The 57,671-nt window shown below is 73.3% G+C and carries 45 protein-coding genes and 4 pseudogenes (2 of these 49 only partly in view); 24 read left to right on the top strand and 25 right to left on the bottom strand.

Going from position 1 to position 57,671, the window contains the following annotated elements; all coding sequences use genetic code 11:
- Positions 1–196, top strand: the end of a protein-coding gene (locus tag GA0074692_RS27295; protein ID WP_091649246.1) for an ABC transporter ATP-binding protein. The gene continues 824 nt to the left of window position 1, outside the view; the window shows 196 of its 1,020 coding nt (coding positions 825–1,020); the start codon falls outside the window, past its left edge; it ends in the stop codon at positions 194–196.
- 123 nt (positions 197–319) lie between these two features.
- Here GA0074692_RS27295 and GA0074692_RS27290 read toward each other — a convergent pair whose 3' ends face one another.
- From GA0074692_RS27290 to folP, 7 genes are all read right to left on the bottom strand, one after another.
- Positions 320–820 (bottom strand): hypothetical protein, encoded by a 501-nt coding sequence (locus GA0074692_RS27290; RefSeq protein WP_091649243.1) that lies wholly within the window; start codon positions 818–820, stop codon positions 320–322.
- A gap of 70 nt (positions 821–890) precedes the next feature.
- On the bottom strand, positions 891–1,199 hold the full coding sequence (locus GA0074692_RS27285) for a hypothetical protein (RefSeq protein ID WP_091649240.1): 309 nt from the start codon (positions 1,197–1,199) through the stop codon (positions 891–893).
- 46 nt (positions 1,200–1,245) lie between these two features.
- Complete coding sequence (locus GA0074692_RS27280) at positions 1,246–2,541, bottom strand: ABC transporter permease (RefSeq protein WP_176738604.1); 1,296 nt, start codon at positions 2,539–2,541, stop codon at positions 1,246–1,248.
- 129 nt (positions 2,542–2,670) lie between these two features.
- A complete protein-coding gene (locus GA0074692_RS27275) occupies positions 2,671–3,204 on the bottom strand; it encodes a DUF3180 domain-containing protein (RefSeq protein ID WP_091649237.1) in 534 nt (177 codons plus the stop codon).
- A gap of 19 nt (positions 3,205–3,223) precedes the next feature.
- Entirely contained in the window at positions 3,224–3,751 is a 528-nt protein-coding gene (gene folK / locus GA0074692_RS27270) for a 2-amino-4-hydroxy-6-hydroxymethyldihydropteridine diphosphokinase (protein ID WP_091649234.1), read from the bottom strand.
- Positions 3,748–4,113: a dihydroneopterin aldolase gene (folB, locus tag GA0074692_RS27265; RefSeq protein WP_091649230.1), complete on the bottom strand. Its 366-nt coding sequence runs from the start codon at positions 4,111–4,113 to the stop codon at positions 3,748–3,750. The genes folK and folB overlap by 4 nt, the downstream gene beginning before the upstream one ends.
- A complete protein-coding gene (folP, locus tag GA0074692_RS27260; RefSeq protein ID WP_091649227.1) occupies positions 4,110–5,120 on the bottom strand; it encodes a dihydropteroate synthase in 1,011 nt (336 codons plus the stop codon). The genes folB and folP overlap by 4 nt, the downstream gene beginning before the upstream one ends.
- A gap of 401 nt (positions 5,121–5,521) precedes the next feature.
- On the opposite strand from folP, the gene GA0074692_RS27255 reads away from it, so the two are divergent.
- The 7 genes from GA0074692_RS27255 to GA0074692_RS27225 are packed head-to-tail and all read left to right on the top strand — an operon-like array spanning position 5,522 to position 13,868.
- Positions 5,522–5,788, top strand: a complete 267-nt coding sequence (locus GA0074692_RS27255) for a hypothetical protein (protein ID WP_425413403.1) — start codon at positions 5,522–5,524, stop codon at positions 5,786–5,788.
- Positions 5,789–5,801: 13 nt separating this feature from the next.
- Positions 5,802–6,164, top strand: coding sequence for a hypothetical protein (locus tag GA0074692_RS27250; RefSeq protein ID WP_091649219.1), 363 nt, complete (start codon positions 5,802–5,804; stop codon positions 6,162–6,164).
- Positions 6,165–6,213: 49 nt separating this feature from the next.
- Positions 6,214–9,558, top strand: coding sequence for an ATP-binding protein (locus GA0074692_RS27245; protein ID WP_091649216.1), 3,345 nt, complete (start codon positions 6,214–6,216; stop codon positions 9,556–9,558).
- Positions 9,559–9,562: 4 nt separating this feature from the next.
- Positions 9,563–11,530: a hypothetical protein gene (locus GA0074692_RS27240; RefSeq protein ID WP_091654168.1), complete on the top strand. Its 1,968-nt coding sequence runs from the start codon at positions 9,563–9,565 to the stop codon at positions 11,528–11,530.
- Positions 11,531–11,534: 4 nt separating this feature from the next.
- Complete coding sequence (locus GA0074692_RS27235) at positions 11,535–12,083, top strand: hypothetical protein (protein WP_091649211.1); 549 nt, start codon at positions 11,535–11,537, stop codon at positions 12,081–12,083.
- A complete protein-coding gene (locus tag GA0074692_RS27230; protein WP_091649205.1) occupies positions 12,080–13,255 on the top strand; it encodes a M23 family metallopeptidase in 1,176 nt (391 codons plus the stop codon). The genes GA0074692_RS27235 and GA0074692_RS27230 overlap by 4 nt, the downstream gene beginning before the upstream one ends.
- A gap of 13 nt (positions 13,256–13,268) precedes the next feature.
- Positions 13,269–13,868, top strand: a complete 600-nt coding sequence (locus GA0074692_RS27225) for a hypothetical protein (RefSeq protein WP_091649201.1) — start codon at positions 13,269–13,271, stop codon at positions 13,866–13,868.
- Positions 13,869–13,873: 5 nt separating this feature from the next.
- Here GA0074692_RS27225 and GA0074692_RS27220 read toward each other — a convergent pair whose 3' ends face one another.
- Positions 13,874–14,434: an Rv0361 family membrane protein gene (locus GA0074692_RS27220; protein ID WP_091649198.1), complete on the bottom strand. Its 561-nt coding sequence runs from the start codon at positions 14,432–14,434 to the stop codon at positions 13,874–13,876.
- A gap of 210 nt (positions 14,435–14,644) precedes the next feature.
- On the opposite strand from GA0074692_RS27220, the gene GA0074692_RS27215 reads away from it, so the two are divergent.
- On the top strand, positions 14,645–17,731 hold the full coding sequence (locus tag GA0074692_RS27215; protein WP_425413365.1) for an FtsK/SpoIIIE domain-containing protein: 3,087 nt from the start codon (positions 14,645–14,647) through the stop codon (positions 17,729–17,731).
- Positions 17,732–17,837: 106 nt separating this feature from the next.
- Entirely contained in the window at positions 17,838–18,581 is a 744-nt protein-coding gene (locus GA0074692_RS27210; protein WP_091649194.1) for a hypothetical protein, read from the top strand.
- Positions 18,582–18,697: 116 nt separating this feature from the next.
- Here GA0074692_RS27210 and folE read toward each other — a convergent pair whose 3' ends face one another.
- The 4 genes and pseudogenes from folE to GA0074692_RS35025 all read right to left on the bottom strand — a co-directional run bounded on the left by folE (position 18,698) and on the right by GA0074692_RS35025 (position 22,857).
- On the bottom strand, positions 18,698–19,363 hold the full coding sequence (gene folE, locus GA0074692_RS27205; protein WP_091654162.1) for a GTP cyclohydrolase I FolE: 666 nt from the start codon (positions 19,361–19,363) through the stop codon (positions 18,698–18,700).
- A 116-nt stretch (positions 19,364–19,479) separates the two neighbouring features.
- Positions 19,480–21,486, bottom strand: a pseudogene (gene ftsH, locus GA0074692_RS27200) (ATP-dependent zinc metalloprotease FtsH); the annotation flags it as partial.
- A 509-nt stretch (positions 21,487–21,995) separates the two neighbouring features.
- Positions 21,996–22,571 (bottom strand): hypoxanthine phosphoribosyltransferase, encoded by a 576-nt coding sequence (gene hpt, locus GA0074692_RS27195; RefSeq protein ID WP_088981737.1) that lies wholly within the window; start codon positions 22,569–22,571, stop codon positions 21,996–21,998.
- A gap of 148 nt (positions 22,572–22,719) precedes the next feature.
- Positions 22,720–22,857: a hypothetical protein gene (locus tag GA0074692_RS35025; protein ID WP_176738602.1), complete on the bottom strand. Its 138-nt coding sequence runs from the start codon at positions 22,855–22,857 to the stop codon at positions 22,720–22,722.
- 148 nt (positions 22,858–23,005) lie between these two features.
- Here GA0074692_RS35025 and GA0074692_RS27190 point away from each other — a divergent pair, with 148 nt between their 5' ends.
- Positions 23,006–23,968 carry a GlxA family transcriptional regulator gene (locus tag GA0074692_RS27190; RefSeq protein ID WP_091649190.1) on the top strand — a complete coding sequence of 321 codons (963 nt, stop codon included), beginning with the start codon at positions 23,006–23,008 and terminating at the stop codon, positions 23,966–23,968.
- A 7-nt stretch (positions 23,969–23,975) separates the two neighbouring features.
- Here the strand turns inward: GA0074692_RS27190 and GA0074692_RS27185 are convergent, their stop codons facing one another.
- The 4 genes from GA0074692_RS27185 to dacB form a co-directional block, all read right to left on the bottom strand.
- Positions 23,976–25,619 carry a gamma-glutamyltransferase family protein gene (locus tag GA0074692_RS27185; RefSeq protein ID WP_091649185.1) on the bottom strand — a complete coding sequence of 548 codons (1,644 nt, stop codon included), beginning with the start codon at positions 25,617–25,619 and terminating at the stop codon, positions 23,976–23,978.
- A 143-nt stretch (positions 25,620–25,762) separates the two neighbouring features.
- Positions 25,763–26,794, bottom strand: a complete 1,032-nt coding sequence (gene tilS / locus GA0074692_RS27180; RefSeq protein WP_091654159.1) for a tRNA lysidine(34) synthetase TilS — start codon at positions 26,792–26,794, stop codon at positions 25,763–25,765.
- Positions 26,795–26,804: 10 nt separating this feature from the next.
- Complete coding sequence (locus tag GA0074692_RS27175) at positions 26,805–27,872, bottom strand: zinc-dependent metalloprotease (RefSeq protein WP_091654156.1); 1,068 nt, start codon at positions 27,870–27,872, stop codon at positions 26,805–26,807.
- 373 nt (positions 27,873–28,245) lie between these two features.
- Positions 28,246–29,658 carry a D-alanyl-D-alanine carboxypeptidase/D-alanyl-D-alanine endopeptidase gene (gene dacB, locus GA0074692_RS27170; RefSeq protein ID WP_245730764.1) on the bottom strand — a complete coding sequence of 471 codons (1,413 nt, stop codon included), beginning with the start codon at positions 29,656–29,658 and terminating at the stop codon, positions 28,246–28,248.
- A 734-nt stretch (positions 29,659–30,392) separates the two neighbouring features.
- Here dacB and GA0074692_RS27165 point away from each other — a divergent pair.
- The gene (locus GA0074692_RS27165) at positions 30,393–30,899 is read left to right on the top strand and encodes an inorganic diphosphatase (protein WP_091649182.1); all 507 of its coding nucleotides are present in this window, start codon (positions 30,393–30,395) and stop codon (positions 30,897–30,899) included.
- A gap of 36 nt (positions 30,900–30,935) precedes the next feature.
- On the opposite strand, the gene eccD is transcribed toward GA0074692_RS27165, so the two are convergent.
- A complete protein-coding gene (gene eccD / locus GA0074692_RS27160) occupies positions 30,936–32,342 on the bottom strand; it encodes a type VII secretion integral membrane protein EccD (RefSeq protein ID WP_091649180.1) in 1,407 nt (468 codons plus the stop codon).
- Positions 32,343–32,432: 90 nt separating this feature from the next.
- On the opposite strand from eccD, the gene eccCa reads away from it, so the two are divergent.
- From eccCa to GA0074692_RS27145, 3 genes are all read left to right on the top strand, one after another.
- Positions 32,433–36,419, top strand: coding sequence for a type VII secretion protein EccCa (eccCa, locus tag GA0074692_RS27155; RefSeq protein WP_091649176.1), 3,987 nt, complete (start codon positions 32,433–32,435; stop codon positions 36,417–36,419).
- Between the two features lie 100 nt (positions 36,420–36,519).
- Positions 36,520–37,938 carry a type VII secretion-associated serine protease mycosin gene (gene mycP / locus GA0074692_RS27150; protein ID WP_176738600.1) on the top strand — a complete coding sequence of 473 codons (1,419 nt, stop codon included), beginning with the start codon at positions 36,520–36,522 and terminating at the stop codon, positions 37,936–37,938.
- A gap of 218 nt (positions 37,939–38,156) precedes the next feature.
- On the top strand, positions 38,157–39,101 hold the full coding sequence (locus GA0074692_RS27145; protein WP_091649171.1) for a hypothetical protein: 945 nt from the start codon (positions 38,157–38,159) through the stop codon (positions 39,099–39,101).
- A 214-nt stretch (positions 39,102–39,315) separates the two neighbouring features.
- Here GA0074692_RS27145 and GA0074692_RS27140 read toward each other — a convergent pair whose 3' ends face one another.
- The 6 genes and pseudogenes from GA0074692_RS27140 to GA0074692_RS27115 form a co-directional block, all read right to left on the bottom strand.
- The gene (locus GA0074692_RS27140) at positions 39,316–40,494 is read right to left on the bottom strand and encodes a MarP family serine protease (RefSeq protein ID WP_091649168.1); all 1,179 of its coding nucleotides are present in this window, start codon (positions 40,492–40,494) and stop codon (positions 39,316–39,318) included.
- Positions 40,495–40,557: 63 nt separating this feature from the next.
- Complete coding sequence (locus tag GA0074692_RS27135) at positions 40,558–41,250, bottom strand: NUDIX hydrolase (protein WP_091649165.1); 693 nt, start codon at positions 41,248–41,250, stop codon at positions 40,558–40,560.
- Positions 41,247–41,978, bottom strand: coding sequence for a TlpA family protein disulfide reductase (locus GA0074692_RS27130; protein WP_091649163.1), 732 nt, complete (start codon positions 41,976–41,978; stop codon positions 41,247–41,249). Before GA0074692_RS27130 ends, GA0074692_RS27135 begins: the two co-directional genes overlap by 4 nt.
- 92 nt (positions 41,979–42,070) lie before the next feature.
- Positions 42,071–42,847: pseudogene (gene nth, locus GA0074692_RS27125) on the bottom strand (endonuclease III); the annotation flags it as partial.
- A gap of 41 nt (positions 42,848–42,888) precedes the next feature.
- The gene (locus GA0074692_RS27120; RefSeq protein ID WP_091649156.1) at positions 42,889–44,049 is read right to left on the bottom strand and encodes a CapA family protein; all 1,161 of its coding nucleotides are present in this window, start codon (positions 44,047–44,049) and stop codon (positions 42,889–42,891) included.
- An 11-nt stretch (positions 44,050–44,060) separates the two neighbouring features.
- Positions 44,061–44,786, bottom strand: a complete 726-nt coding sequence (locus GA0074692_RS27115) for an adenosylcobinamide amidohydrolase (RefSeq protein ID WP_091649153.1) — start codon at positions 44,784–44,786, stop codon at positions 44,061–44,063.
- 217 nt (positions 44,787–45,003) lie between these two features.
- On the opposite strand from GA0074692_RS27115, the gene GA0074692_RS27110 reads away from it, so the two are divergent.
- From GA0074692_RS27110 to GA0074692_RS27070, 9 genes and pseudogenes are all read left to right on the top strand, one after another.
- Positions 45,004–45,681 (top strand): Crp/Fnr family transcriptional regulator, encoded by a 678-nt coding sequence (locus GA0074692_RS27110; protein WP_088981720.1) that lies wholly within the window; start codon positions 45,004–45,006, stop codon positions 45,679–45,681.
- Positions 45,682–45,785: 104 nt separating this feature from the next.
- Entirely contained in the window at positions 45,786–46,535 is a 750-nt protein-coding gene (locus GA0074692_RS27105) for a metallophosphoesterase family protein (protein WP_091649149.1), read from the top strand.
- A 221-nt stretch (positions 46,536–46,756) separates the two neighbouring features.
- Positions 46,757–47,302: a TetR family transcriptional regulator gene (locus GA0074692_RS27100; protein ID WP_245730762.1), complete on the top strand. Its 546-nt coding sequence runs from the start codon at positions 46,757–46,759 to the stop codon at positions 47,300–47,302.
- A 14-nt stretch (positions 47,303–47,316) separates the two neighbouring features.
- Positions 47,317–48,129, top strand: a complete 813-nt coding sequence (locus GA0074692_RS27095) for a TIGR03084 family metal-binding protein (protein WP_091649140.1) — start codon at positions 47,317–47,319, stop codon at positions 48,127–48,129.
- Positions 48,126–49,820: pseudogene (locus GA0074692_RS27090) on the top strand (acyclic terpene utilization AtuA family protein); the annotation flags it as partial. The gene GA0074692_RS27095 and the pseudogene GA0074692_RS27090, both read left to right, overlap by 4 nt.
- Before the next feature lie 116 nt (positions 49,821–49,936).
- Positions 49,937–51,094: an acyl-CoA dehydrogenase family protein gene (locus tag GA0074692_RS27085; protein ID WP_091649134.1), complete on the top strand. Its 1,158-nt coding sequence runs from the start codon at positions 49,937–49,939 to the stop codon at positions 51,092–51,094.
- Positions 51,091–52,691 (top strand): annotated as a pseudogene (locus tag GA0074692_RS27080) (acyl-CoA carboxylase subunit beta). The gene GA0074692_RS27085 and the pseudogene GA0074692_RS27080 overlap by 4 nt, the downstream one beginning before the upstream one ends.
- A 68-nt stretch (positions 52,692–52,759) precedes the next feature.
- Positions 52,760–54,742, top strand: coding sequence for an acetyl/propionyl/methylcrotonyl-CoA carboxylase subunit alpha (locus GA0074692_RS27075; RefSeq protein ID WP_091649131.1), 1,983 nt, complete (start codon positions 52,760–52,762; stop codon positions 54,740–54,742).
- Complete coding sequence (locus GA0074692_RS27070; RefSeq protein WP_091649128.1) at positions 54,742–55,905, top strand: acyl-CoA dehydrogenase family protein; 1,164 nt, start codon at positions 54,742–54,744, stop codon at positions 55,903–55,905. Before GA0074692_RS27075 ends, GA0074692_RS27070 begins: the two co-directional genes overlap by 1 nt.
- 57 nt (positions 55,906–55,962) lie before the next feature.
- Here the strand turns inward: GA0074692_RS27070 and GA0074692_RS27065 are convergent, their stop codons facing one another.
- Positions 55,963–56,964 (bottom strand): hypothetical protein, encoded by a 1,002-nt coding sequence (locus GA0074692_RS27065; RefSeq protein ID WP_091649125.1) that lies wholly within the window; start codon positions 56,962–56,964, stop codon positions 55,963–55,965.
- On the bottom strand, positions 56,961–57,671 hold the 3' portion of the coding sequence (locus GA0074692_RS27060) for a transporter substrate-binding domain-containing protein (protein WP_091649121.1). It continues 225 nt past the right edge of the window; the window shows 711 of its 936 coding nt (coding positions 226–936); its start codon lies beyond the right edge, outside the window — the gene reads right to left on this strand; its stop codon occupies positions 56,961–56,963. Before GA0074692_RS27060 ends, GA0074692_RS27065 begins: the two co-directional genes overlap by 4 nt.

Raw genomic sequence — 57,671 nt, 5'->3', positions numbered from 1 at the left:
CCGCGCGACGCTGCGTCCGCTGACCGGCGACGACGGCGCGGACCTGCCCCGGGTCCGGTTGGGCGGCTCGGCGTACGACGCGCTGGCTGTCCTGCTGACCTCGGCCGCCGACCGGGCGGTCGTGGTCGACGACGGCGAACCGGTCGGCGTGCTGAGCCGGCGACAACTGCTGGATCTGGGCGGACCGGAGAACTGACCGGCTGCTCGCGCTGGGGCCGGCCGCTTCCTACCTGGGAGCGGCGGTCCGGTCAGGGCCAGCCGCATTCCTGGCCTGGGAGGTCAGGCCAGCCGCATTCCTGGCCTGGAAGCGGCGGGTCGGTCAGGCCCGGCCGCCGAGGCTGGCGACGCCGATGATCCAGCCGGCGAAGAAGCCGTACGCGGCACCGGTGCCGGCCGACTGGACAGCGGCGAAGAGTGACGACTCGGCCCCGAGCAGGGCACTGAGCAGCGCGGCAAAGCCAGCCGCGAAGACGTACGCGCCCCAACCGGAGAAGAGTTGGCTGAGCAGGCCGGCGGCCGGGGCGGACTGCGGTCCGGGCAGCAGGTAGAGCAGGACGGCGGCGAGAACCACCAGCAACAGGGCACGCAGCCCGTCGGTGAAAAGCGTCTCCATCGGACGGTCCGAGTCGAACCGCCAGCTCGGCCAGGCGAGCAGGCGCAGGAACCAGCCGGCCGCCGAGTTCGGGTCGGTGTTCGCCTCGGCCCACCCGGTGTAGCCGGGGCTGCCGCCGACACCGACCAGGACGAGCACGGCGAGGGTGCCGGTGCCCGTCGCGGTGCTACGACGGCGGTCGACCCCGCCTCGGCTGGTCAGCGACATGCCCCGACCAGTTCCCGGCCAGCCGAGGCGGCCAAACCTGAGGGCGATCCGCTTCACCGTACGAATCGGTTCAGTGCTTCATCAGGTAGTCGATGAAGGCGGCCCGCAGCAACGGCGCGGATTCCTCGTAGCCATGGCCGGTCAGCTCCCGCCACAGCGCCGCCGCCTCGTCGATGGTCGGCCCGACCGAGTTGGGCGCGCCGTCGAGCACCGCCGCCTCGTCGGCGTTGGGCAGGTGCCGCAGGACGGACCAGAAGAACTTGACGTCCCGGCGTTCCCTGGCCAGGGCGAACGCCTGCTCACGAAGCTCCTCGGTGGAGAGCGCGTCCAGTTCGGCGAAGGAGCGACCGTCCGAGCCCGGGGACGATGATTCGGTCATGCGGCGAGCCTAACCGGCGAGATCGGTATCGGCCCGTCGAGTCGGCTCACCGGCGGTCGTCACCGCGCCACCGGTCCCGCTCGCCGTCTTCACGCCACCGGTCCTGCCCACCGTCATCACCGCGCCACCGGTCCTGCTCGCCGTCTTCGCGCCACCGGTCCCGCCCGCCGCCGTCCCAGCGCCCCCACGGGTCGACCGGGTCCTCCGGGGAGTTGGCCGGCAACGCCGGCGGCCAGGTGTCGTACGTGCCGGCGCCCGGCAGCGCCCAGCCCGAGGAGATCGTCGAGTCGCCGGAACCGGGATCGGACGCCTCGACGGCGGCCGGACGTGGCCGCCCGTACGTCTCGACCAGGCGGGTGACGACCAGGCCGACGGCGAGCGCCGTTCCGGCGACCGCCCAGCGACTGAGCTCGTACCCGGCGGCCCTGACGTAGGTGAGGAAGAGCCCGACCAGGACCACCGCCAGCAGCGTTCCGCTGACCCCGCCGCGCCGGCCGAAGGCGCTCGTCCCGCCGAGCAGAGCAATGCCGATCCCGAGCGCCGTCCAGTCCAGAGCGGGGTAGGGGACGATCTGGTCGACGCCGTTCGCGGCGAGCAGCACACCCGCCAGCGTCGCCATCACCGTGGAGCCGATCAGCGCGCCGGCAGTGACCACGGCGGCCACCGGCCCGCGCCGCAGCGCCGGGTCCCGGACCGGCCGGATCCGTCCCACCAGGCCGCGCACCGGCCGGATCGCGCCGAACAGACCACCGAGGACGGCGACCGCCAGGAATCCCGCGAAAAGGTGGTAGGCGTGCGGGGTTGGGTCGTAGTCGGCCTGCACCAGCACCGGCACCTGCCGGCGCTGGACGTACCCCACCACCGCGGCTGCGGCGGCCAGGCTGGCCGCCCAGGCGGGCACGTGCAGCAGCACCACGAACATCGCCACGACCAGACCGCCCACGGCCGCCGTCACCACGGCCGGGACGATCGCCTCGGTCATCCCCCGGTCGCCCTGCTCGGCGAAGTGCAGGGCGGCGGCGACCGCCACCGGACCGATCGCCAGGTTCGGGGCGGCGGTACGCAGGCTCAGCCCGGCTGCGAGCGCGAGCAGACCGAGCCCGACCACGCCGACGAGGAGTGCCCGCAGCCCGTCGCCGCGCAGGGCCTGCGGCTCCTGGAGCCAGAGCAGCAGGCCGAGGACGCCCACCGCGACGGCGAGGGTGGCCTCCCAGGCCACGTGCACGGCGACCCGGTCGGGGCCGTACTCGGCCGGAGTCGGCGGTTCGGCGACGACGGCTGTGGCCGGTCCGGACTGGTCCCGATCGACGGACTCACCCCGGCCCGGCTCGTCGTACCCCATTGACGCACGCCTCCCACGGTGGCCGACCGGTCCAGCCCGGCGCAGAACGGAGTGCGTGGACCGGCGTCGGCCTTGGCTACCCGGTCGCAGGCACCGTACCCGCGCCCGGGCGAAGACGTAACCCCGTGATCAATGGATGTGCCGGTTCTCCCGGTCGTCGGGCTCGCGTTCGTCGTCCGGCCGCTCGGGCACCCGGCACGAACGTTCCAGCCAGAGAGCCGCCGCGACCAGTGCCAACGAGGCGGCCAGTCCGGCCAGGGCGGCCGGTCGGTCCTCGGCCGCCGCGCGGGTGCGCTCGACGAAGAGCCAACCGGAAAGTCCGGCGTAGAAACCGGCGAAGATCGCGCCGGCCAGCGCGGACGCCTTCGCCAGCACGACGAACCGGGCGACCATGAGCGGGTTCACCGGGTCCCGGCCCGGCCGGCGCTCGATCCGGCCCCGGGTGTTGACCGCCGCGTACCCCTCCAGCACGGCGAGCCCGGCCAGGGTGATCACCGGCAGCCAGGGCAGGTCCGGCATGGCGCCGTAGGCGACGCTGATCAGCAACCAGGCCAGCGCGGCGGCGGCGAGACCGGCCACCACCAACGTGGCGGGACGGGTCGGGCCCAACCGGTCACGGTCGGGCCGCGGACCACGGGGCGACGGGGACTGCGGCTGGGTCATGCCGCCCGGCTCCGATGGGTCATGCCGTCGACTCTAACCTCAGTTCCGGCCGGGCACGCAGTTCCAAGGTGTCCCCGGCGACCGGCTCCGCGGTCAGCAGGTCGGTCAGCCAGCCGTGCCCCGGCAGCCGCCCATAGGGCTGGATGTCGATCCACGGACGCAGCACGAAGGCGCGTTGGTGGGCGCGGGGGTGAGGCAGGGTCAGCTCCGGGTCGTCGCTGAGCACCGGCTCGTCCGCGTCGTCCCAGACGGCCACCACGTCCACGTCCAGGGTGCGGGGTCCGAACCGGCGTCCCGGGTCGCGGACCCGCCCGGCCGCCTGCTCGGCGTCCCGGGCCCGGTCCAGCCAGTCCCGCGCCGTGGCGGCCGGATCCTCCGCCAGCAGCACCGCGTTCAGGTACGCCGGCTGGTCGGTGTCACCCCAGGGCGGCGTCTCGTAGACCCCGGAGACCACCCGGACCGCGTCGCCGAGGCACGCCACCCCCGTACGCAGGTGGGCCAGCCGGTCGCCGAGGTTGCTGCCCAGCGAGAGCACAGCCCGGGTCACCGGGCACGCGTCCGGGTCATGGTCACTGCCACGTCGGTGAAGGCGTGCGGTACCGGCGCCTCGGGCTTGTGCACGGTCACCGTGGCGGTGGTGACCCGGTCGTCGGCCAGACAGACGTCGAGCAGCCGGTCGGCCAGGGTCTCGATCAGGTTGACCGGCTCCCCGGTCACCACGGCGACCAGCCGGCCGGCCAGTTCGCCGTAGTGGACGGTGTCGGTGACCGCGTCGGAACGGGCCGCCGGGGTGAGGTCGAGTTCGAGGACCGCGTCGACCACGAAGTCCTGCCCCTGTTCCCGCTCGAAGTCGTAGACCCCGTGCCGGCCACGGGCCCGCAGCCCGGTCAGCGTGATCCGGTCGCTCATGCCGCTCCCTCTTCCCGGTCGGCACCGCGTCCACGCTCCGCGCCGGTGTTGATTTCCGGTCCACGGTCCACACCGGCGTCCGCCTCTGGCCCGCGCTCCCCGCCGGTGCTGACATCGGGCCCACGCTCCGCGCCGGTGTGGGCGTCCGGCCCGTGCTCGGGCGTCGGTGCGGCCAGTCGGGGCCGGCCGCTGGCCCGCCAGACGGCCAGCGCGTCGGTGGTGCCGCGGACGTCGTGCACCCGTACCCCCCAGGCGCCTGCGGCCACCGCGAGGACGCTGGTGGCGATGGTCGCCGCCGCCCGGCCGTCGGTGGGTCGCGGTGCGCCGTCCGGCCCGGCGAGCAGCCGACCGAGGTACGACTTCCGGCTCGCCCCGAACAGCAGCGGAAAACCGAGGGTCAGCAGTTCGGACAGGCGGGCGGTGAGTTCCCAGTTGTGGGCGGCCGTCTTGGCGAAGCCGAGACCGGGGTCGACGATGATCCGGTCCGCCGCCACCCCGGCCCGCAGCGCCGCCTCGACGCGCTGGGTCAACTCGGCCCGTACGTCAGCGACCACGTCGGTGTAGGTGGCCAGGTCACGCATGTCCCGGGAGTGGCCGCGCCAGTGCATCAGCACCCAGGGGCAGCCGGCGTCGCGGACCACTCGCGCCATGTCCGGATCGGCCAGGCCACCGGAGACGTCGTTGACCACGGCCGCCCCGGCAGCCAGCACGGCCTCGGCCACCCGGGCCCGGGTGGTGTCGATGCTGACCGGCACCCCGGCGGCGGCGAGTTCCCGGACGACCGGCAGCACCCGGGCCGTCTCGGTCTCGGCGTCGATCCGATCCGCGCCGGGACGGGTCGACTCGCCACCCACGTCGACCAGATGGGCGCCGGTGGCGTGCAGCCACACGCCGTGTCGGACGGCGGCGTCGACGTCGGCGTACCGGCCACCGTCGGAGAAGGAGTCGGGCGTGACGTTCAGGACGCCCATCACCACCGGGACATCCGCCCCTACCAGATCGGTCACCGCTGCACCGTACCCGCCACGCCGAGGGGCTGGGGTGGGTCGGGGTCGGTTGTCCGCGCCCCTGACAAGGCAATTGGAACAGGTGTACGATCGGTCGCCGGGGGCGAAGCGGGCATACTCTTCGCCGCTTGTTCCAAAGAGGGGCGGCCCGTACGCTTTGGAATTGCTTCGGCACTGAGGCGACCGAAGCCCGGAGGGAGGACCAAAGCGGGGAAATCCGCCCAAAGCCTGCCACCTAGCGTGGTGGGGCGCGAACGCAGCGTCAGTGACGACGCGCCCGAAACGCACCGTCCGTCAGGTTCACCCGAGTAGCGCAAGCGGCTTCGCCGGCCGCGCCCATGGGGAGGTTTTCAGTGATCGCCACAGAGTTCGTGGACACGGTGTCGACAGCTGTCGCCCCGATGCTCCACGCCCTGGCGTCGACCCCGCTCGCCGAGCCGGCCCCCAAGGGGATCAACACCGATGGTGTCGTCTCCTTCTTCGCCAGCAAGATCGCGCCCATCCTGCTCGCCGTGCTGGGCGTCATCTTCATCGGCCGGGCCAGCCGGGGTGAGATCTCGAAGGTGCTGACCAGCTCGGCCATCGCCATCGTCGGGCTCGCCTTCATCGCCGGCGCCGCCACGCTCTTCTTCGTCGGTGACTACCTGATCGAACTGATCTTCGAATAGGCGCGGGCACGAGATGCGGCTGCGCACCGACGACGACATCTACCGGGCCCGTCTGGTCTACCTGGGCCCGCCGGGGTACACCCTCCCCGTTCACCTGCCGTACGCGCAGTACGGCCTGTTCATGCTGCTCGTCCCCCTCTACATGTTCATCCACTGGTTGTTCACGCTGAAGGTCGAGCTCTTCCCTGCCTGGGAGATCGCGCTCGCCATCGTGACGACCTCGTTCATCTTCCGGTACGTCGACCCGGACCGGCCGGCGCGCATGGTGATCCGCACCGCGCTGACCGACTGGCGACGTACCCGGGAGCCGGCGGCCGAACTACGCGACCCACGCCTGGTCGGCAGCCGGATCAGGATCCGGGAGGAGCTGGCATGACCGGGCGTACGCCGATCGGACGGTCGAGTGATCCGGGTGAGGCGATCGAATGAGCCGCTCGTCGACGCCGGGGCAGTCGTACCCGGCCGGACATCAGGCCGCCCCGCACGGTCACCGTGCGCGCTCGCTCGACTACCCCCAGGACGACCCGGTCGACGAGGTGAGCCTCGACCCGGCGCTGGCTACCAGCCCTGGTCAGGGGAGCATCGGCGTCTTCCAGGCACCCCGACCGGCCCGTGGCCGGCCGGCCCCGTCGGGCGAGGAGTCCGCGCCGCCGCGTTCCGCGCCGGAGAGTCCGGACATCGACTCACCCTTCCTCGACCTCTTCGGGGGCACCCGACCGGGGGTCACCCGGCAGCCCCTGACGCCACTGCGGCGGCCCGGACGCGACCCGCTGCCGATTCCGCACCAGCCATCCGCTCCGCCCGTCGAGCCGGCAGCGCCCCGGGCTGCCACGCCGGCCGTGGAGCAGCCTCGGCCGGTGCCGGCACCAGCCCCCCGGGCCGTCCCGGTCGACCCGCCGCCCGTACCGGCACCGCCACCGGCCGCGCCGGCACCCGAGCCCCGACCGGCGGCCCCGCTGCCGGCGCTGGCCGAACCTGAGCCGCCCGTGGTGCTGCCGCGCGTGCCGGAACAGCCGGCCGAACGCCTGCCCATGGCCCGCCCGCCGGCGGAACCGGCCCCAGCCGCCGCGCCGCTGGACCAGGCCGGCCGAGACACCCCGCCGAGCCACCGCCGGGTCCCGCCCCGGCAGCGTTCCGCCGAGGGTCGACGGGAGAAGCGCGAGAAGTCGGTCAAGCCCACCAAGCCGACCCGGATCCGACCGCCGAAGATCAAGTTCGGGGACCGGGATCCCTCCGTCGAGCTGGCCATCACCGAGATCGCCGGGCACCTGACCTTCACCCCGAACACGGTCACCGCCTGGTACTGGCTCCCCGAGGTGCGCTGGGCGTTCCGTCCCGACGCCGAACGGGAGGCCCTGCTCTCGGCGATCTCCGAGCAGTACGCCGGCCTGGCCGGATTCCGGCTGCACCTGCGCCGCACCACCCGGCCGTTCCCGGCCGACGAGTGGGCCCGCACCATCGACTCGTACACGCCGAACCCGCTGGCGGACGTGCCGGGCACCCCGGCCTGGGCCGACCACCTCGTCGCCGCGCAGCGGCACCTGCTCTCGGTCAACCACGCCGAGGGACAGACCTACCTCGGGGTCACCTTCGCCCGCCGCTCGCTGGGCGACTCGATGACCGAACGCCTGCTGCGCGCCTTCGGCCGGGGCACCGCCGACGGCGAACGACGCAAGCTCGGCCGGACGGTGGAGCAGTTCGACGAGGTGCTCGGCGCGTTCGGCATGCGCGGCCGGCGGGTCACCTCTCAGGAACTGGAGTGGCTGCTCTACCGCTCGGTGGCGCTCTGCATGGCACCGCCGGGGGCGCTCTCCCCGGTGACCAACGGGCGCTGGGAACGGGGCGACCTGCTCGCCCTGACCGAGCAGGTCGAACGGTACCGCACCCCGTACGGCTCCACGGTCAAGCTGGTCAACCGGATGACCGGCGAGGAGCGGCACGTCGCGGTGCTCGCGGTCGGCCGGATGGAACCGCTGGAGATCCCCGAGAAGCACGAACCGTGGCTGCACTTCCACGAGCGGCTGCCCTGGCCGATGGAAATCTCCACCCGGGTCGACATCCTCGGCTCCGGCGATTCCTTCCGTAACCTGGAACACCGGCTCCGGATGATCCGCTCGCAGCAGCTCGACTACGCCGAGCACGGCATCGACGCCCCGCCGGAGCTGGAACGCCTCGCCAAGCGGGCGCTGGTGATCGGCGACGAGATGACCACTGGTCTGCCGGTGGACTCGGCCCGGGCGCACGGCTGGCACCGGATCGCCGTCGGCGGCCGGACCAGGGAGGAATGCCTGGAACGGGCCCGCCGCCTGATCCAGCTCTACTCGCGCGAGCTGCGCATCTCGCTCCAGCACCCGAAGAACCAGGACTGGCTGGCCCGGGAGTTCATCCCCGGCGAGCCGATCGCCAACACCGGATACGTCCGTCGGATGCCGGTCAACCTCCTCGCCGCCGCTCTGCCACAGGCCGCCTCCACCGTCGGCGACCGGCGGGGCGACCTGATCGGACGGACCGCCGGCACCTGCCGCCGCCCGGTCTTCCTCGACATGCACTTCCCGATGGAGGTGCGGGAACGCTCCGGTCTGGCCGTCTTCGTCGCCGAGCCGGGTGGTGGCAAGTCGACCCTGCTGGGTGCCCTCGGCTATCTCGCCGCCCGACGGGGCGTCCAGGTGACCCTGCTCGACCCGTCCGGCCCGCTGGCCCGCCTGTGCCAGATGCCCGAGCTGCGGCCGTACTCCCGGGTGCTGAACCTGACCGGCTCCGAGCACGGCACACTCGCGCCGTACTCGCTGATCCCGACGCCGCTGCGGACCGAGTTCGCCAGCGGGGCGGCGGGTGACCGGGAGTTCGAGATCGCGGTTTCCAACGCCCGGGCCGAACGGCGCATGCTGGTGCAGGACATCTGCATGATGCTGGTGCCGCCGCAGGTCGCCCGGGAGGCGTCCACCGCCACCCTGTTCCGGCACGCGGTCCGCCAGGTGCCGGCCGAGGAGACCTCCACCCTGGACGACGTGGTCGCCTGCCTCGGGCAGCTCGACGACGACGCCGGCAAGGAACTGGCCAACCTCCTGCTGGACACCGCCGAGATGCCGCTGGCGCTGCTCTTCTTCGGCCGTCCGCCGGAGGGCCTGCTCGGCGCGGACGCGGCCCTCACCGTGATCACCATGGCCGGGCTGCGCCTGCCCGACCTGAAGATCGAGCGGGAGTACTGGTCGGCCGAGGAGTCGTTGGCCCTGCCGATGTTGCACACCGCCCACCGGCTCGCGGTCCGCCGCTGCTACGGCGGCTCGATGTCGTCGCGGAAGCTCGTCGGCCTGGACGAGGCCCACTTCATGGAGGGCTGGCGCTCCGGTCGGTCCTTCCTGGTCCGGCTGGCCCGCGACTCCCGGAAATGGAACCTCGCTGCGCTGGTCGCCTCGCAGAATCCACGCGACATCCTCGGGCTGGACGTGCAGAACCTCGTCTCCACGGTCTTCGTCGGCCGGATCGCCGAGGACGCCGAGATCGCCTCCGAGGCGCTCCGACTGCTCCGGGTGCCGGTCGACGACGGCTACGAGGCAACCCTGGCCTCCCTGTCGGCAGCCGACGCGTCGTCGGCCGCCCGACTCGGTTTCCGGGAGTTCGTCATGCGAGACGTCGACGGCCGGGTGCAGAAGGTCCGGGTGGACGTCTCGTACGTCGACGGCCTGCTGGAACACCTCGACACCACCCCGACGGCGGTCGCCACGAACGCCGCGAACCTACCGAGCATCCTCTCGGACCTGGAGGCGTGACATGGTGGCGAGGGCCCCGGCACGGATCGCGGCACTCCTCCTCGCCGTCGGCGTACTCGCGGTGGCCACAATCGTCTGGCCCGCGGTCGGTGCGGCGGCGGCTCCACCCCCGACAACCCAGGCACGGGCCGAACTCTGCACCGCGCAGGAGTGGCAGGCCGACTTCCGCGCCTGCGTAGCGAAGCTCGACAACATCAGCGAGGACGCGGTCAAGTGCCGCAACGCGCCGACACCCGGTGCACCAGACTCGGGGCTGGCCGGCTGGTTCGCCGCCCGACCGGACTCCGCCAAGCAACCCGGTCCGAAGGGGCTCTACAGCGACTACGGGTACGCCGGTTACAGCTTCAACACGTACGACATCGACACCGGCTGCGCGTCGTCCGTGATCCACCCGGAATACCGGTTCACCACGATGGTCGCGAACGGCGAATTCATGGTGGCCAACGCCATCATCGGCGCCTCGAACGCCCTGCGCGAACGGGCCTGGGAGCCTCGGTCGATGTGGGGCTGGGCGGACCCGTTGGTGGACCAGGCCACCAAGGCCGTCTACCAGAAGGTGTTCAGCGTCTTCGGCATCATCACCCTGTGCGTCGTCGGGCTCTACCTGCTCTGGCGCTCCCGACAGTCGGACATGAGCAACGCGATGACCACGGCCGGTTGGGCGCTGCTGGTGATGGTCGCGGTGACCGCGCTGGCTGCCTGGCCGGTGAAGTCGGCAAACCTCGCCGACGGCACCCTGGTCACCACACTGGGTGTGGTGCACGACGCGGTCGGCCCCGCTGCGAAGGACATTCCCCCTGACAAGTGCGTCCTACCCAACCCCGCCGCTTGCAAGGACAATCGTCCGCCAGCAGTTCGGGCCAGCGACACGGCCACCGAGTCGATGCTCTACCGCAACTGGCTGCGCGGGGTGCTCGGCTCCGCGGACAGCGAGACCGCAACGAAGTACGGGCGGGCCCTCTACGACGCGAAGTCGCTCTCCTGGGAGGAAGCTGAGAGTCTCCGGGAGAACCCGGCGACACGGGACGTCATTATCGACATCAAGCAACAGCAGTGGGCCCGGGTCGCCGAGCAGATCAAGAAGGAGGACCCGGAGGCGTACGAATACCTCCAGGGCGTCCGCGACATGGACCGGGTCGGCGCGGGCTTCATCGCCGTGCTCGCCGCCGTCCTCTTCGCCATGTTCGACCTGACCGCCTCCCTGCTGGTCCTCCTCGGCTTCCTGATCTTCCGGTGGGCGGTGATCGCGGCACCGATCCTCGGCACCATCGGCCTGATGCGCCCGGCCAGCGCTGGCCTGCGCCGGCTCGGGAACGCGGTCGTCGCAGCGGTGTTCAACGTCGCCATCTTCGGTACCGGCGCGGCTATCTACCTGTTCGCGGTCGACCTGATCATGAATACACCCACCCTCCCGGGTTGGCTCCAGGTGGTGCTGGTCTGGCTCTGCGGTGTGGTCGGTTGGCTACTGCTGCGGCCGTACCGCCGGATCACCCAACTCGGCGGGAAAGACGGCCGCGAGGCGGGCGGGGCGGGCGGCTCCTGGCACCGACGGTTCTTCCGGGACATGCGGACGGCTGCCCGGCTCGAGGAGGCTGAAGCCGGCGAACGGGCGACGTCGACGCCGGGTCGGAAACGGGGCGCAACGGTCGAACAGACCCGGCTCCGGCCGGAGTCACGTCGGGAAGATCCGGCACAGACCGCGGCGCGTGCCGAGAGCCGGACAATCGCCGAGGCGGAACCCCGGCAACGTCCGGACGGTCGCGAACATGTGGACGAGACGACCGTCCAGGACGAGCCACGTCGTACCGGTCGGTCCGCCGCGCCACCGAGGCCCCGCCGGCAGCCGGCAACCTGGACGGAGCCGGACGCACCGGAGGAGAACTCGTCCTTCGTGCTCTACCGTCCCGGTTCACGGGAGCGGACCCCCGCTCCCACCCCGCAGGCACCCCGGGTGCGCACCGAGGCGAGGTGAGGACGTGCGACGGGCAATCGAGTTCCTTCTCACCCGAGTGCTCCGGTCCCGACTCGGCGTGGCCTTGGGCATCGCCGTCCTGGTCTTCGGGGTCATCGGAGCGGCGCGGCTGGTCTCCGGCCCGGCCGACCCGTCCGCCGGGCTCAGCAATCGGCCGGACCGCCCGGTCACCACGGTCGACCCGAACTCGGGGGACGACGGTGCCATCTCCACGGCCGCACCGCCGTCCCCGGTCACCCGCCCGGGCACGCCCAAGCCGGAGCAGGTCGTGGACACCTTCGTGCGGGCTTGGCTCGGTGGGAGTGGCATGACCAGCGAGGAGTGGCTGGCGACGATCCGGCCACTCGCCACACCCGTTCTGGTCGAGAAGATGGCCGGGGCGGACCCGGCCGGAGTGCCGGCGGAACGGACCACCGGTCCCGCCACTCTCCGGCCACGAACCGAGTCGTTCGTCGAGGCGCTCGTCCCACTGGACACCGGTGAGCTGCGGCTGGAACTCGTGGCACCGGAGGGACGCTGGCTGGTTGACGTGGTGGACTGGGAGCGGGCATGAGCGACACGACCCGAAAGACCTCGCCGCGCCGGCAGGTACGGGTGGGGGCACTGGCAGCGGCACTGACCGCGGCGCTTGCCCTGCTCTGCTGCACGGGCGGCGCCGGCGCCTTCCTCCTCACCGAACTGGGTGGCGATACCGGCGATCCGGTGAACGCGAACTCGCTGACCTGCGGACCAGACCACAAGGTCAACGTGACTGGTGACATGCCCCGGTTCACCGAGTACGGCGAGCGTCAACTCCGGAACGCCGCCATCATCATCAAGGTCGGGCAAGACATGAAGCTGCCCCCACGAGCCTGGGTGATCGCCGTCGCCACCGCAATGCAGGAGTCCGGGCTGCGTAATCTCGCGAACCCCACGGTCGCCGGATCGCAGCGGATCCCGAACGAGGGGATCGGCTGGGACCACGACTCCCTCGGACTGTTCCAGCAGCGCGCCGGGTGGGGCTCGGTCGAGCAGCGCTTGGATCCCGCCTACGCGGCCCGAAAGTTCTACGAGAAGCTGGTCAAGGTCGACAACTGGGAGAAGCTTCCGCTGACCGTGGCCGCGCAGCGGGTGCAGATCAGCGCCTTCCCCGACGCCTACGCCAAGCACGAGGAACTGGCTAGCCGAATCGTGGACGCACTGGCGGGCGGAGCCGCCCGGACGGTACAGATCTCCGGAAGGAAGGTCTGCGACGCGGCTGCTGGCGGCGAGATCGCCGCATCAGGTTGGACAGCGCCCATCCCTGGGGGGGTCGGGTCGGGATTCCGCACGGCGGACCGCCCCAAGCACAACGGCGTGGACATCGCCGCCCCCAAGGGAACCAAGATCCGCGCTGCCGCTAGCGGCCGGGTGTTAGTCGCCAGGTGTGACCCGGACAACCGGGGGCGGCTCAGCTGCGACGTGGACGGCTGGCCGAACAAGGGCGGCTGTGGCTGGTTCGTCGACATGCTGCACGCGGGTGGTTACATCACCCGCTACTGCCACATGGTCGAGAAACCACGCGTCGTCCCCGGTCAGACGGTCAAGGCGGGTGAGGTCATCGGTGAGGTGGGCAGCAGCGGCAACTCCTCCGGCCCGCACCTGCACTTCGAGGTGCACCTCAACGAGGACCGCACCAGTCGCGGCGCCGTCAACCCGGTGCCCTTCATGAAGGAGCGAGGTGCCCCGCTGAAGGGCGCCGCGTAACACGTCCGGGCCGATGAACAATCAACTTCCAGATCCCTTCGCCGGTCAACCCGACTGGGCGCCGCTTCCTCCCCGGCCGATCCGGATGGTGCCCGCGACCGGGCTGGTCGACCTGCACGGACGCCGGGTCGTGATCGGGCTGCCCGGCACAGGCTGGCGTGGTGACCTGCGGGCCGATCAGCGGGTGGTGCAGAACAGCCGCACGTACGTTCCGGTGATCCCGGAGAACGAGTGGTACCGGGCCGAGTCCGAGCAGGTGGAGGTGTTCGCGCCGCTGGTACCGGTGGACCGGGTCTGGGTGGAGACCCTGGGCCCCCGCCCTGTCGCCGGCACCCCGCATGACCTGGTGCCACGTCTGGTCTCTCTGGACGCCCCAGCGCACCGGTTGCCGACGCCGGTCTTCGAGGCCGGCGCGGTGACCGGCCGGCGAGTCGTCCACGTGGTCGGTCCGACGGAACAGCGTGATCTGCGCGCCGTCACCGAGCCCTACTCCGGCCCCGACGGGGACATCTGCATCCGGGTAGCCGCCGAGCTGAACTGGTATCGCTGGGCCTGGCGCGGCCAGCCACCGACCACCCTCGAGGTGCCCGTCCACCTCCTCTGGGTCGAATGACGCGGTCAGCCGACCTTCGCCGCGCTGCACACGCGCCAGTCACCTTCCACGCGAGTGCTGAACTGCCATGACTGTCGGTCGCTCTGACTGATTCCATCGACAAAGGCAGAGATAGTCAGATCAACGTTGACGGTTGCCTGCTCTCCATTCTCCTGAACCGCAAGCCCGCCCCACTTTGTCGAGAAGCTGGTGCCGAAACGCTTCTCCCGTGACTCCAGGTCAGTCCGCAGTGCTCGCAGTTCAGCCAACCCTTCACTCCCCTTCCCGCAGGTGAAGAGGTCAGCCCTTGCGTCGTTACGGTCGATCAAGAATGCTCGAAGATAATTCACGACAGCGACGTCAGGGGCACTGCGATCGGGGGCGCTGGCGCGGTCGTAGAGGATGTATGCGGTGACGGCCCCGCTGAGGCAGAGCACGGTAAGCATGACGCCGGCCACCGTCAGGACTGTCCGCATTCGACGGCGCGGCGGCACCGGGACCGGCAGGGCCGGGGCTGGCGCCAGATCCTCCTGCGGGGTCCGCTGAGCGGGTACGCGGGACACCTGGGAACCGGCGGGGGGCTGCACTGATTCCACCCCCTGAGGCTATCGGTTGGGTGCCCCGTACCCAATGCCCCGGATGCCGCCGATCTTCACCTGGCTCGTCCCGCTTCGCCGGATCAGTACGGTTCGCGAGCTTCCCGCGCGCATCACCGTCGCGCGTCCCGGACCGCCGCGTCGACCTGGGATACCGTCTCTGCTCAGGGGTTGCCGGCCTCGGGGAGAGAGGTGGGACGGGTGGCCAACATCAAGGGTCGCACCAGCCGTGCCGCCACCCTGCACCGTCGGGCGACTGCCACCACGACCGCCGCCGCCGCGATGCTGGACGACACCAGGCCGGTCCCTGCTGACCAACGCCGACAGTACGAGCTGGCTGACCGGCTTCGCCGAGCAGCGGAGGCGTTGGCGCCGGGCTGGGCGGGCAGCGCCATGGACTCGCTCACCCCGGACACACCACCCGATGACGGGGTCCCCGCCTTCGTCCGGGTCGGTACCGCCACACCGCTGGACGACGCGCGCTTCCCCGCCCTGGTGCCCCTGGCCGGCACCGGCCATCTGGTCGTCGACACCGACGCCAACGACCCGCGCGTCGCCGGCCTCCTCCGTGCCGTACTGCTCCGGCTGCTGGCCGCCTCGCCACCCGGTTCCCTGTTGGTACGCGCTGTCGACGGCACCACCGACGCGACAGCCCACCCAGCGGGTGCTCGTATCGGAGAAACGGACCCGCTCGCCGGCAGGACGCCCGCCCCGCCCGACGGAGGGAGGATCGGGCCGTCGTCCGCCGCCCCCGTCGACCAGATCCCCGGCCCGCGCGGCAGCGGGAGAAGCGAACCGGCGTCCGACCCACCCACCGACGACAGCACCGGGACGTCGACCGGCCCCGCTGGCGGTACCACCCGGGCTCCGATCGATTCGCCCGTCCCGGAAACGCCGAGCAGTTCCGCCGGGACTGGGATCGCGGACCGGGCCAGCGGAATTTTCGCCCCGTTCGCCCCGCTGGCCGACGCCGGTCTGCTGCCGCCACCCGCCACGGATGCCGCCGGCCTTCGGGCCGTGCTCGGCGAGGCCGAGCAGTGGGTGGCCTCCGGGACCGCCCGGCAGCGCCGACACGACCGGACCATGCTGTTGGTGATCGCCGCGCTGCCGCCGGAAGTCGAGCCGAACGATCTGGCGCGGATCGAGGCACTGGCCCGGTGCGGCCACCGCGCCGGCCTGCACCTGGTCGTCGCCGGTTGGCCAGCGGCGCCGCCGGACCCACCAGCACCGACGACCCACCGGCCATCACCCACCAGCACCAGCACCAGCACCAGCACCAGCACCAGCACCAGCACCAGCACCAGCACCAGCGACGGTACGGCGCCCTCCGGCGTACCCGTTTCCGACGCGCGGATGGCGGACGGTCCGGGCCGGCCCCGCGAGCCGGACACCACTCGCCCCGGCCGCGACGGGAGCGCGGCCCACGGCGGTACGACCCGATTGCCGTACGCGACGGAGATCGCGATCCGCAACGCGTACGCCCTGCTGGGCGATCCGCCCGGCACCTCCTTCGCCGGCCCCGGCGCGGAACCCCCGACCGGACTGAACTCGCCGGTCCTGGTCGAGGAGGATCCGCCGGTCGAGTTGGTCGACGCGGTCTGCCGCCGGCTGGCCCGTCGGGTGGCCGCCGGTGCCCAACTCACCCTCGCCACCCTCCTGCCGTCCGCCGAGGCGCCCCGCTGGACAGCGAGTTCCGCGAGCGGCCTCTCGACCGTGGTCGGGGACGCGGATGGACGGGCCGTCACCCTCGGTCTCACCGAGCTGACCCCGCACTGGCTGATCAGCGGCCGCCCGGGCAGCGGGCGGGCGGACTTCCTGACCAACGTGCTGTTCGGCCTGGCCGCCCGGTACGGCCCGGAGGAGCTGGTCCTGCACCTGGTGGACCTGACCGACGGCGAGTCGTTCACCGAGTTCCTCCAGACCCGGCGGGACAGGTCGTGGGTGCCACAGGTCGCGACGGCCGCGCTCGCGGCCGACCGGGAGTACGTGCAGGCCCTCTTCGGTCACCTCGAAGCGGAGCTGCGTCGGCGCGCGGAGGCGGGTCACCGCGCCGGTGGACAGCGCTTCGCCGAACTGCGTCAGCACCAATCCCTGCCCCGGATCGTCTGTGTCATCGACAACGTGTCGCTGCTCTTCCGGGACGGCCACGCCAGCCACCGGCCGGGTCAGCGGGACCGGCTCGGTACCGATCTGGCCAGCCGGCTGGAGACCCTGGCCCGCACCGGGCGGGCGTACGGGATCCATCTGGTCCTGGCCGGGGAGGGCGACCTCGGGCTGGCTGCCGGAACGGCCTCGACCTCCCGTGACTCGGTGCTCGGTCAGTTTCCCGTACGGGTGGCGTTGCCCGGCGGCGGCGCGGTGCTGGAACCGACCAACGACGCCGCCGCCGGCCTGGCGGTGGGCAGCGCGGTGGTCAACACCGCAGGCGGACTCGGTGGCCCGCGCGGCGCCACCCGGGGGCACGAACGGATGGTGCGCTTCCCGGATCCGCTCGACGACCCGGCCGCGCTCGCCACGCTGCGGCACGACCTCTGGGCGGCCCGGCCCGCCGGGTCGTCCCCGCCGGTGGTCTTCGCCGGTTACGCCCGCCCGGTGCTCGACAACGACCCGGGCTACCGGGCGGCCGCCGCGGGACGGGCGGAAATCCCGGCCGCGCTGCTCGGCCGGGCGCTGGACGTGTCTCGGAAAACGGTGTCGGTGCCGCTCGTCCCGGCAGCCGGTCGGAACCTGGCGGTGCTCGGCACCGGCCAGGAGTCCGCCGCGTTGCTGTCCACCGCCGCCCGGAGTGTCGCGGCACACCATCCGCCGGGCACGGCCCGGTTCGTCGTCGCCACGCTGACCAGGACCGCAGGCGCACTCGCCACCGCGCTCGCCGTCGAACTGGCCGCCCGGCACACCGTCGAGACGGTCGATCTGGCCGGGCTGCTCGCCATCCTCGAGGACGACCGTCCGGGCTACCTGGTGCTGTTCGGGGCGGACGGTCCGGGCGGGGTGCCGGACGGGCCACTGCGGACCCTGCTGCACCAGGGTCCGCCGGACGGACGGCACGTGCTGGGCTGGTGGCGTTCGGCATCGGCGTTCGCGGCGTTGCTCGACCCGGAGGACGGGGTCGGCAAGGTGGCGTCGGTGGTGGTGGTCGACGTGCCCGCCAACCAGTTGACACAGATCGTCGGCCGGACAGTGCAGTGGTCGCCCCGGCCGGGACGGGCGCTGCTCTGGGACGGGCCGGAGGGACCGGGCACGCTCCTGGTGCCGTTCGCCGAGGCCGGGGCCGGGGAGCCGGGATGACCAGGGACGGGGCGGCCGCAGAACCGGCCGGGGTCGGGAGACGCCAGACCGCACGGCGGCCGGGCGACTGCCGACACGAGGACGTGACCAGGGCTGGGGAGGTGGGATGACCGAGGTCGGGAACGCTCCGACGCAGCGGGCCGCGCCGGAGGAGCCGCCCCCGCCGGATCCGGTCGCCGCCGCGTGGACCGACTACCTCGCCGCCGCCCGCCAGCTCGACGGGGTACGCCGGGGCGCCGCCACCGCCGCCGGTGCGCAGGCCCGGTCGGTCGAGGCTGCCCGGGAGGAGTTGACCACGGTACGGGCCCGTCTGGCCGCCCAGCAGTCGCGTCTGCGTGAGCGGGGCGTACCGGCGATGTCGCTGGCGCCCTCCCCGCCGGAGCTGACTGCGGCAGCCCGGTCGATGGCGGCCGGTCCGGTGGCGGTGCTGACGGCGCTGCGCTCTGCCGGGGAGTGTGCGGACGCCGCCGACGCGGTGCTCGACGCGCGCGGACTGCTCCCGGTGGAAGGCTGGTCGCCCCGGCTGCGGAACCTGCTGGTCTACGGGCCGGTGGCGCTGCTGGTGCCGGTGCTCCAGGTGGTCGTCCTCTTGCTGACCGGCTCCGGCGCGTGGACCGTGCCCACGTTGCTGCTCGGCCTGCTGATGCCGCCGGTGGCATGGGCGGTGGGCTGGTTCGGCGTCGGCCGGTTCTTCCGTCCGGGTTCGGCCCCGGACCCGGGCCACGGCAGTGGCACGGGCCCGAACGAACAACTCGACCGCACGCCACGCTTCGGCGCGTTGGTGTGCGGCGTTCCCGCAGCCCTGAGCACTGTCGGGATCCTCCTGGCCGTGCTGGCCGGGGCCGGTTGAGCCGTACCGCGAACGCTGCCGACCACACGGACGAGGCCGCCGACGACCAAGGCGGGACAAGACCGCCGACGGCCGACGCGAGACGGCCGACCGTCGACGGGGCGTGACCGCTGTGGTCAGCGCGGGATGATCAGGGCCATCGCCTCGGCGCGGGACTTCGCGTCGCGTTGGAGGGTGCCACGAACCGCCGAGGTGATCGTCTTGGCGCCGGACTTCTGGATGCCTCGCATGGCCATGCACATGTGCTCGCACTCGAGCACCACGATGACGCCGCGCGGGGCGAGCCGCTCCATCAGCAGGTCGGCGATCTGCGAGGTCAGCCGTTCCTGCACCTGCGGCCGGCGGGCGAAGACCTCGACCAGCCGGGCCAGCTTGGACAACCCGGTGATCCGGCCGTCCGGCCCGGGGATGTAGCCGATGTGCGCGCTACCCCGGAAGGGGAGCAGGTGGTGCTCGCACAGGCTCATCACGTCGATGTCCCGGACGATCACCAACTCCTCGTGGTTGGCCTCGAAGGTGGTGGTGAGCACCTGCTTCGGGTCGACCCGGAGGCCGGCAAAGAGTTCGGCGTAGGCGCGGGCGACCCGGGCCGGGGTCTGCAGCAGCCCGTCCCGGTCGGGATCCTCCCCGACCGCGATCAGGATCTCGCGTACCGCTTTCTCGATCCGGCCCAGGTCAACGGCGTCCTCGACCGGACGGCCGGTGAGCTTACCGTTGACCAGCCGGGCGGCGAGGTAGTCCAGGGCCTCGTCGCCGTCGGGTTCGGTGGCCGAGGCGGCCAGCACAGGTTGGTCCTGGCTGGCCGCCTGTTCGCGCGGGTTCAGTGGGTACCGTCCGAGCTGTTCGCTGTGCCGCCGAGGTTGTTGGCGGAGGCACCGCCCAGACTGTTGGCGGAGGTGCCACCGAGGTTGTTGGCGGAGCCACCGCCGACCCCGGCCCGGACGCCGTCCGCCTCCGCCTGCGCCTTCAGCGCCTCCTTCTCGGCGGGGGTGAGCACCGGCGGCTCGGTGGAGGGCTGCCGCTTGCCGAAGCCGTTGTACGGGGCCATCGGCGGGCGCTTGACCACGCGGGCGCAGATCCGCGCCATGTCGGCGGTGGAGAGGGTTTCCTTCTCCATCAGCTCGAGGACAATGTTGTCCAGGACATCCCGGTACTCGACCAGGATCTCCCAGGCCTCGTCGTGGGCCAGCTCGATCAGCGCCCGCATCTCACTGTCGATCTCGGCGGCCACCGCGTCCGAGTAGTCCCGCTCGTGCCCCATGTTGCGGCCGAGGAACGGCTCGTCGCCGCTGGTGCCGTACTTGATGGCCCCGAGCTTCGAGCTCATGCCGAACTGGGTGATCATCGCGCGGGCGAGCTGGGTGGCCTTCTCGATGTCGTTGCCGGCACCGGTGGTCGGCTCGTGGAAGACCAGCTCCTCCGCGGCCCGACCGCCGAGCGCGTACGCCAGCGTGTCGACCATCTCGGCCCGGGTCTGGGTGTACTTGTCCTCGGTGGGGAGCACCAGGGTGTGCCCCAGCGACCGGCTACGGGACAGGATGGTCACCTTGTGCACCGGGGCGGCGTGCGGCAGCGCCCAGGCGACCAGCGCGTGCCCACCCTCGTGGTACGCGGTGATCTTCTTCTCCTGGTCGCCCATCACCCGGGTCCGCCGCTGCGGACCGGCGATGACCCGGTCGATCGACTCCTCGAGCGTGTCGTTGCTGATCGCCCGCTGTTCCTTGCGGGCGGTGAGCAGGGCGCCCTCGTTGATCACGTTGGCCAGGTCGGCACCGCTGAACCCTGGGGTCCGGCGGGCGACCGAGTCCAGGTCGACGTCGGGCGTGAACGGCTTGCCCTTGGCGTGCACCCGCAGGATCGCCTTGCGGCCCTCCATGTCGGGGGCGTCCACCGGGATCTGCCGGTCGAACCGGCCCGGACGCAGCAGCGCCGGGTCGAGGATGTCCGGCCGGTTGGTGGCGGCGATCAGGATGACGCCGCCCTTGGTGTCGAAGCCGTCCATCTCGACGAGGAGCTGGTTGAGCGTTTGCTCGCGCTCGTCGTGGCCACCGCCCATGCCGGCGCCCCGGTGCCGGCCGACCGCGTCGATCTCGTCGACGAAGACGATCGCCGGAGCGTTCGCCTTGGCCTGCTCGAAGAGGTCACGCACCCGGCTGGCGCCGACACCGACGAACATCTCGACGAAGTCGGAGCCGGAGATCGAGTAGAACGGCACCCCGGCCTCACCGGCGACCGCGCGGGCGAGCAGCGTCTTGCCCGTACCGGGGGGGCCGAAGAGAAGCACACCCTTGGGGATCTTGGCGCCCAGGGCCTGGTACTTCGCCGGGTTCTGGAGGAAGTCCTTGATCTCGTGGAGTTCCTCGACGGCCTCGTCGGCCCCGGCCACGTCGGCGAAGGTGGTCTTCGGGGTGTCCTTGGTGATCATCTTGGCCTTGGACTTGCCGAAGTTGAGCACCCGGGAGCCGCCACCCTGCATCTGCGACATGAAGAAGAGCAGCAGAAGCACCAGCAGGACGATGGGCAGCAGGTTCACCAGCAGCGTGACCAGGACGCTGTCCGACGACACCTCGGTGTCGGCCGCACCGCTGATCCGGTTCGCCGCCTTGGCCGCGAGGACCTGGTCCCAGACCTTGTCACCGACCTCGTACGGGAACTGCGCCTCGATCTTGTCGGTGGTGGTGTCGCCGAACTTGGCCTTGTCCTTCAGGTCGATCTGGAGCGTCTGCTCCTTGTCCTGGAAGACGACCTTGTCCATCTGTGCGGTGTTGAGCCGGTCGAGCGCGACCGACGTGTCGACCTTGTGGTAGCTCGGTCCACCCGTGAACAACTGACTGAGCAGAATCGCGCCGGCGATCACCAGGATGATCCAGACCACCGGGCGGCGGAAGAAACGCGTACGTTCCATACTGTTGTCGAGCGCCGAGCGCCCGGACCCTCCTGATCGACGTCCTGACCGTCTGATGGCTATTCGCCGCCGAGGCGGCGGCCGGAGCCGCCGTTCGGGCTGGCCTCGACCCCGAGACGCGGATTTTGCCGCGTCGCGGTCATTCGACGGTACACCGTGCGGACGACGAGTGAGCTTGCGAGGGCCGCAGTCGCGCACCGCCGGCATGACAGCGCGTGACCGTCGGCTCCGCCAGTCCCTCCCCAACCGCCCGGGCACCGGGCGAGAGCCGGCGTGACGTCGGCACCGCACCCGGCGCGTCGACCGGTGGTCGGCGGCCCGGCGCGGGGTTGCTCCCACGTCACCGAACCACCACCGTAGTCCGAATACCTGAAAGCGCGCTGTACGTCCGCTCGATGTCGGCTGATATCACCCGCTTTGGACGCCAAACCGCACCGGCCCGGCCTGCCGCCGACAGCCTCGGTCCCCCGCGCGACGCGGCCACCCTGGCGGGCGGAGCCGTCGGGCGGTCAGGACCGGGCGTAGACCTGCGGCTTGAGCACACCCACGTAGGGCAGCTCGCGGTAGCGCTCGCCGAAGTCGAGGCCGTAGCCGACGACGAACTCGGTCGGGATGTCGAACCCGACGTACTTCACCGGGACCTCAACCTTGACCGCGTCGGGCTTGCGGAACAACGCCACCACCTCGACGCTCGCGGCCGACCGCGACTCCAGGTAGCGCAGCAGCCAGGAGAGGGTCAGCCCGGAGTCGACGATGTCCTCGACCACCACCACGTGCCGGCCGGCGATGTCCCGGTCGAGGTCCTTGAGGATCCGGACCACCCCGGAGGAGGTGGTGCCCTGGCCGTACGAGGAGACCGCCATGAACTCCAACTCGGCGGGGGGACCGTGCCGTCCGAGCGCCCGGGCGAAGTCGGCCATGAACATGACCGCGCCCTTGAGCACGCAGACCAGCAGCAGCCCGTCCTCGACGTCGGCGTAGTCCGCCGAGACCTGCTTGGCCAGTTCCGCGGTCTTCTCGCGGATCTGCGCCTCGGAAATGATCACGTGGTCGATGTCGGCGTCGTACCAGGAGCCGTCAGCCATGCCCCTAGCCTGCCGTACGCCACTCGGTCGCCGTCGGCGGGGCCAGCCCTTTGCGGCGATTTCCCGCCGACGGCCCGTCCCCGGCGCCCTGCGGACCCGGGCCGGTCGGGGCCGACCGCCTCGCGGCGGCCGGTCCGGGTACGGCCGGTCAGCAGGGCCGGGAGCACCAGCGCCGGCCGTCCTCGGTCGGCTTCCAGTCGGCCGAGTCCCGGCTGTCCGCGGTGAGCCCGAGCACCGAGCTGACCGCGAGGACGAGGAAGAAGAGCAGGAACAGGAGGAATTCCATGGCGGCGCTCGCTTTCGTGGGTGTCCGTCGTTCTCGCCGCCGGTGCGCACCGGACCGCTCCAGTCTGGGACCGTCCGGAAGTGGGGAACAGTGGCAGGAATGCCACCCGACCTCGAATTTCTGCCACCTATGGAGTTACCCTGCTCACATGCTTCGTACCGTCGCCGTGCTCGCGCTGGACCAGGTCGCCCCGTTCGAGCTGGGCGTGCTCTGTGAGGTCTTCGGCACCGACCGCACGGCCGACGGCTTCCCCGGCTACCGGTTCTCCGTGTGCGGGGTCGATGGGGCTCCGGTGCGTACCTCGTCGGGCTTCTCCCTGCTGCCGGCGGCCGATCTGACCCCGGTCGACGAGGCCGACCTGGTCGCGGTGCCGGCCCACGGCCGCGACGCGGAGGCTCCGCCGGAGGTACTGGCCGCGCTGCGCCGGGCCGTCGAGCGGGGCGCGTACGTGTTCAGCGTCTGCTCCGGCGCGTTCCTGCTCGGCCGGGCCGGGCTGCTCGACGGTCGGGACTGCACCACCCACTGGAAGTACGTCGACGACCTGCAGGAACGCCATCCCCTGGCCCGGGTCCGGTGCAACGCGCTCTACGTCCAGGACGGTCCGCTGCTGACCAGCGCCGGCACCGCCGCCGGCCTCGACGCCTGCCTGCACCTGGTCCGGCAGGAGCACGGCTCGTCGGTGGCCACCCGGCTCGCCCGGCGGATGGTCGTCCCGCCACACCGGGACGGCGGGCAGGCGCAGTACATCGAGACACCGATCCCCCGGGCCCCCGAGGCGCCGACCCTGGAGCCGGTGCTCACGTGGTTGATGGGGCACCTGGACCGGCCGCTGACCGTGGAGGAGCTGGCCGGTCGTGCCGGCATGAGTCCGCGTACCTTCGCCCGGCGGTTCCGCGCCGAGACCGGCACCACCCCGCACGACTGGTTGACCAACCAGCGGGTACTGCTGGCCCGGCGACTGCTGGAGGAGACCCGGCTCAGTGTGGACGCGGTGGCCGGCCAGGCCGGTTTCGGCGACGCCGCCGCCCTGCGCCACCACTTCACGCGACGGGTCGGCGCCACCCCGGCCGCCTACCGGGCCACCTTCCGGGAGCGGGTCCCCACCCCCTGAGAAGCGCTCACCAGCCCATCGCCGCGCCGTCCACCCGGGGCTCCGAGCCGACCACGTACCCGTCGTCGCCGGGCCGCCAGATCGCCTGTCCGTACCCGAAGACGCCCGACTCGTCGGCGACGGTGATCTCGTGGCCACGTTCGCGCAGCGCCGCCACCGCCGCCCGGCCCTCGGCGGTCGCCGTCAGTCCCGGCTCCACCAGCACCGACCGGCCGGCGTGCCAGTACCAGCGCGGCGCGCCGAGGGCGGCCTGCGGGTCCAGGCCGGCGTCCAGGGTGGCCGAGACCAGCTGGACGTGCCCCTGTGGCTGCATGTGCCCGCCCATCACCCCGAACGGCCCCACCGGTACGCCGTCCCGCGTCAGGAACCCGGGAATGATCGTGTGGAAGGGCCGCCGAGACGGCCCGACCGCGTTCGGGTGCGCCGGGTCAAGGCGAAAGCCGGTGCCCCGGTTCTGTAGCCCGAAGCCGTGGCCGGGCAGCACCACGTGCGAGCCGAAGCCCAGGTAGGTGGACTGGATCAGGCTCACCATCATGCCGGCGGAGTCGGCCGTACAGAGGTACACCGTGCCGCCCCGCTCCGGGTCACCGGCGGCGGGTGTGCCGGCCCGGTCGGTCACCAGCGCCCGGCGGGCCGCCGCGTACGCCGGATCGAGCAGGGCCGCCGTCGGTACCGTGGCGTGCTCCGGATCGGCCACGTACGCGTGCGCGTCGGCGCAGCCGAGCTTCACCGCCTCGATCTGCCAGTGCAGCCGCTCGGCCAGCGGGAGCGCCGCGAGGTCCACGCCGTCGAGGACGTTCAGGGCGAGCAGCGCGGCGATCCCCTGCCCGTTCGGCGGCAACTCCCACACCTCGTGCCCCCGGTACCGGGCGGACACCGGGTCCACCCACTCCGACCGGTGCCCAGCCAGGTCGTCGGCGGTGAGGAGACCACCGGTGCGGGCGGCGTGCTCGGCCAGCGCGGCAGCGATCCCGCCCTGGTAGAAGTCCGCCGCCCCGGTGGCGGCGATCCGGCGCAGGGTCCGGGCCGCGTCCGGGTTGCGCCACCGCTGCCCGGCCCGGGGTGGCCGCCCGTCGACCGTGAACACCCGGCGCCACTCGGCGAACTCCGGCCCGACCAGTCCCTCGTGCAGGGCGGCGGCCCGCGCCCAGCCGGCCGCCACGCTGGTGGAGACCGGGTACCCGTGCTCGGCGTACCCGACCGCGTCGGTGAAGAGGTCGGCGAACGGCAGCGAGCCGAACCGGTCGTGCAGGTCCCGCCAGCCGGCGGGCGCGCCGGGCACGGTCACCGGCAGCCAGCCCCGGGCGGGCATCGCCGGGCCGCTCGCCTGGGCTCCGCCGAGGGCGGCCACCGGGTCGACGCCCCGGCCGCCGGTCGCGGCGAGGACCACGTCCCGGGTCAGGGCCGCCGGGGAACGGCCGGAGGCGTTCAGGCCGTGCAGCCGTTCGCCGTCCCAGACGATGGCGAACAGGTCACCGCCGATGTCGTTGGAGCCCGGCTGGACCACGGTGAGGGTGATCGCGGTGGCCAGGGCGGCGTCGACGGCGTTGCCGCCGCGCCGTAGCACCGCCAGTCCGGCCGCCGCAGCGAGCGGCTGGCTGGTCGCGACGGCGCCGTGCGGGGCGAAGAGGGGCGGTCGGGGGTGCGACATCCGCCATGTCTACCGCACCCGCGGACCGGCCAGGGGTCACGCCGGGAGTCGGCTGTGGGGTGAGTGGTTGCAGGGGTCCCCTCCTCATCAAAATGAGGTAGAAGGGGACCCCTGCAACCACCTCAGCGGCAACCACCTCAACGTCAGGCGGGCACGAGGTGACCATCGCGGCGGGTGACCCGCAGCCCGCCGGGCAGGTGCACCGCGCCCTGCCCGCGCCAGTCCGTGACCAGCGCGTCGAGCGCGGCGACGTGCCGGTGCGACAGCGCCGCCGCCGGCGCGCCCAACTCGCGGGCCCAGGCGTGCAGCACCCGGGTACGCACCGCGGGCGCGAGCCCGGCCAGTGTCGACACGACCAGCTCACCGCCCGCCGAGCGGGCCCCGGTCGCCCCGCCCGCTCCCGCGCGGCTGCCGGCCGGTACCCGGGCCTTGGCCAGCGCGTCGGCGGCGAGGTCGTCGAGGACTGCGGCGTCGGCGGCCACCAGTCGGGCCGTCCGGGCGAGGTTGTCCAGCACCCCCCGGCCGAGCGCCGCGACCAGCACCGGCAGCACGTCGCTGCGGACCCGGGCGCGGGCGTACGAGGGGTCGACGTTGTGCGGGTCCTCCCACGGGGTGAGCCCGAGCACGGCGCACGCCGTACGGGTCTGCTCCCGGGTCACGTCGAGGAACGGACGCAGCAACGGCACCCCGGCCAGGTCCCGGCGGGACGGCATGCCGGCCAGGCCACGTGGCCCGGCGCCCCGGGCCAGGGCGAGCAGCACAGTCTCCGCCTGGTCGTCCCGGGTGTGGCCGGTGAGCACGGCGCTCGCGCCGTACCGTCGGCCGGCCTCGGCCAACGCCTGGTAGCGGGCGTCCCGCGCGGCCCCCTCCGGGCCGCCGGGGCGTCCCGCGACGTGCACCCGGACCGCCTCCACCGGGGCGAACCCGGTCTGCTCCGCCCAGCGGGCCACGGCGGCGGCCCGTTCGGCGGAGCCGGCCTGGAGTCCGTGGTCGACGGTGACCAGCCCGGCCGGACGGCCCAGCCGGGGCGCGACGAAGGCGGTGGCCGCGGCGAGGGCGAGCGAGTCGGCGCCGCCCGAACAGGCCACCAGGACGGGTCCGGGCCCAGGCGCCTCGACCAGTGCCCGGCGGACGGCGACCCGGATCGCGGCTACCGGCGGCGCGAGCGCGGCCACGACCCGGCGGTCAGTCGACCGTCGGCAGCGGCCCGGCCGGACCGTGCACCCGGGCCACCCAGGCGTCCGGGTCGCCCAGTTCATCGAGGCGGGGCAGGGTCAGCGGGGACGCGAAGATCCGGTTGAAGCCCGCCATGCCTACCCGCTCGACCACACCGTGCACGAACTTGCGCCCCTCGGCGTACTGGCGCATCTTGACCTCCACCCCGAGCAGCCGGCGAATCGCCTTCTCCAGCGGGTTGCCCGCCTCCCGGCGCCGGTTGAAGCCGGCCCGGATCTGCTCCACGCTCGGGATGACCTCCGGTCCGACGCCGTCCATCACGAACTCGGCGTGCCCCTCGAGCAGGGTCATCAGCGCCGTCAACCGGTCCAACACGGCACGCTGCGCCGGCGTCTGGACGATGTCCAGCACGCTGGCCCGGCTCTCCGGGTCCTTGATCGCGTCGGAGAGGGTGGCCACCCCGCGCCGCAGCCGCTCCAGCAGGTGCTCACCGCCCTGCGAGGCGTCGACGAAGGCCTGCACCTCCCCGAGGAAGTACGCGCGCATCCACGGGACGGCGGTGAACTGCGTCCGGTGGGTCACCTCGTGTAGGCAGACCCAGAGGCGGAAGTCGCGGGGGTCGGCCCCCAGCTTCCGCTCGACCTCCACGATGTTCGGCGCGACCAGGAGCAGTTGACCCGGGTCGGCGGAGAAGACCTCGTACTGGCCGAGCACCCGACCGGAGAGGTACGCCAGCACGGTGCCGGCCTGCACCCCGGTCAGCCGCGAGCCGATCGCCTCGGTGAGCGGCCCCGGCTGCTTGTCCCCGGAGAGCCGGCCGACCAGCGGCGTGATCACCTCGCGCAGGCCGGCGATGTTGGTGGCGGCCCAGTCACGGCGGTCCACCACCCGCACCGGCGGGTGCGTGACCTGCGCACGCAGACCGGTGTACTCGGCCACGTGCTCGGCTGCCTCGTCGGTCAGCCGCCGCAGCTCGCCCACCACCTCGGTCGCTTCGGCGTACGAGACCCGGGGCCCCGACTTGCCCAGGGCCCCCGCGGTGGCGGCGGCCAGATCCCAGTCCACGAACTGCGCCATGCACCCCACCGTACCCGCGCCGGTACACCCCCACCCGGGCTCGGAGGTGGCCAGGCCGGCACGGGCCGGGCGCAGTCGGTCGCCCTGGCCGGCACGGGCCGGGCGCAGTCGGTCGCCCTGGCCGGCACGGGCCGGGCGCAGTCGGTCGCCCTGGCCGGCACGGGCCGGGCGCAGTCGGTCGCCCTGGCCGGCACGGGCCGGGCGCAGTCGGTCGCCCTGGCCGGCACGAGGCCGGGCGCAGTCGGTCGCCCTGGCCGGCACGAGGCCGGGCGTACGCGGTCGTGCCGGCCGGCACGGGGCCGGGCCGTCCCGGAGGACGCCAGCCCCGTGGCGGAACGGGTGTCCCGGACGCGGTCGCCCCCGGGAGACCTGGTCAGCGACAGCCGCAGCCGGCCAGCGCCGCCCCGATCCGGTCCAGGGCGAGCCGGGTGGCGTCCGGGGTGTCGGGCGGCGTGCGGTCGGTGAGGATCGCGAAGCTGAGCAGGCGGCCGTCGGCCGTGGTGACCAGCCCGGCGATCGCGTGCACCCCGGTCAGGGTGCCGGTCTTGGCCCGCACCACGCCCGCTCCGGCGCTGGTGTCCTCCGCGCCGAACCGTTCGTCCAGGGTGCCGGACCAGCCGCCGACCGGCAGGCCGCCGAAAATCCCGGCCAGCTCCGGTCGGGTGCCGTTGCCGGCCAGCACGATCAGGTCGGTGAGCAGGGACGGGCTGATCCGGTTGGTGCGCGACAACCCGCTGCCGTCGGCCAGGTCGAGTTCGTCGGCGGGCAGCCCGAGTTCGGCCGCCACCTGGTCCATCGCGGCGGCCCCACCGACGAACGACGCCGGCTGGTTGCGGGCGATGGCGACCTGGCGGGCCAGTGCCTCGGCGACCACGTTGTCACTATCCGTGATCATGATGTCGACCAGCCGGATCAGCGGTGGTGACTCGACCCGGCCCAACTCGGTGCCGGGGGCGGGCGTCCCGGCCGCACCGGCGCTGCCGCCGCCGGCCGGGGCCTTGCCCCGCTCCACGTCCGTGCCGGACGGCAGGCCGAGGAGCTTCGCGAACGCCCGCCCGGCGGCGAGGTCGGGGGCGGCGTACCGTTCGGCCGCCTTCGGGCCGGCGTCCGGGTCGCGGCGCGCCCCGTCGGTCATCAGCGCGGTGATCGCGGCGCCGTACCCGCCGGTGGGGATGTCGGAGTCCCAGCCCGGCTCGTGGACGGGGCCGGGAAAGAGCGTCGAGTCGACCGTCACCCTGGTCGGCGACGTACCGCCGAGGGCCTGTTTCACCTGTTCGGCGAGGACGTCCAGGCGGGCCGCACCGGGATAGAAGCCGTTGGCGTCCACGGCGAGAGTCGGATCGCCCCCGCCGACGAGCACCACCTCGCCGGGCGTCGCGCCGGCCACCACCCGGGTGCCGATCCGGTACGCCGGGCCGCGGGCGGCCAGCACGGTCACACCGGTGACCAGCTTGGTGACCGAGGCGGGCACGGTGCCGTCGTCCGCGCCCCGCCCGTACAACTCCTGGCCGGTGCCGACGTCGGTGACCGACACGTTGACCCGGCTGCCCAGCGCGGTCGCGTCGACCAGCGGGTCGAGCGCGGCCCGAACCCCCGCCGGGGTCGGGACCGGGGCGGCGGCGGCCGGGGCCGCCAACACGGGAACGGGCGCCGCCTCGAGTGGGCGGGCGTCCGCCGTCGGCTCGGCGTCGGCACCGAGCCAGCCGGCCACCGGGCCGGGTCGGACCACGACCAGCCCGACCCCGGCGACGACCAGCAGCAGGACAGTCGCCAGCACCGTCAGCAGGGTGCGCCGCCGGCGCGGGGACGGGCCGTCAGCACCGCCCGGGGGCGGGCCCTCGGGCGCAACCGACGGCGGCTCGGACGGACCGGCCGGAGCAGCGCCACCGTAGGGCGGGCCGGCGGGCACGGGACCACCGTAAGGGGTCCCGGAAGGTGCGGCACTGCCGTAGGGCGGGCCGGAGGGCGCGGCACCGCCGGGAGACGTCCCGGCGGATGTGGGGCTGCCGTAGGGCGGGCCGGAGGGTGCGGGGCTGCCGTGCGGTGCGGCACCGCCGAACGGCGCCCCGGAGGGTGCGGGGCTGCCCTGGGGCGGACCAGCCGGAGCGAGGCCACCGTAGGGCGGGCCGGAGGATTCGGGGAACGGCAGGCTGGCCGGCACGACGGTGCCGGCGGGGCGGGCCGGCGGCCGGTAGACCGGGGGCGGTGGCGCTCCCCGGCCGGGGGCGGTCGGGTGGGGCTGGCCGCCGGCCGAACCGGCTGTCACCTGCGCCGAACCGTGCGCGCCGGGCACCACCACCCGCCCGGTGACCCGCTCCGGTCGATCCGGAGCACGGTCGCCTCCCGAGCGGTAGTGTGAATCTTCCCTCCCCACAACCCCCTCCTCCCCCCGCCAAAAACGGCTTGGGCGACACTACTTCGGTCCGAAGACTATGCGGCGCCCGACGCCGGCGGGTGCGCATCGCCCCGTCCGGGGGTGTCACATTTCGTAGCCAGCGTGGGCGACATAGGGAGCGTGAGATGGATTTCGACGTGACGGTTGAGATCCCCAAGGGTCACCGCAACAAATACGAGGTGGACCACGTGACCGGCCGGATCAGGCTGGACCGCACGCTCTTCACGTCCACCCAGTACCCGGCCGACTACGGCTTCATCGAGGGCACGCTGGGTGAGGACGGCGACCCGCTGGACGCCCTGGTGCTGGTGCCCGAGCCGACCTTCCCGGGCTGCCTGATCCGCTGCCGCACCATCGGCATGTTCCGGATGACCGACGAGAAGGGCGGGGACGACAAGGTCCTCTGCGTGCCCTACGAGGACCCGCGTCAGGAGCACCTGCGCGACATCCACCACCTGGGCGAGTTCGACCGGCTGGAGATCCAGCACTTCTTCGAGGTCTACAAGGACCTGGAGCCGGGCAAGTCGGTCGAGGGCGCGACCTGGGTGGGGCGGACCGAGGCGGAGGCGGAGATCCGGGCGTCGTACCGGCGGCACCAGGAGGCGGAGGCGCGCGGCGAGAACGCGCACTGACCGCAGCCGATCCGACCGAACCGGGCCCGGGGCCGCTCAGCCGAGCAGGCCCCGGGCCCGGTCGTACAGGTCGAGCACCGCGCAGGCCACCGGGACCACCGCCACCACCAGCAGCGTGTCGGTCAGGTCGGCCGCCCGACCCAGGTACGGCGAGACCGGCCGCCGCGCGTACGTGGTGCCGGCCGCCACGGTGAGCAGCGCGAGCACCGCCCCGGCGGCGACCAGCCCGAGCAGGGCCACCGGGCCGGCCCGGTCGACCAGGGCGACGCCCAGCACGGCGAGGGCGGCCAGACCGGCGAGCACGGTGGGCACCCGCTGCCGCAGCGCCACGAACAGTCGCGCCCGCAGCAGCAGCACCACCGCGGCGACGGCGACCAGGATCCGGCCGGCGAGCCCGCCGGTCACGGTGAGCACGAGCGCGGCGGCGACCGCCAGCACCGCGTGCCCGAGCAGCATCCCGGTCAGCGTCTCCTCGGTACGGGCCACCGCCGCGTGCACCCGGCCGGTGTCCGGCAGGTCGCGGACCCCGGGGCGAGCCTCGGTCCCGGCTCCGGCCGGCAGCGTGATCGGCGGGAGCGGCACCTTGCCGAGGCGGATGGCGAGCAGGGGCAGCGCGCCGACGGCGAAGACCAGGACGCTGAGCAGGACGGCGGCGGTGCCGGCCGGGGTGAGGACCAGCCCGAGCAGGGCGGTGGCCGCGCCGGCCAGCCCGACCGTCGCCCCGCCGACGAACACCCGCAGCCGGGCGGCGACGCCGAGCAGACCGAGCACCGCGACGAGGAGCAGCGCGACCGAGCCGGCCAGCAGCTCGGGTGCGCCCAGCCAGCGCACCGGGCGGAACGGGGAGACCGGGTCACCGGAGCTGACCAGCAGCGCGCCGGCGGCGAAGGCGTACGGCAGGGCGTACCCGCCCAGCGCCGCTCCGGCCGGGCCGTCCCCGTACGCCCGGGAGGCGACGCCACCGGCGCCCGCGAGCAGGACGGCGACCGCCGCCGCGACCAGCCAGTCGGCCGGGTGGTCGGGGCCGCCGGCGGTGAGCGCGACCAGCCCGACGGCAAGCGGCACGGCGGCCCCGGCCAACGCGGCGACCCGGGTGGCGGCCGGCGACCAGGCGGCGCCCCGACGGCGTGCGCCGTCCGCGATGACCTCCACCACGTCGTCGTACTCGAGTTCGGGCCACTGCGCGTGGGCCGGGACGAGGTGCAGCACCTCGCCGTCGCGGACGCCCTGGGCGTGCAGCGCCTGACCGGTCGCCAGCACGACCCCGTCGGTACGACGCAGCACCCAGCCGCCGTGTCGTTCGCCGTCGTCGGCGAGCCCCTCACCGGCGTGCCGGAGCACCTCGGGCAGGAGTTCGGCGAGCGGCACCTGCTCCGGCAGCGCCACGTCCAGCCGCCGCTGCGGGGCGCAGATCGTGAGTCGGGCGAGCCCGGTTGTCGACAATTCTCACTCCCTGTCAGGCGGTGCGCGCGGACGGCAGCACTTTTCCTACCATGAGCCAGGCTCGGGTTACCGAGCGCATAGGGAGGATGTGTGTCCACTGTCGTCATCAAGCGACCGCCGCGCCGCCCGGCCCCGGAGATCCCGGTCGGCGAACTCCCGGTCGAGGCGCCCCCGGAGATCCCCGAGGTCACCGGCGGCCGGTGGCAGCAGCTGCTGATGCTCCTGCCGATGCTCGGCGGGACGGTGGCCATGGCGATGATGTTCGGCCGGGGCGGTGGGGCGTACTCGTACGTGGTCGGCGGCATGTTCGGGCTCTCCTCGCTGGCCATGCTGGTCACCTCCTGGGGCAGCGCCGCCGGCACCCCGAAGAAGTCCGAGATGATGGCCGCCCGGCGGGAGTACCTGCGCCACCTCGCCGTGCTGCGTCGCCAGGTCCGGCGCACCGCCGGCCGGCAGCGTGCCGGCCTGTACTACCGGCACCCCGCCCCGACCCGGCTCTGGTCCACCGTCGACAGCCACCGGGTGTGGGAGCGCCGCCCCACCGACCCGGACTTCGCGGTGGTCCGGGTGGCGCTCGGGCCGCAGACCCTGGCCACCCCGCTGCTGCCGCCCACCACCCGGCCGCTGGAGGAGCTGGAACCGATGACCGCAGGCGCGCTGCGCCGGTTCCTCGACGCGTACTCGGTGGTGCCGGACCTGCCGGTGGCGCTCTCGCTGCGCAGCTTCGCCCGGGTCCACCTGCGCGGCGACGGCGACGACCCGACGACCCGGACGGCCGGCTCGCCGTCGGCGCGGGCGCTGGCCCGGGCGATGCTCACCCAGCTCGCGGTCTTCCACGCCCCGGACGAACTGCTCGTCGCGGTCTGCGCCGGGCCGGAGCGGCGGGCGGCCTGGGAGTGGGTCAAGTGGCTGCCGCACGCCCACCATCCGGTCCGGACCGACGCGCTCGGCCCGGTGCGTCTGGTCACCAGCGCCGCGACCGATCTCGAACAGCTCCTCGGCGAGGTGCTGGGCAGCCGCTCGCGGTTCAGTCCGGCCGGGCCGGCCACCGACGGGCCACACGTGGTGGTGGTACTCGACGGCGCGGACCTGACCGGCGCCACCCACCTCACCTCGGACGGGGGGATCGACGCGGTCACCGTGGTCGACCTGGACACCCCGCCGCCGCGCCTGCCCGACCGGACCACGCTGGTGCTGGCGGTACGCGACGGGCGGCTGCACTCGTACACGGCCGACACGCACGCCGAGGTGGGCACCGCCGACCAGCTCGGGATCACCGACGCCGAGGCGGTCGCCCGACGGCTCGCCCCGCTGCGGTTGGCGACCACGGTCCGGGGGTCGGACGCGCCGGTCCGGGCCGAACTGGGCCTGCCCGAGCTGCTCGGCCTCGGCGATCCGGAGAACTTCTCGGTCGAGCAGGGCTGGACGCCCCGGGCCCCGCGCGACCGGCTGCGGGTGCCGATCGGCGTCGGCACCGACGGTGGCGCGATCGAGCTGGACCTGAAGGAGTCCGCACAGGACGGCATGGGTCCGCACGGGCTGCTCATCGGGGCCACCGGGTCCGGCAAGTCGGAGCTGCTGCGCACGCTGGTGCTGGGGCTGGCGGCCGCGCACAGCTCGGAGGTGCTCAACTTCGTCCTGATCGACTTCAAAGGCGGGGCCACCTTCGCCTCGTTCGACCGGCTGCCGCACACCGCCGCCGTGATCACCAACCTCGCGGACGCGCTACCGCTGGTGGACCGGATGGCCGACGCGCTCAACGGCGAGTTGACCCGCCGGCAGGAGCTGCTGCGACGGGCCGGCAACTTCGCCAGCCTGCGCGACTACGAACGGGCCCGGACGGCGGGCACCCCGCTCGCCCCGTTGCCGTCCCTGCTGGTGATCTGCGACGAGTTCTCCGAGCTGCTCTTCCACAAGCCGGACTTCATCGACCTGTTCGTGCAGATCGGCCGGCTGGGTCGGTCCCTCGGGGTGCACCTGCTGCTGGCGTCGCAGCGGCTGGAGGAGGGACGGCTGCGCGGGCTGGACACCCACCTGTCGTACCGGATCGGGTTGCGGACCTTCTCCGCGCTGGAGTCCCGGACGGTGCTCGGTGTGCCGGACGCGCACGAGCTGCCCCGCTCCCCCGGGCACGGCTACCTGCGCTTCGGCACCGAGCCGCTGGTCCGGTTCCGGGCCGCGTACGTCTCCGGGGCGCTCCGCCGGCCCGGCGGCGGTGTGGGTGGCAGCACCGCCGGCACGCCCCGCCTGCTCGCCTTCTCCACCCACCTCGTGCCGGTGCCGGAGCCGGCCGCCCCGTCGACCCGACCGGTCGAGGAGGAGCCGGACGGCGGGACCCTGCTGGACGTGCTGGTCGGGCGGATCGCCGGCCAGGGTCCGCCGGCCCACCAGGTCTGGCTGCCCCCACTGGACTCCTCACCGGCCCTGGACGACCTGCTCGGCCCGGTCGGTACCGACCCGGCGCGCGGCCTGACCTTCGGCAATCCGGAGCTGCACGGCGCGCTCCAGGTGCCGGTGGCGGTGGTCGACAAGCCGTACGACCAGCGCCGTGACCTGCTCTGGTTGGCCCTGGACGGCGCGGCCGGGCACGTCGCCGTGGTCGGCGCGCCGCAGAGCGGCAAGTCCGGCCTGCTGCGCACGCTGATCTGCACGCTCGCGCTCACCCACACCCCGTACGAGGTGCAGGTGTACTGCCTGGACTTCGGCGGCGGCGGGCTGGGCCCGCTCCGCGATCTGCCGCACGTCGGCGGGGTCGCCGGCCGCGCCGACCCGACCTCGGTACGCCGTACCGTCGGGGAGGTCGCCACTCTGCTGGCCGAGCGCGAGCAACGCTTCGCGGAGCTGGGCGTGGAATCGATGGCCGCGTACCGGCAGCGGCGGGCGGGACTGGCCGCCGCCGGGCAGCCGGTGACCGACCCGTTCGGCGACGTCTTCCTCGTGGTGGACGGCTGGGCCACCCTGCGCGGCGAGTACGACGACCTGGAAGGTCCGGTCACCGACCTGGCCGGCCGGGGGCTGGCGTACGGCGTGCACGTGGTGGCGACCGCGCTGCGCTGGTTGGACTTCCGGCCGGCGATCCGGGACCTGTTCGGTTCCCGGCTGGAACTGCGCCTCGGCGACCCGTCCGACTCGGGCGTCGCCCGGCAGGCGGCGATGAACGTGCCGGAGAACAGCCCGGGCCGGGGCATCACCGCGGAACGTCTGCACTTCCTGGCCGCGGTACCGCGACTGGCCGCCGTGCCGCGACTGGCCGACTCCGGGGCGGACACCGGCGACCTGGTGAAGGCGGTCGCCGGGGCCTGGGCCGGTCCAGCCGCCCCGGCGGTACGGCTGCTCCCGCCGGTGCTGCCCTACCCGGACCTGGACCTGTCCACGTCGACCGGGCTACGGCTGCCGGTCGGCATCGCCGAGGCGGACCTGCGTCCGGTCGAACTCGACTTCGCCGCCGAGCCGCACTTCGTGGTCTTCGGGGACGCGGAGTGCGGCAAGTCGTCCTTCCTGCGCTCGCTGGCCACGTCGATCACCCGGCGGTTCACCCCGGAGCAGGCCCGGATCATCCTGGTCGACTACCGGCGCAGCCTGCTCGGCGCGATCGAGACGGACCACCTGATCGGCTACGGCACCGCCGCGGCCGGCACCGCCGAGCTGATCGAGTCGGTCGCCGGCTACATGCGGCGCCGGATGCCCGGCCCGGAGGTCACTGCCGGGCAACTGCGGGACCGGTCCTGGTGGTCCGGACCGGAACTGTTCGTGCTGGTCGACGACTACGACCTGGTCGCCACCGGCCCGGCGAACCCGTTGCGGGCGCTGGAGGAGTACCTACCGCAGGCCCGGGACGTGGGGCTGCACCTGGTGCTGGCCCGGCGCTCCGGCGGCGCGGCCCGGGCCCAGTACGAGCCGATCGTCCAACGGCTGCGGGAACTCGCCACGGCCGGCCTGGTGATGACCGGCAGCCCGGACGAGGGCGCGCTGGTCGGACCGGTCCGCCCCGGCCCGCTGCCGCCCGGTCGGGGCCGGCTGGTGACCCGGCGGGAGGGCGTACGGCTGGTGCAGCTCGCGTACCTCCCGCCGAGCTGAGCACCGATGGTGGGTGATTGTGCGAAGAGGAGTCGGAGTGGGCCGGAGAGCAGGTAACCTCCGAGCATCATGTGTCCGGCGTGGCGAATGGGCTGAGGGTGTGACTGGGGTGCGGCGGAGGTGCGCTACCGGGGCCCGGCGGCTCGCCGGCTGTGCGCTGCTCGCCGCGGCCGCGACGGCCGTCCCGCTCGTCGTGCCACCCGCGTCACCCGCCCACGCCGCCTCGCCCTCGGCGGCCGTCGTGACTGCGCCGGTCCGCGCGGTCACGACCGTCGGGGCGCCGGCCCGGGCGGTCACGACCGTCGAAGCGCCGGCCCGGGCGGTCACGACCGTCGGGGCGCCGCTGCGTCCGGCGCCCGCCGTCGTCGACCCGGTGTACGCCCCTACCCGCGCCGACCAGGTACGCGACGACCAGTGGCAACTCGACGCGCTCGACGCGGAGAGCGCCTGGCGGACGTCCACCGGGCGCGGGGTCACCGTCGCGGTGATCGATTCCGGGGTGGACGCCACCCACCCGGACCTGGCCGGACAGGTGCTCCCCGGTCTGGACCTGGTCGATCCCGTCGGGGCGGCGGAGCCGGACCCGGTGGGGCACGGGACCACGGTCGCCGCCCTGATCGCCGGCCGGCGGGACGACCGGCGGGGCGCGGTCGGCCTGGCCCCGGACGCGAAGATCCTGCCGGTGCGGGTCCTCGACGAGGAGAACCGCTACGACGACGCGCTGGTCGTCGCCAAGGGAGTCCGGTGGGCGGTCGACAACGGCGCGCGGGTGATCAACCTCTCCCTGGGCGGGAGTGGCGACAGCGCCGCCCTGGCGGCCGCGCTGGACTACGCCTTCGCGCGGGACGTGGTGGTGATCGCCTGCACCGGCAACCTGTCGGTCTCCTCCGGCCCCCGGATCTGGTACCCGGCCCGGGAACCCGGGGTGATCGCGGTCGCCGGTCTGGAGCGGGACAGCGACAAACTCTGGTCCGGCTCGGTCACCGGGCCGGAGACCGTACTGACCGCACCGGCCACCGAGCTGGTGGGCGCCCGGCCCGGCGGCTACTGGCGGGTGCAGGGGACGAGCTTCGCCGCCCCGTTGGTGGCCGCCACCGCCGCGCTGCTACGCGCCAACTGGCCGCAGATGTCCGCCGGTGACGTGGTGCAGCGGCTGATCAGCACCGCCCAGGACATCGGCCCCGCCGGCCGGGACGACCGGTTCGGCTTCGGCCGGCTCGATCCGGTCGCCGCGCTGACCCGGGACGTTCCCCCGGTGCCGCGCAACCCGCTCGACGACGACTCCTCCCCCGGCGAGGTGGGCTTCGGCCGGGCACCGGGCGTGGCCGAGACGTCCGGCACCGAGACCGGCCGACTCGGTCTCGCCGGCACACGGCGGGACGGGTGGACGGCCCGGGCCGCCGGTGGCGCCGAGGGAAACGCCCCCGGACGGCTGTGGGGTGGCGTACTGCTCGGTGTTGTCCTGGTCACTGGTGCGGGGCTGTTGATTCGCCGGTACCGTCGCCCGACCCGGCGCTGACCTCGCCCAATCCGGCGCCGCCATCAGCCCGAGGCGGGTGATGGTGACGGAAAATTAACTCAGCGCTACGGACCGGCTCCCCCTCGAATTCTTCCAATGAATGGCCGTTGAGTTCCCGGCATCGCTCGAGATACCGGTGAGCAGGCAATTTGCATCGCTGTTTATCGTGAACATTGATTCGGGTGCCAGCGCACCGCCGACAGCGATAAGGGCCAAAGATGAGCGACAGTCACCCTCCGTACGGAGGACCGTCCGATCCGAACGCCGGGCAGCCCTGGGGACAGCCGCCGGGCCAGCCGGTCTCCGGGCAGCCGTGGGGACCGCCGCCCGGCCAGCCGATCTCGGGACAGCCGGATCCGTTCGCGTACGGTCAGCCCGGCTACCAGCAGCAACCCGGCTACCCGCAGCAGCAGCCGGGATACCCGCCGCCGCAGTTCGCCACACCGGTGCAGCCCGCGAAGAAGAGCCGGGGCCTGATGATCGGCCTCGGGGTCGGCGCCGCGACGGTGGCGCTGCTGGCGCTCTGCGGGGTCGGCGTCGGTCTGATCGTCGCCAGCGGTGACGACGACCCGGAACCGCCACCGGTGGCCACCACCTCGGCTCCCGGCGGCACCGACCCGAGCACCGCCCCGTCGACCGAGCAGACGCCGGACGACGGGCCGAACAACAACAACGCGGTGACCGCCCGGTACTCCAGCGACTTCGAGTCGGTCTGCGAGGGCAGCCCGATCCTCAACGCCAAGGACTACTCGACCCCGTCCGGTTCCAAGGCGTACACGTTCTACAACTCCGTGGACCGGCCGGACAACTGGATGCTCCGCTCCGCCGGCTACGGCAAGTCGTACTACGCCAAGAGCGACGAGTTCGAGAGCGTCAGCGTCGTGGGCTGCCTGAAGTACCAGGAGGGCAGCGAGGGCGCCGGTAAGAAGTGCCAGCTCAAGGACAGCTCGGACAAGATCATCACGATCGACTACGTGTCGTCCCGGTACACCCTCACCTTCTACGCCGCGAAGACCGCGCAGAAGATCGGCGACGGCGGCACCATCAACGCGCCGGCCGTCCGCTGCCCGTCCTTCGTGACCTACAACAAGAGCACGATGAAGGCGTACGCCTCGCCGGACACCGGCGCCATCGAGTCCGCCCTGGACAAGTTCCTGGGCTGAGCCCGACCCGTGCGCGACCCGGAGCCGGGGAGGGGTGGGACACCACCTCTCCCCGGGCCGGGCAGCACCTGCTCCTGCCCCGCTCTGCACTGACGGCACAGCCGTCGCCGGCTCGGTGCGGTCGCCACCGGCCCAGCGCCGCCACCGAGCGAGTGGGTGTCGAGCAGGGCCTCCTGTACCCGCGGGCCGCCGCTCAGGTGCGGCAGTTACCGGCTCAGGTGCAGTCGCCGGTGCCGACCGCGCGGGTGCGCTCCGCACCGGCCAGGGCCACCGGCCGGGCCTCCTCGGCGGTGACCGCGAACCCGGTGTTCGGGTCGTCCGCCGCCGCCGCGAAGATCACCCCGAGTACCAGTCCGTTCGGCGCGACCAGTGGCCCGCCGGAGTTGCCGCTGCGCACCAGCGCGCGGATGGTGTAGACCTCCCGGGTGACGTCCCCCGACGAGTAGATGTCCGGGCCGGTGATCTGGTCGACGTCCCGGATCCGGGCCGACTGCGCGTCGTACGGCCCGTCAAGTGGGAAGCCGAGCACGATCGCGTCCGCCCCGCTGCCCGCCGAGTCGGCGGCGAACCGCAGGGCCGGGCCGGGCAGGTCCGGCACGTGGAGCACGGCCAGGTCCCGGTCCGGGTCATAGACCACGACCCGGCCGTCGTACCGGTCGCCGCCCAGTTCCACCGAGACGTCGCGGGTGCCGGCGACCACGTGCGCGTTGGTCATCACCCGGTCATCGGCGTAGATGAAGCCGGAGCCCTCGATCCGGCGACCGCAGCTAGGCGCGGAGCCGAGCACCTTGACCACCGAACGCTGGCCGTTGGCGACCACCTGGGAGCCGGCGAGCGCCGGGTCCGGGGGCGAGACCTGCCGCGCCCGCGTGGGGGCCAGATCGCCGAAGACGTCCGGGAAGCCGTTGGTGTCGACGGTGTCCCGCAGCGCGGTGGAGAGCTGCTGGGCCTGGTCCGGCATCACCCGGTCGACCACGGTGAGCAGTGCGCTGTTCCGTACCGAGGCGGCCAGCCAGGGGAAGGACGACGACCCGAGCGGGACGGCGACGAGCCAGGCCACCATGATCACCGCGAAGAGCGAGACGAACGCCCCCCCGATGTCGTCGGCGCGGCGGCCGATCCGGCTGGTGATCGCGTGCCGCAGGTGCGAGCCGAGCCAGCCGGCAAGGGTCTGGCCCAGCACCGCCAGCCCGAACACCGCGGTCAGCGCGACGATCACCCGGGCGGCGCTGTCGCTGAGCCGGTCCGCGAGCAGGGGACCGACCTGGAGACCGAGCAGGGCCCCGAAGAAGAAGCCGGTGAAGGAGAGCGCCCCGATGACGAATCCCTGGCGATATCCGCTGATCGCGAACACGAGCATGAGCAGCAGCAGGACGAGATCAACGGCCGACACCCGTCCAGCGTACGGGCACCTCCTGGCGGCGGCGACGATCGTCGCGGAAGCGGACCGTCGCCGTCAGCGGCCGGCCATCTCGTCGGCGGAGTCGGTGCCGGCGGACGGTGCCGGGGTGGCCGCCGTCGGCGGCAGGTCGACCACCCGGTCCCGGGGCCAGGGTCGGGCCCAGCCACCCATCTCCAGGAGGGTGGCGAGCACGCCTGCGGTGAACCCCCAGACCAGCATGCCCCGGGCGGAGAAGGCCGGCCCGGTCCAGCCGCTCGGATGGCGTACCCGCATCCGGTTCGCCGGGTCGACCAGCTCGGCGACCGGCAGTCGGGCGACGTGCGCGACCTCGGCCGGCTCCCGTGGGTGCACCGGGTGCGGCCGGTGCCACCAGCCGAGGACCGGGGTGACCACGAAGTCGCTGACCGGGATCCAGAGTTTCGGCAGCTCGGCCAGGACGGTGACGCTGTCCGGGTCGAGGTCGACCTCCTCGTTCGCCTCGCGCAACGCGGTCGCGGTGGCGTCGGCGTCGTCCGGGTCGGCGGCCCCGCCGGGGAAGGCCGGCTGACCGGCATGGTTGCGCAGGGTGGCGGCCCGTTGCAGGACGAGGACGTCCGGCCCGACGTCCGGTTCCTCGGCGAGCAGCACCAGCACCGCGCTCTGCCGGCCACCGCTGGTCGGGGTGTGCAGCGGGGTGAAGTCCTCGGAGCGCGCCGTGCCGAGCCGCGCGAGCAGCGGGTCCATCCACCCGGGGAGCGGACGGGTCATGCGGGTAGGTCCAGGTCGAGGTGCCGGCGGACGAGGTCGGCGAGGCGGGCGTCGTCGAGCGCGCCGGAGACGTCCTGGTGTCGGATCCGGCCCTGCGCGTCGACCAGGATGGTCTTCGGCATGGCGATCGGCGGCAGTGCCCGCTGCAACTGCTGGTCGGTGTCGACCAGCGTGGGGAAGGTGACGCCGAAGTCCTCACCGATCGAGATCGCCCGGGACCGGTCGTCGGAGGTGTTCACCCCGATCACGTGCACCTGCCCGGCCGCCCGCTCATGCAGACGCTGGAACGCGGGGAGTTCCTTGCGGCAGGGCCCGCACCAGGAGGCCCAGAGGTTGATCACCGCTGGTCCGCGTACCGCTTTCAGGGAGACCTCGGTGCCCCCGGTGAGGCAGACGAAGCTCAGGTCGGGCAGTTCCCGGCCCGCCCCGGACGAGGCGGCGGGCGACGACCCGGCGGCCCGGCCCGACGACGGCACGAGCGCGGCGGCCGGGTCCGACGAGGTGCCAGGCACGGCGGCCGGGCTCGACGGACCGGCGGCCGGACCGGACGGTGCGGGCGACGAACCGGCTGGCGGAGCCGAGGGGGGTGCGGTCAGCGTGGCGCAGTCGGCGAAGGGCGAGTCCCCGGTCGCGGCCGGTGACGCGCTGGTCTGGTCGGTCTCCCCGGTGGTGCAGCCGGTCAGTGCCAGCAGCGGGGCGAGGAGAGCCGCAGCCACCCGTCGGTTCACGGCACCTCCACGGCGACGACCTGGGCAGGAACCGGCTCGGGATCGGACCCGGCGGCGACGACCTGGGCGGGAACCGGATCGGGGTCCACCCCGGCGGCGACGGCCTGGGCGGGGACCAGCTCAGGATCGACCCCGGCGGCGACCGCCAAGTCCCGGACTCGGGGGCCCTTGAGCAGCTTCGCCGCGGCGGCCGGCTCGGTCGGCCCGGTCCCGTACGACGGGCAGAGCTTCGTCAGCGTGCAGGCGCCGCAGGCGGGCTTGCGGGCGTGACAGACCCGCCGCCCGTGGAAGATCACCCGGTGCGACAGCATGGTCCAGTCGCGCTTCTCGAAGAGCGCCCCGATCGCGTGCTCGATCTTGACCGGGTCGGTCTCGGCGGTCAGCCGCCAGCGGTGCACCAGCCGTTGGAAGTGCGTGTCGACGGTGATCCCCGGGACGCCGAAGGCGTTGCCGAGGATGACGTTGGCGGTCTTGCGGCCGATCCCGGGCAGGGGCACCAGGTCGACCAGCTTTCCGGGCACCTGGCCGCCGTGCCGCTCGACGAGGGCCTGCCCCAGCCTGATCAGCGAGTCGGTCTTGTTCCGGTAGAAGCCGGTCGGCCGGATCAGCTCCTCCAGTTCGGCCCGGTCGGCGGCGGCGTAGTCCGCAGCGGTCGGGTACCGGGCGAAGAGCTTCGGAGTGACCTCGTTGACCCGCTTGTCCGTGCACTGGGCGGAGAGGATCGTGGCGACGGCGAGTTCCAGCGCGTTGCCATGGTCGAGTTCGCAGTGCGCGTCGGGGTGGGTGTCGGTGAGCAGGCGGCCGATCCGCCGGGCCCGCCGCTTACGGCCCAGGTCGGTCTCCGCCACGCTGGGAGAGCTGGTGGTCACGCCGGCCAGCCTACGTCGCCGGGCGGACAGACCGGTCCTGCCTACCCGGCGTCCGGCGCGGAGATCGTCCCGTCGGCGGCGAACGTGGCCCCGGTCTTCGGGAAGTCCTGGCCGGTGAGCGTCTTGAGCAGGCCGAGGCCCCGGTCGTCCGGGTCCGGGACCGGCTTGCCGATGCCGTTCATGTACGTCGAGGCGAACGAGCCCTCGACGAAGGTGCCGTCCGCCTTCAGCGACACCTTGAGCACGCCACCCCAGCCCAGCCGGCCGTTGTTGCTCAGCGAGTTGCCGCCCCCAGCGAAGTTGCCGAGGCTGTAGGCGATCAGGCGGCCCTGGTAGAACTCCATGCCCCGCAGCACGTGCGGGCCGTGCCCGACGATCAGGTCCGCGCCAGCGTCGATCATCGCCTTGGAGAACTTGACCGGGTCGCCCCGGTTCTCACCGAGGAACATCTCCGTGCCGGGCTTCACCCGGGTCTTCTCCGACCCCTCGCCGCCCATGTGCACCTGTACGACCACCAGGTCCGCCATGGTCGCGGCCTTCTCGATCACCTGCTCGGCGGCGTCGATGTCGACCAGGCTGTTGGACCAGACGTACGACGAGAAGCCGGCGACCGCCACCTTGACGCCCTCGACGTCGACCACGGTGATCTGGTCGGGCGCGCCGGTGTGCTTCAGGCCGTACTCCTCCAGCGCCTTCTGGGTGTTCTTGTAGCCGGCCGGGCCGTAGTCGTACCCGTGGTTGTTCGCCTGGTTGAGCAGCTCGAACCCGGCATCCTTGAGGTGGGCGGCGTACTCCGGCGGGGCCCGGAACTGGAAGCAGCGGGTGGAGTTCGCCCCGCACTTGCCGGTCCCGGTGTCGACGGTCAGCGGCTCCTCCAGGTTGCCCATCACCAGGTCGGCCTCGAGCGCGGTCTTGACGCTGTCGAAGAAGCCCTTGCCCCCGTTCGGGGGCAGCCGGTTCGGCGCGTTGCCGATGATGATGTCCCCGGTGGCGGAGAGCGAGATGACCTTCTCCTCCTCCGCCGGGGGCGCGCTCGAGCCCGCCGGGTCGGGCGATGCGGTCGACGGGTCGGCGGGTTGCCAGGCGGGGGTCTCCGCATCCGGACCGCATCCGGCGACGACCAGCAGGGCGAGGAGCATGCCCAACGCGGCCACCGGGCGGCGGGAGCGGCGACGGGCGTGACGGGAGGCTGCGGCGTACATCGACCGCGACCCTACCGGTCGGCGGGGCTCCCGGGGATGGCCGATCGGTTGAAATGCACCGATCCGGGGGAGACTTCCGGGCGCGGTCGGTCCGACCACGGCACCACCTCGTGGGCGCCGCCGGCCAACACGGCCGCGTGCACCGCGCGGGCCAGCGGGGCACCCCAGCGGGAGCGGGGTCCGCCGTACGGGTCGACCGGGCCGTCCGCCGGGCAGAGCACGGTCACCGCGTCGGTCGGCGTACCGGTGGCCGGCAACCCCAGTTCGACGATCGCCTGGGTCTTCGCCTCGGTGGCCGTGGCCACGGCGTTGACCAGCGCCGCGTCGCCGAGCCGGACGGGCACCAGGGCCACGATGTTGACCGTCCCGACCGGCTCCACGACGGCCGGGGTCGCCGGGGCGGCGGCCTGGACCGGGGTGCCCAGTCCGACCGTCGCCCAGACCCGTACCCCGCTGTCGGCGCGGCTGACCACCTCGGCGACGTCGACCCCGGTCAGCAGGCCGACGCCGGGCCCGTCGAGGCCGAGCTGGTCGGCCAGCCCGGCGAGGTGGTCGGCCGGGTCGTCCCGGTGGTACGACATCGGCACGGTCGCGTTGACCACCCACCGGCGTACCCCGATCCCGCCGCCGAGCGGCGCGGAGCTGACCGCGTACAGCGGGCGGGCGGCGCGCCAGTACAGCACCGGGACGTCCCGGCCGTCCTCGGTCCGGGTGGTCAGAATGGGCTCGCTCAGCACGCCGGTGACCCTACGGCCGGCACCCGGCGGAACGCTCCCCGGACGGTCACCGGCGGTGGATCATAGCCTCTGATCAGGTCGGTTTCGTTACGCCCAAAGATCACGTTCCAGGGGTGACCTCTGATTACCGCTCACGTGCGCCTAGACTGGCGTCGCGCGCGGGATCAGCGGACGGCGGACCCAGCCGACGAACGGCACACACAGGCGGAGGTGCGCGATGGACGAGGTACTGGCCCGTAGTGGAATCTTCCAGGGCGTCGACCCGGAGGCGGCCGAAGCGCTCGCCAAGGAGATGGAGACGCTCGAGGTCCGCAAGGGCGAGGTGGTCTTCAACGAAGGCGAGCCCGGCGACAGCCTTTACATCCTGCTTTCCGGCAAGATCAAGGTGGGACGGCGGGCAGCGGACGGCCGGCAGAACCTCATCGCGGTGATGGGCCCGTCGGACATGGTCGGCGAGTTGTCGCTCTTCGACCCGGGTCCCCGGACGGCCACCGCCACCGCGGTCACCGACACCCGGCTGGTCCGGCTGCGCAAGCAGGCGCTGCGGCCGTGGCTGAACAACCGGCCCGAGATCGCCGAGCAGCTGCTGCGGGTGCTGGCCCGCCGGCTCCGGCGGACGAACGACTCGCTGGCCGACCTGATCTTCACCGACGTGCCCGGACGGGTCGCCAAAAACCTGCTCCAGATGGCCGGCCGGTTCGGCACCCGGGACGGCGGCGTGCTGCGGGTGACCCACGACCTGACCCAGGAGGAGATCGCGCAGCTCGTCGGCGCGTCCCGGGAGACGGTCAACAAGGCGCTGGCCGACTTCGCGTCCCGGGGCTGGCTGCGGCTGGACGGCAAGAGCATCATCATCCTCGACCCGGAGCGGCTCGCCCGCCGGGCACGGGTCTGACCCTGACCGCGTGACGGGAGGGCCACCCCTGGGGTGGCCCTCCCGTTTTCTGCCCGGCGCAGAAACCGTCGACCGGGTCGGTCCCCGGCTGCCATCGTGGTGCGATGCTGGAACGCGTCGCCGTCCTTTCCGACATCCACGGCGTCCTGCCCGCGTTGGAGGCCGTGCTGGCCGAACCGGATGTCGTCGCGGCCGACCTGGTCGTGCTCACCGGGGACATCGCCGCCGGACCTCAACCGGTCGAGGTGCTGGACCTGCTGGCATCTCTCGGTGACCGGGCCGTCTGGGTGGGCGGCAACGCCGACCGCGAGCTGGTCTGGCTGCGCGCCGGCCGGGAGTTCCCGGTCCTGGACGAGGTGACGCCCTGGGCCGCCAGTCAGCTCCGTGACGACCAGGTGGCCCGGCTGGCCGCGCTGCCGCTCAGCGTGACGCTGCCCGTCGCCGGACTGGGTGAGGTGCTGTTCTGCCACGCCACCCCGCGCGACGACGAGGAGGTCGTGCTGGTCGACTCCCGGCTCGACCGGTGGGCCGAGGTGTTCGCCACGCTGCCGACCGAGGTCGGCACGGTGGTCTGCGGTCACACCCATCTGCCGTTCGTCCGGCTCGCCCACCGCCGTCTGGTGGTCAACCCGGGCAGCGTCGGCATGCCGTACGGCGGGGCGGGGGCGCACTGGGCGCTGCTCGGGCCGGGTGTGCAACTGCGCCGCAGCAGGTTCGACCTGGACGCGGCCTGTGCCCGCGTCGCCGCCGAGTCGGGGTATCCGGGTGCTGCCGCCTGGGCCGACGAGTACGTGCGCTCCCGGCACGACGACGCCGAGGCGCTGACCGTCTTCGGCCCACGCGACGGCCGCTGACGCGCACCACCCCGATCTGCTCCGGCGAGGCTGACCCACCAGAAAAAGTCAGTCTTGACTGTTTGTTTCTCCGGCGGCACGCTGGCGGGGTGCCCGCCCCGCCGAGTGACGCCGTGGACCCGGACCGCGACCCGCAGCAGCGCCGCGCCCCACAGTCCGGCGGCGTCCCGCAGCCGGGCCGGGTTCCGCAGCAGGAGCGCAGTCGCGCCACCCGTACCCGGCTGCTGGAGGCGACCGTCGACTGCCTGATCGAGCACGGCTGGTCCGGCACCACCACCACGGTCGTCGCCACCCGCGCCGGGGTCTCCCGGGGCGCGCAACTGCACCACTACCCCACCCGGGCGGCGCTGGTCACCGCAGCCGTGGTCCACCTGGCCGAACGGCGCGCGGCGGAACTGCGTGCCGAGGCCGAGGCGCTGCCGGCCGGTCCCCAACGGCTCGACCGGGTGATCGACATGCTCGCCGCCGCCTTCACCGGGCCGCTCTTCGTCGCCGCCCTCGAACTGTGGGTGGCGGCCCGCACCGACCCGGAGCTACGCGCGGCCCTGGTGCCGCTGGAGGCTCGGGTCGGCCGGGAGATGCACCGGCTCACCGTCGCGGTGCTCGACGCCGACGAACGGCGTCCCGGGGTCCGTGAGGCGGTGCAGGCCACCCTCGACCTGCTCCGCGGGCTCGGGGTGGCCAACCTGCTCACCGACGACTCGACCCGCCGCACCGCCTTGCTGAACGCCTGGAAACGCCAGCTCGCCACCCTGCTCGCGCCCTGACCTCCGGAGGCACCATGGTCGCCCTTCCCGACCTGCTCGCCGATCTCGCCGCCGAGTCGGCCCAGCTCGACGCCCTGGTCGCCCCGCTGCCCGAGGTCACCTGGGCCCGTCCCACCCCGGCCCCCGGCTGGACGATCGGCCATCAGATCGCCCACCTCGCCTGGACCGACCACGTCGCCCTGCTGGCCACCACCGACCCGGCGGCGTTCCACGCCGCGGTCGCCGCCGCGCCGGACGTGCCCCGCCTGGTCGACCAGGGTGTCGAGGAGTTCCTCACCCCACCCGCCGACCTGCTGGCCCGGTGGCGGACCGGCCGGGAGGCGCTGACCACCGCCCTCGCGGCCGTCCCCGAGGGCGGGCAGCTGCCCTGGGTCGGCACGTCGATGTCGGCCGCCTCGATGGCCACCGCCCGGCTCATGGAGACCTGGGCGCACGGCCAGGACGTGGCCGACGCCCTCGGCGTCACCCGCACCCCCACCAACCGGCTCCGGCACATCGCGCACCTCGGCTTCCGGACCCTCGGGCACGGCTTCGCCGCGCACGGCCGCGCGGTGCCGACCACACCGGTCCGGGTCGAGCTGACCGCTCCGGACGGCTCCACCTGGAACCACGGGCCGGCGACGGCAACCGACCGGGTAACCGGCCCGGCGCTGGACTTCTGCATGCTGGTCACCCAGCGTCGGCACCGGGCCGACCTGGCGCTGGCCGCGACCGGCCCGGTCGCCGACGAGTGGCTCGACGTCGCCCAGGCGTTCGCCGGGCCACCCGGCGTCGGCCGGGTGCCCGGCGGGGCGCAGCCGGTCGGGGCCGGGGAGGCGGGCGCATGATCCGGGTCGGCAACGCCTCCGGCTTCTACGGCGACCGGTCCACCGCCTGGCGGGAGATGCTCGAAGGCGGTGAGCTGGACGTACTCACCGGCGACTACCTCGCCGAGCTGACCATGCTGATCCTCGGCCGGGACCGGCTGCGCGACCCCACCCTCGGCTACGCGAAGACGTTCCTGCGGCAACTGGAGGACACCCTCGGCACCGCGCGGGAGCGGGGCGTCCGGATCGTCACCAACGCCGGGGGCCTGAACCCGGCCGGGCTGGCCGACGCGATCCGCACACTCGCCGACCGGCTCGGCCTCGCCGTCCGGGTCGGGTACGTCGAGGGCGACGCCCTGCACCGGCCGGACGCGCTCACCGCGAACGCCTACCTCGGCGCGTTCGGCATCGCCGCCTGCCTGGAGGGCGGGGCGGACGTGGTGGTCACCGGCCGGGTCACCGACGCCTCGTTGCTGGTCGGCCCGGCGATCGCCCACTTCGGCTGGGGCCGCGACGACCTGGACGCGCTCGCCGGGGCCACCGTGGCCGGGCACCTGATCGAGTGCGGGGCGCAGGTGACCGGCGGCAACTTCAGCTTCTTCACCGAGTTGCCCGACGGGGGCCGCCGCCCCGGGTTTCCCGTCGCCGAGGTGCACCCGGACGGCTCCTCGGTGATCACCAAGCACCCGGGCACGGGCGGGGCGGTCACCGTGGAGACCGTCACCGCTCAGCTTCTGTACGAGGTGGACGGGCCGGCGTACCTGGGGCCGGACGTGGTGACCCGACTGGACACGGTGACGCTGCGGCCGGATGGCCCGGACCGGGTCCGGGTCTCCGGCGTGCGGGGCGCCCCGCCGCCGGGGACGCTGAAGGTGGGCGTGACCAACCTCGCCGGCTTCCGGAACTCGATGACCTTCGTTCTCTGTGGGCTGGACATCCCGGCGAAGGCGGCGCTGGTCCGGGAGCAGGTCGAGGCGGCGGTGGGCCCGAAGGGACTGGAGTTCACACTGGCCCGGACCGACCACGTGGACGCGACCGACACCGAGACGGCGAGCGCGCTGCTCCACGTCCATCTGCGGGACACCGACCGGGCGCGAGCCGGGCGGGCCTTCTCGTCGGCTGCGGTGGAGTTGGCCCTCGCCTCCTATCCGGGCTGCACGCTGACCACCCTCCCCGGCGACGCCGCCCCGTACGGGGTCTTCACCGTCGAGAGCGCTCGGCAGGACGAGGTGGCGCAGGTCGCCGTCCTCCCGTCCGGCGTACGGGTGCCGATCCCGCCGCCGACCGTCACCGTCGACCCGGACAGCCCGCACCGTCCAGGCCGAGGTACGGCACCAGCAGCACCCGCGCCGCGCCCGGTCAACCCGGCCGCCGTCCGTACCGGTCCGGTACGGCGCGGGGCGCTCGGCGAGTTGGTCGGGGCCCGCTCCGGCGACAAGGGCGGCGACGCGAACCTCGGCGTCTGGGCGCGCGGTGCCGCCGCGTACGACTGGCTGCGCGGCTGGCTCACCGTCGAACGGCTGGCCGAGCTGCTGCCGGAAACCGCCGGGCGGACCGTCGAGCGGTACGAGCTGCCGAACCTGCGGGCGCTGAACTTCGTGCTCCGGGGGCTGCTCGGGCCGGGCGTGGCCGGCTCGACCCGGTTCGACCCACAGGCCAAGGCGCTCGGCGAACTGCTCCGGTCCCGCCTGGTCGACCTGCCCGTCGACCTGGCCCCAGCCACGGGCGCCACCGAGCCGGCCGGAGCCGCCGTCGCCCCTGCCGGGGATGCCACCGAGCCGGCCGGAGCCGCCGCCCCGGTCAGCCCTGCCGTCGACCGGCTGCCGAGGTGACCATCGTGGACACCCCGGAGCGGCGACAGTTGCGGGAACTCACCCGGGCCTTCGTGACCCGGGAGGTGCTCCCGCACCTGGCCGACTGGGAGCGGGCCGGCAGCGTTCCACGCGCGCTGCACGAGGCGGCGGCGCGGGTGGGGCTGCTCGGCATCGGCTTTCCCGAACGGGTCGGCGGCAGCGGCGGCGACCTGCTCGACTCGATCGTCGTCACCGAGGAGATCATCCGGGCCGGCGGCTCGTCCGGGCTGGTCGCCGCCCTCTTCACGCACGGCATCGCGTTGCCGCATATGGTCGCCGCGGCCGGCTCGGACTCGCCCGGGCCGGCCGATCTCGTCGAGCGGTACGTCCGCCCGACCCTGGCCGGGACGATGATCGGCGCGTTGGCGATCACTGAACCGGAGGGCGGCTCGGACGTCGCCGCGATCCGCACGCACGCCCGCCGCGACGGCGACCACTACGTGGTGAACGGCGCGAAGACCTACATCACCAGTGGGGTCCGGGCCGACTTCGTCACCACGGCGGTCTGCACCGGCCGGCTGGGTAGGGGCCCGCTCACCCTGCTGGTGATCGACAAGGGCACCCCGGGCTTCACGGTGGGCCGTCCCCTGGAGAAGCTCGGCTGGCACTGCTCGGACACCGCCGAACTCTCCTTCGTCGACGTGCGGGTGCCGGTGGCGAACCGGATCGGCACGGAGGACACCGGCTTCCTGGCGATCATGCAGCACTTCGCCACCGAGCGGCTCACCCTGGCCACCAGCGCGTACGCGACCGCGCAGCGCTGCGTCGAGCTGGCCGTGCGCTGGTGCCGGGACCGGTCGACCTTCGGCCGTCCGCTGGTGGATCGGCAGCTCGTCCGGCACAGGCTGGCCGGGATGCACACCGCCGCCGAGTCCGCGCGGGCGTACGTGCACGAGGTGGCGGCCCGGGTCGCGGCGGGCGAGCCGGTGGTGACCGAGGTGGCGATGGCGAAGAACGTGGCGGTGGCCGCCTGCTCCCGGGTGGTGGACGAGGCCCTGCAACTGCATGGCGGCTTCGGCTACCTGCGCGACGCCGAGGTGGAGCGGCACTACCGGGACTCCCGGCTTCTCGGCATCGGCGGCGGCACCACCGAGATCATGAACGAGATCATCGCGAAGGGCATGGGGCTGTGACCACGTTGAGCAGTGCGATCGACCCGGCCTCGGCAGCCTTCGCGACGAACCGGACGGCCCTGCTGGAGCGGCTGGCCGAGCTGGCGGAGGCGTTGGACGTGGCTCGCGCGGGCGGCGGCGAGAAGTACGTCACCCGGCACCACCGGCGCGGTCGCCTCCTGCCCCGGGAGCGGATCGAACTGCTGCTCGACCCGGACAGCCCGTTCCTGGAGCTGTCGCCGGTGGCCGGCTACGGCACGGACTTCCCGGTGGGGGCGAGCGTGGTGACCGGCATCGGGGTGGTCGAGGGGTGGAGTGCCTGATCCTCGCCAACGATCCGACGGTACGCGGCGGCGCGGTCAACCCCTGGTCGCTGGCGAAGACCCGCCGGGCCGGGGAGATCGCCCTGGCCAACCGGCTGCCGATGGTGAACCTGGTCGAGTCGGCCGGCGCGGATCTGCCCACCCAGGCGGAGATCTTCATCCCGGGCGGCCGGGTGTTCCGGGACCTGACCCGGCTCTCCGCCGCGAAGATCCCCACGGTCAGCGTGGTCTTCGGTAACGCCACCGCCGGCGGCGCGTATATCCCGGGCATGTCGGACTACACGATCATGATCCGGGACCGGTCGCAGGTGTACCTGGCCGGTCCGCCGCTGGTGAAGATGGCGACCGGTGAGGACGCCGACGACGAGTCGCTGGGCGGGGCAGCCATGCACGCCACCCGGTCCGGGCTGGCCGACTTCCTCGCCGAGGACGAACGGGACGGCATCCGGCTGGCCCGGCGGTGCGTACGCCGGTTGAACTGGCGCAAGCACGGCCCGCCGCCCCGCGCCCTGGATCCGGCCCCGCCCCGGTACGACCCGGAGGAGCTGCTCGGCATCGCCAGCGCCGACCTGAAGGTGCCCTTCGACCCGCGCGAGGTGCTGGCCCGGGTCCTCGACGACAGCGACTTCGACGAGTTCAAGCCGGCGTACGGCACCGCGCTGGTCACCGGTTGGGGCGAGCTGCACGGGTACCCGGTCGGCGTCCTCGCCAACGCGCGGGGCGTGCTGTTCAGCGAGGAGGCGCAGAAGGCGGCCCAGTTCATCCAGCTCGCCAACACCACCGACACCCCGCTGGTCTTCCTCCAGAACACCACCGGCTACATGGTCGGCACCGAGTACGAGCAGCGCGGCATCATCAAGCACGGCGCGCTGATGGTCAACGCGGTGTCGAACTCGACCGTGCCGCACCTGACGGTCAACCTGGGCGCGTCGTACGGGGCCGGGAACTACGGCATGTGCGGCCGGGCGTACGACCCGAGGTTCCTGTTCACCTGGCCGAACGCGAAGTCGGCGGTGATGGGGCCGGCGCAGCTGGCCGGGGTGCTGTCCATCGTGGCCCGTCAGGCCGCCGCCGCCCGGGGCCGGGAGTACGACGAGGACGCCGACACGGCGATGCGGACGATGGTCGAGCAGCAGATCGAGTCGGAGTCCGGGGCGCTGTTCCTCTCCGGTCGGCTCTACGACGATGGGGTGATCGACCCCCGGGACACCCGTACCGTCCTCGGCCTCTGCCTCTCCGCCGTCCACAGTGCACCGATTGCCGGGGCGGACGGCTTCGGCGTCTTCCGGATGTGAGCACCCGTGAGCGCGAGGAACGCAGCGAAGCGGAGTCCCGCAGTCGCGAACGAAAGGGTCAGCCGCGAATGATCACCAGACTGCTGGTCGCTAACCGGGGGGAGATCGCCCGCCGGATCTTCGCCACCTGCCGTGCGCTCGGCCTGGAGACCGTCGCCGTGCACTCGGACGCGGACGCCGACGCGCCGTTCGTCGCCGAGGCCGACCATGCCGTACGCCTCCCCGGGAACACACCGGCCGAGACGTACCTGCGGATCGACCTGCTCCTGGCCGCGGCCCGGCGGTCCGGCGCGGACGCCGTGCACCCGGGCTACGGCTTTCTCGCCGAGAACGCCGGGTTCGCGACGGCGGTGACCGACGCCGGGCTGACCTGGGTCGGCCCGCCGGCCGCCGCGATCGCCGCGATGGGCGACAAGATGGCGGCCAAGGCGCTGCTCGCCGAGGCCGGCGTGCCGATGCTGCCGACCTGGACCGATCCCGACCAGGTCACCGACTTCCCGGTGCTGGTCAAGGCGTCTGCCGGCGGCGGTGGGCGGGGCATGCGCGTGGTCCGGGAGGCCGCCGGTCTCGCCGAGGCGGTCGCCGCCGCGAGCCGGGAGGCGGCCGGCGCGTTCGGCGACGGCACGGTCTTCGTCGAGCGGTACGTCGAACGGGGCCGCCATATCGAGGTACAGATCTTCGGGGACAGCCACGGCACGGTCGCCGCGCAGGGCGTCCGCGAGTGCTCGATCCAGCGTCGGCACCAGAAGCTGATCGAGGAGGCCCCCGGCGTCATCCCGATCGACCTGCGGGAGAAGCTGCACGAGGCCGCGGTGGCCGCCGGCCGAGCGGTCGGGTATGTCGGCGCGGGCACGGTGGAGTTCCTGCTCGCCCCGACCGGGGAGTTCTTCTTCCTGGAGATGAACACCAGGCTCCAGGTCGAGCACCCGGTCACCGAACTCACCACCGGCCTGGACCTGGTCCGGCTGCAACTGATGGTCGCCGAGGGACAGCCACTGCCGGAGAACGCCGTCGACCCGGCCTGGATGCGCGGCTACGCGATCGAGGCACGGCTCTGCGCCGAGGATCCGGCGCGGGACTGGCGGCCGGCCACCGGCACCCTGCACCGGTTCGCGATCCCCGGGGTGGCCCGCGAGTTCGGCACCCTCCGGGCCGTCGGCCTGCGCCTCGACTCGGGCGTGGTGGCCGGCTCGACGGTCGGGGTGCACTACGACTCGATGCTGGCGAAGGTGATCGCCTGGGCGCAGACCCGCGAGGAGGCCACCCGCCTGCTGGCCCGGACGCTGGCCCGCGCCGAACTGCACGGGGTGACCACCAACCGGGACCTGCTGGTCCGGGTGCTGCGCAGCCCTGAGTTCCTGGCCGCCGAGGTCGACACCGGCTTCCTCGACCGGCACCCGGAGGTCTTCGCCCCGCTGTTGCCGGCCGACGCGGTACCGCTGACCGCGCTCGCTGCCGCGCTCGCCTCGGCCGCCGCCCGCCGCGCCGAAGCACCGGTGCTCGGTTCCCTCCCGTCCGGCTGGCGGAACGTGCCGGCGTTTCCCCAGGTCACCCGGTTCGCCGGGGCGGACGGCGAGATCGAGGTCCGGTACCGGCTGGACCGCACGGGCGGGCTCGCCGAGTGGTCCACCGACCCGGCCAACGTACGGACCGTCACCCTGGTCGGGGCCGCTCCGGAGCGGGTGGTGCTGGACGTCGACGGGGTCCGGCGGACGTACCGCGTACACCAGGTGGGGTCGGCGGTCTTCGTGGACGGCCCGGACGGGGCGACGAGCCTGACCGAGCTGCCGCGTCTCCCCCTGCCCACCGCCGAACTGGCGGCCGGTTCGCTGCTGGCGCCGCTGCCCGGCACGGTCACCCGCCGGCACGTCGAGACGGGTCAGCGGGTCGCCGCCGGGGACCTGCTGTTGACCCTGGAGGCGATGAAGCTCGAACACCCCGTGCTCGCCCCGGTCGACGGCGTCGTCACCGACCTGCCGGTGCCGACCGGTGGGCAGGTCGAGACGGGTGCCGTACTGGCCGTGGTCGACCCGACCGAGGAGGACGCCTGATGGACTTCGACCTCACCGACGAGCAGGAGCAACTCCGCGATGCCGTCCGGGCGCTGGGCCGACGGTACGGCCACCGGTACTTCGTGGCGAAGGCCAAGGCCGGCGAGCACACCACCGAACTGTGGGAGGAGGCCGGTCGGCTCGGCTACCTCGGCGTCAACATCCCCACCGAGTACGGCGGCGGGGGCGGCGGCATCACCGAACTGGCGATCGTCTGCGAGGAGCTGGCCGCCGCCGGCTGCCCGCTGCTGCTGTTGGTGGTCTCCCCCGCCATCGCCGGCACGGTGATCGCCAAGCACGGCACCGCCGACCAGCGCGAACGCCTCCTCCCCGGGCTGGCCGACGGTTCGCTGAGGGTGGTCTTCGCGATCACCGAGCCGGAGGCCGGGTCGAACTTCCACCGGCTCGGGACGGTGGCCCGCCGGGACGGCGACGACTGGCTGCTCTCCGGGCGCAAGTGCTTCATCTCCGGCGTGGACGAGGCGCAGTACGTGCTGGTGGTGGCGCGGACCGAGGACACGACCACCGGAAAGCTCAAGCCGGCGCTGTTCCTCGTGCCGACGGACGCGGCCGGGCTGACCTGCTCCCGGCTGGACATGGAGATCGTCTCTCCGGAGAACCAGTTCCTGCTCTACCTCGACGACGTGCGGTTGCCCGCCGACGCGCTGGTCGGCGAATCGCTCGAGGCCGGACTGCCGGCGCTCTTCGCCGGTCTGAACCCGGAGCGGATCACCGTCGCCGCGATGTCGGCCGGCACCGGCCGCTACGCGATCGAACGCGCCGCCGAGTACGCCGCGACCCGGCGGGTCTGGGGCGGCCGGAGCATCGGCTCGCACCAGGGGGTGTCGCAGCCGCTGGCGCACGCGGCCATCCAGGTGGAACTGGCCCGACTCATGACCTACAAGGCGGCCACCCGGTACGACGCCGGGCGGGACCAGGAGGCCGGGGTGTCCGCCAACATGGCCAAGTACGCCGCCGGGGAGGCCGCCGCGCTCGCCGTGGACACCGCTGTCCAGGTGCATGGCGGCGCCGGCATGACCACCGAGTACGGCGTCGCCACCCTGCTCGGGGCGGTACGCGCCGGCCGGATCGCCCCGGTCAGCCGGGAGATGATCCTCAACTTCGTGGCCCAGCACGTGCTCGGTCAGGAAAAGTCGTACTGATCGGCCCGGGGCCAGGGCGGGGGCGGCGTCTCAGCCCGGGGTGCGGCAGGCGGCGTCTCAGCTCGGGGTGCGGCAGGCGGCGTCGATCCGGTGCACCGGTCGTACCCGCCGGCCCAGCCCCTCCAGCAGCGAGTCCTCGACGTGGAAGTCGTGGATCCGCAGCCGGTGCCGGGGCAGTTCGTCCTCGTTCGGGCAGAGCACCTGCGCCTCGACCCGGTCCACCGGGACGAACCGCACCCCGCCCCGGGTCTCCAGGACGGCCATGTTCACGTCGTCGACGGCCACCACGTGCCCTCGTACGTCCTCGCTCCCGCCGACCGGGTTCGCGACGGTGACCACGGTCAGCGGCAGCACCGGGGTGGTGATCACCGGCAGGGCCGCCCAGACCAGGATGACCAGCACCGCGGCCTGGGTGAGCGGGGCGAGCGGGCGGAGCACCGCGCGCGGCAGCGGCCCGGCGACGGCGACGGCGAGCAGCGGCGGCCCGCCGAACAGCAACAGGGCCACCAGGTCCCGCTGCCACCAGGCGTCGAGCATGGTCGGCAGGACCAGCCAGCCGTACCCGGCCAGCAGGGCGGTCAGGAGCAGCAGCCGGGGCGCCAGTCGCTCGTGCAGTCGTTCCGGGGTGATCTGGAACGCGGCGGCGAACGCGGGCAGCAGCAGCGGCAGGTAGAGCAGTTCCCAGGTGACCAGGGCGAACAGGAAGCTCGCCAGCACCAGCCAGGCCGGGGTGATGTCGGTCCACCGGGCGAAGAGGGGCCGGCGGGCGCTGACGGCGGCGAGGTCCGGCTGGTCGGCGCTGACGGCGAAGACCGCGCCAAGGGCGAAGATGGCCACCAGGACGGTGGAGAGCAGTTGGGCGGCGGTGGTGAGGAAACCGGCGATCAGGTTCACCGGCCCGACGTTCGCCACCAGCAGCAGCGTGGTCTGGAGTTCGCCGCCGGCCTCCACCGCGAGCCGGAGCACCGAGAAGACCGCCGGTACGCCGACCACGAGCGTCCAGAAGGACTGGCTGGCCCGGGCCCGCCGCTCGGCCTGGTCGGTGACCGGGGTGCTCACGGCGTCGGTGCCTTGTCGTCGAAGTCCACCAGGTCCGGCACGTTTAACGGCTGCGGCTGGGGCAGGTCCGCCGTCAGCCACGGACCGAGCGTCTTGTGGTACGCCGTCAGCCACGGGCTGCTGCCGTCCCGGCGGCCCTGTTGGTAGCTCTTGTGCAGGAAGTAGGCGACCAGGTCGCGCAGCGCCGGGTCACCGATCGGCACCCCCACGCCGATCCGCTCGCTGGTGCCGAAGGGCATGTCGACGATCTGGAACTCGGTGGCGAACTGGGACCGGAATCCGGCCAGGATCGCCTCGTCGGAGCTGACCACGTCGTACCGGTCCTCGCGAATGCCCCGGACGCAGTCGGAGACGTCCTTGACCACCCGGGGCCGGATGCCGTGCTCCTCCAGTTCCGCCTCGCTGGTCGAGCCGCCACTGGCGCAGACCCGCAGCTTCGGGTCACGCAGGTCCTCGATGGTCTGGACCCGGTCCTTGAGCCGGAGCGGGATCAGGACCTCCTGTGTGGTCACGAAGTACGGACCGGCGAAGAGGACCTGCTTCTCCCGCTCCTCGGTCATCGAGAAACTGCTGACCACGAGGTCGACCTGGCCGCTCTGGAGGGCGGGGATGCGGTCCTCGGTGGCCAGTGGCACCAGGTCGATCCGTTGGTCCCCCTCGTAACCGAGCGACGCGGCGATGTACCGGGCGATCTCCCCCTCGAAGTT

Origin of the sequence: Micromonospora pallida, from assembly GCF_900090325.1 — a bacterium.
In the GTDB taxonomy this organism is placed as follows: Bacteria; Actinomycetota; Actinomycetes; order Mycobacteriales; family Micromonosporaceae; genus Micromonospora; species Micromonospora pallida.
Note: the sequence above shows the minus strand (reverse complement) of the source record. Positions and strands in the feature narration are given on the sequence as shown.

What these genes read in the sequence shown, in the direction of transcription:
- GA0074692_RS27290 (WP_091649243.1), bottom strand. Translation starts at nt 820, where the DNA reads ATGTCGCTGACCAGCCGAGGCGGGGTCGACCGCCGTCGTAGCACCGCG.
- GA0074692_RS27285 (WP_091649240.1), bottom strand. Translation starts at nt 1,199, where the DNA reads ATGACCGAATCATCGTCCCCGGGCTCGGACGGTCGCTCCTTCGCCGAA.
- GA0074692_RS27280 (WP_176738604.1), bottom strand. Translation starts at nt 2,541, where the DNA reads ATGGGGTACGACGAGCCGGGCCGGGGTGAGTCCGTCGATCGGGACCAG.
- GA0074692_RS27275 (WP_091649237.1), bottom strand. Translation starts at nt 3,204, where the DNA reads ATGACCCAGCCGCAGTCCCCGTCGCCCCGTGGTCCGCGGCCCGACCGT.
- folB (WP_091649230.1), bottom strand. Translation starts at nt 4,113, where the DNA reads ATGAGCGACCGGATCACGCTGACCGGGCTGCGGGCCCGTGGCCGGCAC.
- GA0074692_RS27255 (WP_425413403.1), top strand. Translation starts at nt 5,522, where the DNA reads ATGCTCCACGCCCTGGCGTCGACCCCGCTCGCCGAGCCGGCCCCCAAG.
- GA0074692_RS27250 (WP_091649219.1), top strand. Translation starts at nt 5,802, where the DNA reads ATGCGGCTGCGCACCGACGACGACATCTACCGGGCCCGTCTGGTCTAC.
- GA0074692_RS27245 (WP_091649216.1), top strand. Translation starts at nt 6,214, where the DNA reads ATGAGCCGCTCGTCGACGCCGGGGCAGTCGTACCCGGCCGGACATCAG.
- GA0074692_RS27230 (WP_091649205.1), top strand. Translation starts at nt 12,080, where the DNA reads ATGAGCGACACGACCCGAAAGACCTCGCCGCGCCGGCAGGTACGGGTG.
- GA0074692_RS27225 (WP_091649201.1), top strand. Translation starts at nt 13,269, where the DNA reads ATGAACAATCAACTTCCAGATCCCTTCGCCGGTCAACCCGACTGGGCG.
- GA0074692_RS27210 (WP_091649194.1), top strand. Translation starts at nt 17,838, where the DNA reads ATGACCGAGGTCGGGAACGCTCCGACGCAGCGGGCCGCGCCGGAGGAG.
- hpt (WP_088981737.1), bottom strand. Translation starts at nt 22,571, where the DNA reads ATGGCTGACGGCTCCTGGTACGACGCCGACATCGACCACGTGATCATT.
- GA0074692_RS35025 (WP_176738602.1), bottom strand. Translation starts at nt 22,857, where the DNA reads ATGGAATTCCTCCTGTTCCTGCTCTTCTTCCTCGTCCTCGCGGTCAGC.
- GA0074692_RS27190 (WP_091649190.1), top strand. Translation starts at nt 23,006, where the DNA reads ATGCTTCGTACCGTCGCCGTGCTCGCGCTGGACCAGGTCGCCCCGTTC.
- GA0074692_RS27185 (WP_091649185.1), bottom strand. Translation starts at nt 25,619, where the DNA reads ATGTCGCACCCCCGACCGCCCCTCTTCGCCCCGCACGGCGCCGTCGCG.
- GA0074692_RS27175 (WP_091654156.1), bottom strand. Translation starts at nt 27,872, where the DNA reads ATGGCGCAGTTCGTGGACTGGGATCTGGCCGCCGCCACCGCGGGGGCC.
- GA0074692_RS27165 (WP_091649182.1), top strand. Translation starts at nt 30,393, where the DNA reads ATGGATTTCGACGTGACGGTTGAGATCCCCAAGGGTCACCGCAACAAA.
- GA0074692_RS27145 (WP_091649171.1), top strand. Translation starts at nt 38,157, where the DNA reads ATGAGCGACAGTCACCCTCCGTACGGAGGACCGTCCGATCCGAACGCC.
- GA0074692_RS27135 (WP_091649165.1), bottom strand. Translation starts at nt 41,250, where the DNA reads ATGACCCGTCCGCTCCCCGGGTGGATGGACCCGCTGCTCGCGCGGCTC.
- GA0074692_RS27120 (WP_091649156.1), bottom strand. Translation starts at nt 44,049, where the DNA reads ATGTACGCCGCAGCCTCCCGTCACGCCCGTCGCCGCTCCCGCCGCCCG.
- GA0074692_RS27110 (WP_088981720.1), top strand. Translation starts at nt 45,004, where the DNA reads ATGGACGAGGTACTGGCCCGTAGTGGAATCTTCCAGGGCGTCGACCCG.
- GA0074692_RS27105 (WP_091649149.1), top strand. Translation starts at nt 45,786, where the DNA reads ATGCTGGAACGCGTCGCCGTCCTTTCCGACATCCACGGCGTCCTGCCC.
- GA0074692_RS27095 (WP_091649140.1), top strand. Translation starts at nt 47,317, where the DNA reads ATGGTCGCCCTTCCCGACCTGCTCGCCGATCTCGCCGCCGAGTCGGCC.
- GA0074692_RS27075 (WP_091649131.1), top strand. Translation starts at nt 52,760, where the DNA reads ATGATCACCAGACTGCTGGTCGCTAACCGGGGGGAGATCGCCCGCCGG.
- GA0074692_RS27070 (WP_091649128.1), top strand. Translation starts at nt 54,742, where the DNA reads ATGGACTTCGACCTCACCGACGAGCAGGAGCAACTCCGCGATGCCGTC.